At 64.3% G+C, this 55,491-nt stretch carries 60 protein-coding genes and 1 pseudogene (2 of these 61 running past the window's edge); 39 read left to right on the top strand and 22 right to left on the bottom strand.

The genetic code is table 11. The annotated features are described in order from the left end of the window. From D3876_RS04565 to thrS, 5 genes are all read right to left on the bottom strand, one after another. Nucleotides 1–239: the beginning of a TonB-dependent receptor gene (locus tag D3876_RS04565; RefSeq protein WP_119759917.1), read on the bottom strand. It extends 2,617 nt beyond the left edge of the window; the window shows 239 of its 2,856 coding nt (coding positions 1–239); its start codon is at nt 237–239; the stop codon falls past the left edge of the window. A 331-nt stretch (nt 240–570) separates the two neighbouring features. Next, nucleotides 571–1,107: a translation initiation factor IF-3 gene (infC, locus tag D3876_RS04560; protein WP_119761035.1), complete on the bottom strand. Its 537-nt coding sequence runs from the start codon at nt 1,105–1,107 to the stop codon at nt 571–573. A gap of 132 nt (nt 1,108–1,239) precedes the next feature. Further along, nucleotides 1,240–2,469: a hypothetical protein gene (locus D3876_RS04555; protein ID WP_147417584.1), complete on the bottom strand. Its 1,230-nt coding sequence runs from the start codon at nt 2,467–2,469 to the stop codon at nt 1,240–1,242. Then, nucleotides 2,429–3,151: a helix-turn-helix domain-containing protein gene (locus tag D3876_RS04550; protein WP_119759914.1), complete on the bottom strand. Its 723-nt coding sequence runs from the start codon at nt 3,149–3,151 to the stop codon at nt 2,429–2,431. The genes D3876_RS04555 and D3876_RS04550 overlap by 41 nt, the downstream gene beginning before the upstream one ends. Further along, nucleotides 3,148–5,148 carry a threonine--tRNA ligase gene (thrS, locus tag D3876_RS04545; protein WP_119761033.1) on the bottom strand — a complete coding sequence of 667 codons (2,001 nt, stop codon included), beginning with the start codon at nt 5,146–5,148 and terminating at the stop codon, nt 3,148–3,150. Before thrS ends, D3876_RS04550 begins: the two co-directional genes overlap by 4 nt. Nucleotides 5,149–5,294: 146 nt before the next feature. On the opposite strand from thrS, the gene D3876_RS04540 reads away from it, so the two are divergent. From D3876_RS04540 to D3876_RS04495, 10 genes are all read left to right on the top strand, one after another. After that, nucleotides 5,295–5,549, top strand: a complete 255-nt coding sequence (locus D3876_RS04540; protein WP_182911873.1) for a DUF6356 family protein — start codon at nt 5,295–5,297, stop codon at nt 5,547–5,549. A gap of 80 nt (nt 5,550–5,629) precedes the next feature. Then, a complete protein-coding gene (locus tag D3876_RS04535; protein ID WP_119761032.1) occupies nt 5,630–6,697 on the top strand; it encodes a YjgN family protein in 1,068 nt (355 codons plus the stop codon). 3 nt (nt 6,698–6,700) lie between these two features. Further along, on the top strand, nt 6,701–7,783 hold the full coding sequence (locus tag D3876_RS04530; RefSeq protein ID WP_238475237.1) for a M48 family metallopeptidase: 1,083 nt from the start codon (nt 6,701–6,703) through the stop codon (nt 7,781–7,783). Nucleotides 7,784–7,918: 135 nt separating this feature from the next. Next, nucleotides 7,919–8,659: an alpha/beta fold hydrolase gene (locus tag D3876_RS04525; RefSeq protein ID WP_119759909.1), complete on the top strand. Its 741-nt coding sequence runs from the start codon at nt 7,919–7,921 to the stop codon at nt 8,657–8,659. Further along, a complete protein-coding gene (locus D3876_RS04520; protein ID WP_119759908.1) occupies nt 8,656–9,438 on the top strand; it encodes a tetratricopeptide repeat protein in 783 nt (260 codons plus the stop codon). The genes D3876_RS04525 and D3876_RS04520 overlap by 4 nt, the downstream gene beginning before the upstream one ends. 69 nt (nt 9,439–9,507) lie before the next feature. Beyond that, on the top strand, nt 9,508–9,918 hold the full coding sequence (locus tag D3876_RS04515) for a VOC family protein (protein WP_119759906.1): 411 nt from the start codon (nt 9,508–9,510) through the stop codon (nt 9,916–9,918). Beyond that, nucleotides 9,912–10,967: an NAD(P)H-dependent flavin oxidoreductase gene (locus tag D3876_RS04510; RefSeq protein ID WP_119759905.1), complete on the top strand. Its 1,056-nt coding sequence runs from the start codon at nt 9,912–9,914 to the stop codon at nt 10,965–10,967. Before D3876_RS04515 ends, D3876_RS04510 begins: the two co-directional genes overlap by 7 nt. Nucleotides 10,968–10,969: 2 nt before the next feature. Beyond that, the gene (gloB, locus tag D3876_RS04505; protein ID WP_119759903.1) at nt 10,970–11,698 is read left to right on the top strand and encodes a hydroxyacylglutathione hydrolase; all 729 of its coding nucleotides are present in this window, start codon (nt 10,970–10,972) and stop codon (nt 11,696–11,698) included. Nucleotides 11,699–11,752: 54 nt separating this feature from the next. Beyond that, nucleotides 11,753–12,175 carry a DUF6491 family protein gene (locus tag D3876_RS04500; RefSeq protein ID WP_119759901.1) on the top strand — a complete coding sequence of 141 codons (423 nt, stop codon included), beginning with the start codon at nt 11,753–11,755 and terminating at the stop codon, nt 12,173–12,175. A gap of 2 nt (nt 12,176–12,177) precedes the next feature. Next, complete coding sequence (locus D3876_RS04495) at nt 12,178–12,570, top strand: DUF6491 family protein (protein ID WP_220475414.1); 393 nt, start codon at nt 12,178–12,180, stop codon at nt 12,568–12,570. A 50-nt stretch (nt 12,571–12,620) separates the two neighbouring features. Here the strand turns inward: D3876_RS04495 and D3876_RS04490 are convergent, their stop codons facing one another. The 3 genes from D3876_RS04490 to D3876_RS04480 form a co-directional block, all read right to left on the bottom strand. After that, nucleotides 12,621–14,435 (bottom strand): AMP-dependent synthetase/ligase, encoded by a 1,815-nt coding sequence (locus D3876_RS04490; RefSeq protein WP_119759900.1) that lies wholly within the window; start codon nt 14,433–14,435, stop codon nt 12,621–12,623. Nucleotides 14,436–14,639: 204 nt separating this feature from the next. Then, nucleotides 14,640–16,310 (bottom strand): gamma-glutamyltransferase, encoded by a 1,671-nt coding sequence (gene ggt, locus D3876_RS04485; RefSeq protein WP_119759898.1) that lies wholly within the window; start codon nt 16,308–16,310, stop codon nt 14,640–14,642. 39 nt (nt 16,311–16,349) lie between these two features. Beyond that, nucleotides 16,350–16,562 carry a DUF2061 domain-containing protein gene (locus D3876_RS04480; RefSeq protein ID WP_119759897.1) on the bottom strand — a complete coding sequence of 71 codons (213 nt, stop codon included), beginning with the start codon at nt 16,560–16,562 and terminating at the stop codon, nt 16,350–16,352. A gap of 358 nt (nt 16,563–16,920) precedes the next feature. Between D3876_RS04480 and D3876_RS04475 the strand changes: the two genes are divergently transcribed. Continuing rightward, on the top strand, nt 16,921–17,499 hold the full coding sequence (locus D3876_RS04475; protein WP_119759895.1) for a DUF1877 family protein: 579 nt from the start codon (nt 16,921–16,923) through the stop codon (nt 17,497–17,499). A 154-nt stretch (nt 17,500–17,653) separates the two neighbouring features. On the opposite strand, the gene D3876_RS04470 is transcribed toward D3876_RS04475, so the two are convergent. From D3876_RS04470 to D3876_RS04465, 3 genes and pseudogenes are all read right to left on the bottom strand, one after another. Continuing rightward, nucleotides 17,654–18,226 (bottom strand): IS5 family transposase, encoded by a 573-nt coding sequence (locus D3876_RS04470; protein ID WP_238475177.1) that lies wholly within the window; start codon nt 18,224–18,226, stop codon nt 17,654–17,656. 29 nt (nt 18,227–18,255) lie between these two features. Then, nucleotides 18,256–18,435: pseudogene (locus D3876_RS20720) on the bottom strand (transposase); the annotation flags it as partial. Between the two features lie 170 nt (nt 18,436–18,605). Next, nucleotides 18,606–19,640 carry a quinone-dependent dihydroorotate dehydrogenase gene (locus tag D3876_RS04465; RefSeq protein WP_119759894.1) on the bottom strand — a complete coding sequence of 345 codons (1,035 nt, stop codon included), beginning with the start codon at nt 19,638–19,640 and terminating at the stop codon, nt 18,606–18,608. 350 nt (nt 19,641–19,990) lie between these two features. Here D3876_RS04465 and D3876_RS04460 point away from each other — a divergent pair, with 350 nt between their 5' ends. The 10 genes from D3876_RS04460 to D3876_RS04415 all read left to right on the top strand — a co-directional run bounded on the left by D3876_RS04460 (nt 19,991) and on the right by D3876_RS04415 (nt 30,014). Next, entirely contained in the window at nt 19,991–21,823 is a 1,833-nt protein-coding gene (locus tag D3876_RS04460) for a DUF885 domain-containing protein (RefSeq protein WP_119759892.1), read from the top strand. A 225-nt stretch (nt 21,824–22,048) separates the two neighbouring features. Beyond that, the gene (locus tag D3876_RS04455; protein ID WP_119759891.1) at nt 22,049–22,894 is read left to right on the top strand and encodes a helix-turn-helix transcriptional regulator; all 846 of its coding nucleotides are present in this window, start codon (nt 22,049–22,051) and stop codon (nt 22,892–22,894) included. 80 nt (nt 22,895–22,974) lie between these two features. After that, nucleotides 22,975–23,820: a helix-turn-helix domain-containing protein gene (locus D3876_RS04450; RefSeq protein ID WP_182911872.1), complete on the top strand. Its 846-nt coding sequence runs from the start codon at nt 22,975–22,977 to the stop codon at nt 23,818–23,820. An 84-nt stretch (nt 23,821–23,904) separates the two neighbouring features. Next, nucleotides 23,905–24,348 carry an RrF2 family transcriptional regulator gene (locus tag D3876_RS04445; RefSeq protein ID WP_119759888.1) on the top strand — a complete coding sequence of 148 codons (444 nt, stop codon included), beginning with the start codon at nt 23,905–23,907 and terminating at the stop codon, nt 24,346–24,348. Between the two features lie 121 nt (nt 24,349–24,469). Beyond that, nucleotides 24,470–25,939, top strand: coding sequence for a Fe-S cluster assembly protein SufB (gene sufB / locus D3876_RS04440; protein WP_119759886.1), 1,470 nt, complete (start codon nt 24,470–24,472; stop codon nt 25,937–25,939). Between the two features lie 121 nt (nt 25,940–26,060). Then, nucleotides 26,061–26,900 (top strand): Fe-S cluster assembly ATPase SufC, encoded by an 840-nt coding sequence (sufC, locus tag D3876_RS04435; protein ID WP_119761028.1) that lies wholly within the window; start codon nt 26,061–26,063, stop codon nt 26,898–26,900. 211 nt (nt 26,901–27,111) lie between these two features. Beyond that, the gene (locus D3876_RS04430) at nt 27,112–27,873 is read left to right on the top strand and encodes a SufD family Fe-S cluster assembly protein (RefSeq protein WP_119759885.1); all 762 of its coding nucleotides are present in this window, start codon (nt 27,112–27,114) and stop codon (nt 27,871–27,873) included. Between the two features lie 100 nt (nt 27,874–27,973). Further along, a complete protein-coding gene (locus D3876_RS04425; RefSeq protein WP_119759883.1) occupies nt 27,974–29,188 on the top strand; it encodes a cysteine desulfurase in 1,215 nt (404 codons plus the stop codon). Then, nucleotides 29,185–29,652: an SUF system Fe-S cluster assembly protein gene (locus D3876_RS04420; RefSeq protein WP_119759882.1), complete on the top strand. Its 468-nt coding sequence runs from the start codon at nt 29,185–29,187 to the stop codon at nt 29,650–29,652. The genes D3876_RS04425 and D3876_RS04420 overlap by 4 nt, the downstream gene beginning before the upstream one ends. Further along, complete coding sequence (locus tag D3876_RS04415) at nt 29,652–30,014, top strand: HesB/IscA family protein (RefSeq protein ID WP_119759880.1); 363 nt, start codon at nt 29,652–29,654, stop codon at nt 30,012–30,014. The genes D3876_RS04420 and D3876_RS04415 overlap by 1 nt, the downstream gene beginning before the upstream one ends. A gap of 102 nt (nt 30,015–30,116) precedes the next feature. On the opposite strand, the gene D3876_RS04410 is transcribed toward D3876_RS04415, so the two are convergent. Further along, nucleotides 30,117–32,396 (bottom strand): S8 family peptidase, encoded by a 2,280-nt coding sequence (locus D3876_RS04410; protein WP_238475236.1) that lies wholly within the window; start codon nt 32,394–32,396, stop codon nt 30,117–30,119. Nucleotides 32,397–32,486: 90 nt separating this feature from the next. On the opposite strand from D3876_RS04410, the gene D3876_RS04405 reads away from it, so the two are divergent. Together D3876_RS04405 and dapD are read left to right on the top strand one after the other, a co-directional pair. Next, entirely contained in the window at nt 32,487–33,155 is a 669-nt protein-coding gene (locus tag D3876_RS04405; RefSeq protein ID WP_119759877.1) for a pyrimidine 5'-nucleotidase, read from the top strand. Between the two features lie 2 nt (nt 33,156–33,157). After that, nucleotides 33,158–34,000 (top strand): 2,3,4,5-tetrahydropyridine-2,6-dicarboxylate N-succinyltransferase, encoded by an 843-nt coding sequence (dapD, locus tag D3876_RS04400; protein WP_119759876.1) that lies wholly within the window; start codon nt 33,158–33,160, stop codon nt 33,998–34,000. Here the strand turns inward: dapD and D3876_RS04395 are convergent, their stop codons facing one another. Both D3876_RS04395 and D3876_RS04390 read right to left on the bottom strand, forming a co-directional pair. Then, nucleotides 34,001–34,546, bottom strand: coding sequence for an NADPH-dependent FMN reductase (locus D3876_RS04395; RefSeq protein WP_119759874.1), 546 nt, complete (start codon nt 34,544–34,546; stop codon nt 34,001–34,003). 231 nt (nt 34,547–34,777) lie between these two features. Next, on the bottom strand, nt 34,778–35,143 hold the full coding sequence (locus D3876_RS04390; protein WP_119761026.1) for a PRC-barrel domain-containing protein: 366 nt from the start codon (nt 35,141–35,143) through the stop codon (nt 34,778–34,780). A gap of 220 nt (nt 35,144–35,363) precedes the next feature. Between D3876_RS04390 and D3876_RS20180 the strand changes: the two genes are divergently transcribed. Then, on the top strand, nt 35,364–35,567 hold the full coding sequence (locus D3876_RS20180; RefSeq protein WP_147417583.1) for a hypothetical protein: 204 nt from the start codon (nt 35,364–35,366) through the stop codon (nt 35,565–35,567). 286 nt (nt 35,568–35,853) lie between these two features. Further along, complete coding sequence (gene rnk / locus D3876_RS04380; RefSeq protein ID WP_119759871.1) at nt 35,854–36,261, top strand: nucleoside diphosphate kinase regulator; 408 nt, start codon at nt 35,854–35,856, stop codon at nt 36,259–36,261. A gap of 43 nt (nt 36,262–36,304) precedes the next feature. On the opposite strand, the gene D3876_RS04375 is transcribed toward rnk, so the two are convergent. Beyond that, on the bottom strand, nt 36,305–37,255 hold the full coding sequence (locus tag D3876_RS04375) for an RcnB family protein (protein ID WP_238475235.1): 951 nt from the start codon (nt 37,253–37,255) through the stop codon (nt 36,305–36,307). Between the two features lie 120 nt (nt 37,256–37,375). After that, on the bottom strand, nt 37,376–37,930 hold the full coding sequence (locus tag D3876_RS04370) for a (2Fe-2S)-binding protein (protein WP_119759869.1): 555 nt from the start codon (nt 37,928–37,930) through the stop codon (nt 37,376–37,378). A 509-nt stretch (nt 37,931–38,439) separates the two neighbouring features. Here D3876_RS04370 and D3876_RS04365 point away from each other — a divergent pair. The 4 genes from D3876_RS04365 to D3876_RS04350 all read left to right on the top strand — a co-directional run bounded on the left by D3876_RS04365 (nt 38,440) and on the right by D3876_RS04350 (nt 42,502). After that, a complete protein-coding gene (locus tag D3876_RS04365; protein ID WP_119759868.1) occupies nt 38,440–40,575 on the top strand; it encodes a hypothetical protein in 2,136 nt (711 codons plus the stop codon). Between the two features lie 110 nt (nt 40,576–40,685). Further along, on the top strand, nt 40,686–41,483 hold the full coding sequence (locus D3876_RS04360; RefSeq protein WP_119761023.1) for a DODA-type extradiol aromatic ring-opening family dioxygenase: 798 nt from the start codon (nt 40,686–40,688) through the stop codon (nt 41,481–41,483). Nucleotides 41,484–41,654: 171 nt separating this feature from the next. Beyond that, the gene (gene rpsU / locus D3876_RS04355; protein ID WP_119759866.1) at nt 41,655–41,861 is read left to right on the top strand and encodes a 30S ribosomal protein S21; all 207 of its coding nucleotides are present in this window, start codon (nt 41,655–41,657) and stop codon (nt 41,859–41,861) included. 56 nt (nt 41,862–41,917) lie between these two features. Then, complete coding sequence (locus D3876_RS04350; RefSeq protein ID WP_119759864.1) at nt 41,918–42,502, top strand: FKBP-type peptidyl-prolyl cis-trans isomerase; 585 nt, start codon at nt 41,918–41,920, stop codon at nt 42,500–42,502. Between the two features lie 57 nt (nt 42,503–42,559). Here the strand turns inward: D3876_RS04350 and D3876_RS04345 are convergent, their stop codons facing one another. From D3876_RS04345 to pyrE, 5 genes are read right to left on the bottom strand one after another with little or no spacing between them, the layout of a single operon-like run. Further along, the gene (locus D3876_RS04345) at nt 42,560–43,624 is read right to left on the bottom strand and encodes an AI-2E family transporter (protein WP_119759863.1); all 1,065 of its coding nucleotides are present in this window, start codon (nt 43,622–43,624) and stop codon (nt 42,560–42,562) included. 2 nt (nt 43,625–43,626) lie between these two features. Continuing rightward, nucleotides 43,627–44,484 carry a signal peptidase I gene (gene lepB, locus D3876_RS04340; protein ID WP_119759861.1) on the bottom strand — a complete coding sequence of 286 codons (858 nt, stop codon included), beginning with the start codon at nt 44,482–44,484 and terminating at the stop codon, nt 43,627–43,629. Next, nucleotides 44,481–44,897, bottom strand: a complete 417-nt coding sequence (gene acpS / locus D3876_RS04335; RefSeq protein ID WP_119759860.1) for a holo-ACP synthase — start codon at nt 44,895–44,897, stop codon at nt 44,481–44,483. Before acpS ends, lepB begins: the two co-directional genes overlap by 4 nt. Next, nucleotides 44,894–45,640: a pyridoxine 5'-phosphate synthase gene (locus D3876_RS04330; RefSeq protein WP_119759858.1), complete on the bottom strand. Its 747-nt coding sequence runs from the start codon at nt 45,638–45,640 to the stop codon at nt 44,894–44,896. The genes acpS and D3876_RS04330 overlap by 4 nt, the downstream gene beginning before the upstream one ends. Further along, a complete protein-coding gene (gene pyrE / locus D3876_RS04325) occupies nt 45,637–46,224 on the bottom strand; it encodes an orotate phosphoribosyltransferase (RefSeq protein ID WP_119759856.1) in 588 nt (195 codons plus the stop codon). Before pyrE ends, D3876_RS04330 begins: the two co-directional genes overlap by 4 nt. A gap of 189 nt (nt 46,225–46,413) precedes the next feature. Here pyrE and coxB point away from each other — a divergent pair, with 189 nt between their 5' ends. From coxB to D3876_RS04280, 10 genes are all read left to right on the top strand, one after another. Next, nucleotides 46,414–47,490 (top strand): cytochrome c oxidase subunit II, encoded by a 1,077-nt coding sequence (coxB, locus tag D3876_RS04320; RefSeq protein ID WP_119761021.1) that lies wholly within the window; start codon nt 46,414–46,416, stop codon nt 47,488–47,490. A gap of 4 nt (nt 47,491–47,494) precedes the next feature. Beyond that, complete coding sequence (ctaD, locus tag D3876_RS04315; RefSeq protein ID WP_119759854.1) at nt 47,495–49,153, top strand: cytochrome c oxidase subunit I; 1,659 nt, start codon at nt 47,495–47,497, stop codon at nt 49,151–49,153. Between the two features lie 52 nt (nt 49,154–49,205). After that, nucleotides 49,206–50,120, top strand: a complete 915-nt coding sequence (locus tag D3876_RS04310; protein ID WP_119759852.1) for a heme o synthase — start codon at nt 49,206–49,208, stop codon at nt 50,118–50,120. Then, the gene (locus D3876_RS21005) at nt 50,117–50,248 is read left to right on the top strand and encodes a hypothetical protein (protein WP_274378939.1); all 132 of its coding nucleotides are present in this window, start codon (nt 50,117–50,119) and stop codon (nt 50,246–50,248) included. The genes D3876_RS04310 and D3876_RS21005 overlap by 4 nt, the downstream gene beginning before the upstream one ends. Next, nucleotides 50,245–50,808 carry a cytochrome c oxidase assembly protein gene (locus tag D3876_RS04305; RefSeq protein ID WP_420801935.1) on the top strand — a complete coding sequence of 188 codons (564 nt, stop codon included), beginning with the start codon at nt 50,245–50,247 and terminating at the stop codon, nt 50,806–50,808. Before D3876_RS21005 ends, D3876_RS04305 begins: the two co-directional genes overlap by 4 nt. Nucleotides 50,809–50,860: 52 nt before the next feature. Continuing rightward, nucleotides 50,861–51,724: a cytochrome c oxidase subunit 3 gene (locus D3876_RS04300; RefSeq protein WP_119759849.1), complete on the top strand. Its 864-nt coding sequence runs from the start codon at nt 50,861–50,863 to the stop codon at nt 51,722–51,724. Nucleotides 51,725–51,728: 4 nt separating this feature from the next. After that, nucleotides 51,729–52,094: a DUF983 domain-containing protein gene (locus D3876_RS04295; protein WP_238475234.1), complete on the top strand. Its 366-nt coding sequence runs from the start codon at nt 51,729–51,731 to the stop codon at nt 52,092–52,094. Continuing rightward, nucleotides 52,091–52,690, top strand: coding sequence for an SURF1 family protein (locus tag D3876_RS04290; protein WP_119759845.1), 600 nt, complete (start codon nt 52,091–52,093; stop codon nt 52,688–52,690). Before D3876_RS04295 ends, D3876_RS04290 begins: the two co-directional genes overlap by 4 nt. Nucleotides 52,691–52,734: 44 nt before the next feature. Beyond that, complete coding sequence (gene thrC / locus D3876_RS04285; protein WP_119759843.1) at nt 52,735–54,132, top strand: threonine synthase; 1,398 nt, start codon at nt 52,735–52,737, stop codon at nt 54,130–54,132. A 183-nt stretch (nt 54,133–54,315) separates the two neighbouring features. Next, nucleotides 54,316–55,179 carry a class I SAM-dependent methyltransferase gene (locus D3876_RS04280; RefSeq protein WP_238475233.1) on the top strand — a complete coding sequence of 288 codons (864 nt, stop codon included), beginning with the start codon at nt 54,316–54,318 and terminating at the stop codon, nt 55,177–55,179. Nucleotides 55,180–55,447: 268 nt separating this feature from the next. Here the strand turns inward: D3876_RS04280 and ccmB are convergent, their stop codons facing one another. Beyond that, a protein-coding gene (gene ccmB / locus D3876_RS04270; RefSeq protein WP_119759838.1) for a heme exporter protein CcmB crosses the window boundary here: on the bottom strand, nt 55,448–55,491 show its final stretch. It continues 604 nt past the right edge of the window; the window shows 44 of its 648 coding nt (coding positions 605–648); its start codon lies off the right edge, out of view; it ends in the stop codon at nt 55,448–55,450.

The raw sequence follows: 55,491 nt of genomic DNA, 5'->3' as shown, positions 1-55,491 counted from the left end.
TTGAGCTGACGGATGTCGTTGGCGCCCGTATTGGCGAGCGATTCGGCGGTGACTGCGGAGACCGCCAGCGGAACGTCGGAAAGCGCCTGCGCACGTCCCTGCGCCGTCACGATGATCTCACCGGTATCGACGGAGGTGGGTGCTGGCTGGTCGGCTGTTTGCTGCGTCGTGTCCTGGGCAAAAACGGGTGTTGCGATCGCAAGACATGCAACCGACAGCAGCCAAGGGGTCTTGGGCATTAGGCTCTCCTCTCTGATCCGACGAATTTTTCCGTCTTGATATTTTTTTGCGTTTGTAACGGTTGCCGCGCCATCTCGCTATATCGCGTCGGCGATGAGCCGCAGTTTTCTGCGCCTTTGCGGCCTTTTTGTCACAGTGTTGCGTGGCTAAGTGCAACTGACGCTACGGAATGCAAAGGCTTCGAAACGTCCGAAGCTACCAGTGCGGCGCCGCGAAGGGCCAATTTGGCTTTTTGAAGATCGGGTATTGTCCCAAAACGACAACGCGCCCGCAGCATAGAGCGGCGGGCGCGTTCGATTCGGGTTGCTGGTATTGTTGAGTCGCGCGCGCTTATTTGGGCGACAACACCATCAGCATCTGACGGCCTTCCATGCGCGGATAGGCCTCCACTTTTGCGTCCTCGGCGGTGTCATTCTGGACGCGCTGGAGCAGCGCCATGCCAAGCTGGCCGTGCGAAAGTTCGCGGCCGCGAAAACGCAACGTGACTTTCACCTTGTCGCCCTCGCCGATGAATTTGTGGATCGCCTTCATCTTCGTATCATAGTCATGATCGTCGATGTTCGGACGCATCTTGATCTCCTTGATCTCCTGCGTCTTCTGCGTCTTGCGCGCGGCGTTCGCCTTTTTCTGGGCCTCGTACTTGTACTTGCCCACATCGAGGAACTTGGCGACCGGCGGATCGGCGTTGGGGGACACTTCGACCAGATCGAGGCCGATTTCCTGCGCCTGCTCCATCGCTTCCCGCGTATACATCACGCCCAGATTCTCACCGTTCTCGTCGATCACGCGAACTTTGGGCGAGTTGATGAATTCGTTATAGCGTGGGCCGTTATTTGGCATCTGGGGCGCAAGCGGGCGCCTGGTCATGGGCGGACGTATAGCAGTGTCTCCTGTCGTGGCTTCGCGCGCCATTTAGCGATTCCGCAGCCCCAAGAAAAGGGGCGTGCGGCAATCGCTGTCCGATTTCCGCCACAGCGTGGCGGATTGGCTGCACCCCGTTCACGCGATCATGGACCCCGGCGGTACCGGCCACAGCCTGTCGGCCGGGCGTCCCATCACCGTTGCCGCCGATGCGTGGAGCGACGCGGGGGCAAGCCAGCCCCTGTCGATCGCCGTGTCGAGCCACTGCTCGATATTGCCGCCGCGGGCGGGATAACCGTCGCGCATCAGCAGGCCGTATAGGCCCGCGGCCATGATGTGCATGCCGTCATCGGCGCGCGTCCAGCGCCGTGCCGCCGAGCGCGCGACACCGAGCCGCTCGCAGATGATCTGGTCGAGCGCCTGCACCAGATCCTCGTTGAACATGCCCTCAGGCGTTGTGTAGCCGAAGCTCGGATTATGCTCCCTGATTGCGCGCATCAGCAGCGGATCGGCCTCGATCAGCGCGATTGCCTTCTTCGCCACGTGCCCGTCCATCGGGATCGGGGGGTGCATCATCTCGTGCGCGGCCATGAAGACGAGCGTGTTGTCGTCGTAATCGGCCGCGGCGAGGAATTGCTGCCCCAGCACCTTGATTCCGTGCGGCTTGCAGAAATGCAGCACGACGACGTCGATTTGCGATTCGAAGGCGCGGCCGGTGATCCGTTCCTGCTCGGTGATGACATCATATCTGCCGAGAAAGCTGCGCAAATGCGCAAGCCGCCTTTCTTCGGTCGCGGCAAAGACGTCGCGGCGAAAATCCGTAAACTTCGCGGTGTCGAGCGCGACGAGCGACGCACGCAGCCGTGCGCGCGCCCCCATGAACCACGCCCACTCTTTCTGATCCCAATAGGGGCTGGCCTCAAAAGGCTTTCTGAGCAGCATTTCGCCACCGTCGATCGCACGGATGAGCGTGGGGATGTCGGCGTCCTGCCCGCTTGAAAAGATCACGTCGAGAAACGGCGTCAACATGATGTCGCTGGCCTTTGCCTCGTCCTTTAGCGCCTTGATCTGTTCCGTTGTGCCCTTGGACAGACGCGGCGAGAAGCCAGCGATCTCGGCGGCATAATGCTTGGCATAAAATTCGTCGCCTGAAAGCGGCCCCAGAAAGCTGATCGCGTCGAAGCCCGCCGAGCCGCGCACGTTCCAGCGTGTCCGCACGGGCTTGGCGGGCGCGTCCGCGGCAAGCGCGATATTGGGGTTGATCGTAGCAGCCGCCAGCGAGGCAGCGGCGGTGGACAGAAAATGGCGTCGATTCATGCCTGCCAGATTAGTCGGCAGCGTCGCACCCGTCTTGAACGGATGTGACATGACCCGCCCTTCCCCTGCGTCTGAGGGTAGCGGGAGGAAGCCCGGTGAGCTGGGCCACGGCTCGCGTCATGTGCGCCTGGTCGGAAAAGCCGAAATCAATCGCGATCGCCGCCAGCGGTTGTGCAGAATCGATGACGGCTTCAGCCGCCCGCCGCGCGCGCACTTCGGCACGGTAACGTTGCGGGGATACGCCATAGGCGAGCGCGAAACCACGGCTGAGCGAGGTGCGCGCGATACCCGTTTGCTCCGCCCATTCCGCAAGATTGGTAACGCGATCTTCGCGCAATGCACCGGCGAGCAGGTCGGGCCAGTCGAACAAGGCATTGTCGGCCGGCTGAAAGCTGTCGAGTGCCAGCGCCGTCGCTGCGCCCACATCGCGTTCGGCCAGCACCACGATCGCGTCCGCGTCGGCGACACGACCGACGCGTGACCCGATCGCGCCCGTCATCGGTAAATTGAGCACGTGCGTGTTGCCGGGCGCAAAATGGTCCTGATGCGCCTCGAAGCGGCCGTGGATCAGCATGTCGCCGGGGTGCACGCGGACCCGGCCGATGTCGCCGGCTTCTACATAGCCGCCTTGCAAGACCAGCGCGACATAGGGCGCTGCGTGCTGGTGCCGCGCCATGTTGTTAGCAGCGCCGTATCGGGCAACGCCGACATATCCGGCGCTACCCGTGCTCATGCGTTGCGCAGATCCGGGGGTGTCGCCTCGGCGGTCAGCATCGCGATTGCTTCGTCCAGCGGCATCATCCGTTGTCCCTCGGCGCCGAGCGTGCGGATCGCGACGGTGCCCTCCTCGGCTTCGCGCTTACCGACCACGAGCAGGTGCGGAACCTTCGCCAGCGAATGCTCGCGCACCTTGTAGTTGATCTTCTCGTTGCGAAGGTCGCTCTCGACGCGGATGCCCGCTGCCTTGAGCTTCGCCACCGCTTCGTGCGCATAATCGTCGGCGTCGGAGACGATGGTTGCCACCACCGCCTGCACGGGCGCGAGCCAAACGGGCAGCTTGCCCGCGAAATGCTCGATCAGGATGCCGATGAAGCGTTCATAGGAACCGAAGATCGCACGGTGGAGCATCACCGGGCGGTGGCGCTCGCCATCCTCGGCGACATAGCTCGCGTCAAGCCGCTCGGGCAGCACGCGATCGGACTGAATTGTCCCGACCTGCCAAGTCCGCCCGATCGCGTCGGTCAGGTGCCATTCGAGCTTGGGCGCATAGAAGGCGCCCTCACCCGGCAGCTCTTCCCAGCCATATTCGGGCGTGTTCAGGCCAGCGGCGGCGACGGCGTTGCGCAGTTCCTCCTCGGCCTTGTCCCACATCTCCTCGGTGCCGAAGCGCTTGTCGGGGCGCAGCGCGAGCTTGATCGAATAGCCTTCGAAGCCCAGGTCGCGATAGATCCGGTCGGCGAGCTCGCAAAAGGCGCGCACCTCGGCGACGATCTGGTCCTCGCGGCAGAAGATATGCGCGTCGTCCTGCGTGAACTGACGCACGCGCATCAGCCCGTGGAGCGCGCCATGCGGCTCGTTCCTGTGGCAGCAGCCATTCTCGTATAGCCGCAAGGGGAGATCGCGATAGGATTTGATGCCCTGGCGGAAGATCAACACATGCGCCGGGCAGTTCATCGGCTTCAGCGCCATCCAGTCGGCATCGTTCGAGATGATCGGGCCGTCATCCTCGGTGTTCGGCACCTCGTCGGGGATGACGAACATGTTTTCGCGATACTTGCCCCAATGGCCCGACTGTTCCCATTGGCGCGCGTCCATCACCTGCGGCGTCTTGACTTCGCGATAGCCCGCGCCGTCGATCGCGCGGCGCATATAGGCCTCCAGCTCGCGCCAGATCATATAGCCCTTGGGGTGCCAGAAGACGCTGCCATGCGCTTCCTGCTGGAGGTGGAACAGGTCCATCTCCTGCCCCAGCTTGCGGTGGTCGCGCTTGCCGGCTTCCTCCAGCCGATGCAGATGCGCGTCGAGCTGCTTCTTGTTGAGCCAACCGGTTCCGTAGATGCGCGAAAGCATCGCGTTCTTCTGGTCGCCGCGCCAATAGGCGCCAGAGACGCGCGTCAGCTTGAACGCCTGCGGGTCGAGCTTGCCCGTCGAGGGCAGATGCGGGCCACGGCACATGTCGAGCCAGTCCTTACCCGACCAGTAGACCGACAATTCCTCACCCTCGGGCAGCTCGGCCGCCCATTCGGCTTTGAAACTCTCACCCTCGGCCTGCCAGCGCGCGATCAGGTCGTTGCGCGACCAGACCTCGCGGACGAGCGGCTTGTCGGCGGCGATGATCTTGCGCATCGCCTCCTCGATCGCGGGCAGATCCTCTTCGGTGAAGGGCCAGTCCTTGGGCGCGAAATCGTAATAAAAGCCATCCTCGGTTGCCGGACCGAAGGTAATCTGCGTGCCGGGGAACAGCGCTTGCACCGCCTCGGCGAGCACATGCGCAAAGTCGTGCCGCGCAAGCTCGAGCGCGTCCGCCTCGTCCCTGGCGGTAATAAGCGCGAGCTTGGTATCGCCCTCGAGCGGACGATTAAGATCGCGCACCTCGCCATCGACCCTGGCGGCGAGCGCGGCCTTGGCGAGCCCGGGGCCGATTGCGGCCGCGATGTCCGCCGGGGTAGTCCCGGGCGCAACCTCTCGGACGGATCCGTCGGGCAGCGTGATCTTGAACATCTCGGACATGGCTTTGGCGTTCTCTTCGTCAGACAAGCGGGCAGGATTGCGCGCGGCTTATGCCCGCAAGGCCCGTTCAAGGGCAAGCGGTGGATGCAATGCCGCGCAATTGATGATATTCGCTGCGCCAACCCACAAGACAAGGACTGACAGGCGTGCTGCGTAAACTCTTTCTCGAACATCCCGAAGAAGTCGGCGAAAGCTATGGCGAGCATTTCCGCGCGGCCGGCGGCTTTGGCGTTGCGATGATCGTGGGCGGAGTGGCCTGCGTCCTCCATGCCATTGTGCCGCGGATGTTCGTCACCACAGGCAGCGGCACGGTCAAGCGGCTTTACGACCTCATGGTCGCCAAGCGCGCCGCGAAGCGCGAGGCCAATATCGAGATGCGGTCGATCGAATGGGTGATCTGAGCGCTTCGCCCCAAAGACATTGACCCGCTCCCCCCAACAATGCCAACCCTGTGAATGACAAGGCAAAGCTGGGGGGCTTGATGCACGAACAGGACAGCGCATTCGCGTTCGAGGGCAATTGGCGCGAATTCGCGCCGATTGCGCTCACCAATCTGCTGCTGACGATTGTCACGCTCGGATTCTATCGTTTCTGGGCGACGACGCGCGAGCGCCGGTACCTCTGGAGCCAGACGCGATTCATCGACGACCGGCTCGAATGGACAGGCACGGGCAAGGAGCTGTTCGTCGGTTTCGTACTCGTCGTCGGCCTGTTGCTGGCGCCGCTGCTGTTCATCCAGTTCGGGCTGCAGGCAATGATCCTGCGCGGCTATGCAGCGGCCGCGATCATCATCACGCTCGGCATCTATGTCTTTTTTCTCTATCTCTATGGTCTCGCGCGCTTCCGGGCATTGCGATACCGCCTCAGCCGAAGCTGGTGGCGCGGTATTCGTGGCGGCAGCGACGATCAGGGCTTCGGCTATGGCTGGTCGAGCGTGTGGAAGCAGGCGGTCGGCTTTCTCGCCGCGGGGCTGATGATTCCCTGGGCGATGTGCAGCCTGTGGAACGAGCGTTGGGGCAAGATGAGCTTTGGCGGCTATGAATTTTCGGCCGATGCCGATTTCGGCAAGATCATGTGGCGTTACATCCTGTGCTATGCCGCGCCCTTCATTGTGCTGTTTGGCGGCCTGATCGCGATGATCCCCGTGATGATGACGATGGGGACGGGCGATGGCGACCCTGGTGCCGGCGCGATGGTGACGGTATTCGCCTTCATCGCGGCAATCTATCTGATCTTTCCGCTCATCATCCTTGCCTATTACGCCGCCTTCATGCGCGAGGCTGTGGGGTCGCTGCGCCTCACCACGCTCGACTTCGAGTTCACCGCGCGGACCAAGGACTGGATCAAGCTCTTCCTCGGCAATATCGGGCTCGTCGTCGTGACGCTCGGGATCGGCATCGCCTTTCTGGGTTACCGCAACTGGAGCTTCTTCGTCCGTCATATGGAGGCGGGCGGCGAGATTGACGTCGCGGCGCTGACCCAGTCGATCACGCGCACGCCGGGGCAGGGTGAAGGGCTGCTGGATGCGTTCGATGTCGGGGCGATCTGACGCGTGGTGGAGCAGCCGTTCACGCTCTGGCACTATGATGGTGAATCCGGGCTCAGGCGCACGCCCCGGCTGATTGCCGACGATGCGGGCTTCACCTTGGTCGACGAGCGGGGCAGTGACGGCCCGATCGGCTGGGACGCACTTGTCGCGCGCGGCACGTCGGGCGGCGAGGCAGTCTATGGCCTGAAGGAGCGGCCGGGCTGGCGGCTCGGTCTTGGTGGCGCAATCCCCGAGGAAATCGCCCGGCGTCTGCCACAGCCGGAACGCTATGGCGGCTTCATCGACCGGATAGGGCTGGTCCGTGCCTCGGCGATCTTCCTCGCCATCGCCGCAACGGTGGTGTTTGCAGTGATGAGCGCGCCGCGCTGGATCGCGCCACACGTGCCGCCGAGCTTCGAGAAAAAGCTGGGCGATGCCATTGTCGGCGATTTCGGGGGGCGTTTCTGCAACGGTCCGGGTGGGCAGGCCGCGCTCGACGCGCTGACGCGCCAGCTCAATCCGAAGCGGCTGCCGCTCGAGGTCCGTGTCGCCAAGGTGCCGATGGTCAACGCGGTCGCGCTGCCCGGCGGCAAGATCGTGATCTTCGACCAGTTGCTCAAGGAGGCCAATTCGGCCGACGAGGTCGCCGGCGTGCTTGGCCATGAGATCGGCCATGTCCAGAACCGCGACGTGATGCAGGCGTTGCTCCGCCAGGCGGGGCTGAGCGTGATCCTTGGCGGCATGAGCGGCGATGCGGGCGGCTATTTCAACGCGCTTCTCTCCGCCACCTATTCGCGCGAGGCCGAGCGAGCGGCGGACGATGCCTCGATCGCCGCGATGAAGCGCGCGCAGATCTCGCCTGCCGCGACCGCGGGCTTCTTTGCGCGGCTGGGCGTGATGGAAAAGAAGCTCGGACAGGCGAGCGTCGCGCTCAATTATCTGTCGAGCCACCCGCTTTCCGGCGACCGCGAGCGGCTGTTTGCGGACAGCGCAGCCAGGAACGCGCAATATCGCCCGGCGCTCACGCGCGACCAGTGGGAGGCGCTTGTCGACATCTGCAGCAACGATCCCGATGTGAAAGACGACATGGGCTGGTTGGGGCGCTAGACCTTGATCGTTTCAGGCTGAATCGGCTTGAAACGTGAATCAAGGTCTCAACCATTTGAATAGAGCCTGATTCGCGCTTTCGGCGGAAGCGCGCAGCGCTTCCACCTCAAACGATCAGGCTCTAAGAAGCGCGCAATGACCGAAATCGCTTTTTCGTCACGCCCCGACGGGTGCCGTCTCGCCTACGCAAGTCGTGCGGGTGCAGGGCCCACGATCGTCTTCCTGCCCGGCTATATGTCCGACATGGAAGGATCCAAGGCACTCGCGCTCGACACCTGGGCCGAACGCACGGGTCGCGCGATGCTCAGGCTCGACTATTCGGGCTGCGGCATGAGCGACGGCGCGTTCACTGAGGGTACGCTGAACATCTGGCGCGACGACGTGCTCCATCTGATCGACACGCTGACCGAAGGGCCGCTCGTGCTTGTCGGTTCCTCAATGGGTGGCTGGCTGATGCTGCTCGTGGCGCTTGCGCGTCGCGAGCGCGTGCGGGCGCTGATCGGCATTGCCGCCGCGCCCGACTTTACCGCCTGGGGCTTCGGTGACGCGCAAAAAATCGAGCTTCGCGCGCACGGCAAGCTCGAGGAAGCGTCGGAGTATAGCGAAGACCCTTACGTCACTACGCTTGCCTTCTGGGAATCGGGTGAGGCGAACCGGCTGCTCGAGCGCGAGGTGGCGCTGGATTGTCCGGTGCGATTGCTGCACGGCCAGAATGATGCGGACGTGCCATGGAGCATCTCGCTTCGACTTGCCGAACGGCTACGTTCAGCCGATGTGCAGGTGACGCTGGTCAAGGATGGCGATCACCGTCTGTCGCGCGACGCCGATATCGCGCTCCTGATCGCGACGGCGGAGCGTCTGCTGGAGACCCGATGAGCCTTTCTCTCGCCCTGTTGCTGCAAACCGTCGCGGTAGATCCATCGGTCGCGGACACGCCTGTGCCCAGCGCCGACGCGCGCTTCGAGGCGTGCGCGCTGCTCGCGTCGCAGGATCCCGAAAAGGCCATCGATCAGGCCAACCAGTGGCGAATCGCTGGCGGCGGCGTGTCGGCGCGTCATTGTCTGGCGCTCGCCTATGCGCGGCAGGAGCGCTGGGCTCCGGCGGCCGTCGCCTTCGAGCAGGCCGCGCGCGATTCGGAAATGGCAAAGGATGGCCGCGCCGCCAATCTCTGGGTGCAGTCGGGCAATGCGCGGCTCGCTGCAGGGGAATATCAGCCCGCGCGCGCTGCGTTCGATACCGCCTTGGCTTCGGGCGCGCTCAAGGGCGAGATGGCGGGTGAAGCGCATCTCGATCGCGCGCGCGCCGCCGTGGGCATGGGTGACCTTGCCGCCGCGCGCGCCGATCTCGATCAGGCGCTCAAGCTCGTCCCCGCCGATCCGCTCGCCTGGCTGCTTTCGGCCACGCTCGCGCGGCGGATGAGCGATGTCGAGCGCGCCCAGGCCGATATCGCGGAGGCAGCGAAACGCTCGCCCGACGATGCGTCGGTCGCGCTCGAGGCAGGCAATATCGCGATTCTTGCGGGTTCGCCCGAGGCTGCGCGCATTGCCTGGCAGGCCGCGGTCGCAAACCAGCCCGAAAGCGCAGCCGGCAAAGCTGCCGCCGCGGCGCTCAAGGCGCTCGACGCGCCCGAAGCCAAACCGCAGCCAAGGCCGTAAGGGGCTGCAAAAGCGGCGCGTTGTTGCCTATATCGTGGACATTCCCTCCCGCTCTCACAGGATGCGTCGATGAAGTATCTCCACACCATGATCCGCGTCACGGATCCCGACGCGACACTTCGCTTCTTCGAGCTTCTGGGGCTGAAGGAAACGCGCCGGATGGAAAGCGAGCAGGGGCGTTTCACGCTCATTTATCTCGCTGCGCCCGGCGATGACCCCGAGGTCGAACTCACGCACAATTGGGATCCCGAGGACTATGCGGGCGGGCGCAATTTTGGGCACCTCGCCTATCGCGTAGATGACATCTACGAAACCTGCCAGCGACTGATGGACAATGGCGTGACGATCAACCGCCCGCCGCGCGACGGCCATATGGCGTTCGTCCGCACCCCCGACGGCATCTCGATCGAACTGCTTCAGGACGGCCGTCTCGAGCCTGCCGAACCCTGGGCCTCGATGCCCAATACGGGCGCGTGGTAAGCATTCACGATCTGCTCGCCTCGCGCCCGGTGATCCAGGCGCCGATGGCGGGTGCATGCGGGGTGGACCTCGCCATCGCCGCTATTGCCGGCGGAGGCATAGGGTCGCTGCCCTGCGCACTGCCGAGTCCGGCGCAAGTGATCGATCAGGTTGCGGCGGTGCGCGCGGCCTCGGGCGGGCCGATCAACCTCAACTTCTTCTGCCACCGGCTCGTCGAAAATGTCGACGAGACTGCGTGGCACGCGCTGCTTGCGCCCTATTATGCCGAATATGGCGTGGGGCCTCCTGCTTCGCCGCCGCCGCTGCGCCGGCCCTTCGATAGTGAAATGGCCGCCGTGATCGAACAGGTCGCGCCGGAGATCGTCAGCTTTCATTTCGGCCTGCCGGACAATGACCTGCTGGCGCGGGTGCGCGCGAGCGGTGCCCTGATCCTGTCTTCGGCGACAAACGTCGGAGAAGCGGCGTGGCTCGCGACGGCGGGGGTCGATGCGGTGATCGCACAGAGCTTTGAAGCCGGCGGGCATATCGGCCGCTTCCTGCCCGCGCCGGTGGGCACCGAAATGGGGCTGTTCGCTCTTCTCCCATTGGTGCAGCAGGCGGTTGCGGTTCCGGTGATAGCCGCAGGAGGGATTGCCAACGAGCAAGGTGTCGCCGCCGCCCTTGCGCTTGGTGCGGACGCGGTACAGGTGGGCACGGCCTATCTTTTCTGTCCCGAGAGCCTGGCCACACCGCTTCATCGCGCGCTGCTTGAAGGGAAAGGCGAGGGCGGGATCGGCGGCACGCGCTTCACCAATCTGATCAGCGGCGGACTTGCGCGCGGGCTGCCCAACCGGCTGATCGAGGAACTGGGGCCAGTCAATGATGTCGCACCACCCTTCCCCTACGCGGCGGCCGCGCTTGCCGAGTTGCGCGCGGCCGCCGAAGCAATGGGACGAACGGATTTTTCGACGCTCTGGGCAGGTCAGTCGGCGCCGCTCGGGCGCGTCGAGCCTGCCGAAGCACTGACCCGGCGTCTGGTCGCCGCCGCGCGCGCGGTACGAGGAGGATGACCATGATCGAGATCGTTCGCATTCCCGTGCTCAGCGACAATTATGTGTGGCTGGTACACGAACCTGCCTCCGGCGAGACGATGGCGGTCGATCCCGCTGTCGCTGCGCCCGTGCTCGATGAGGCGGCTGCGCGCGGCTGGACGATCACGCAGATCTGGAACACGCACTGGCATCCCGATCACACGGGCGGCAATTCAGAGATCAAGGCTGCGACCGGATGCATGATTACCGGGCCCGCGGCCGAAGCGGCGCGGATCCCGACGCTCGATCGGTTGGTCGGTGAAGGCGATCGCGTGACGCTGGGCGACGTCGTCGCGCAGGTGATCGAGGTTCCGGCGCACACCGCTGGCCACATCGCCTATCACATCGCCGGGGAAGGCGTTGCTTTCGTCGGTGATACGCTCTTTGCGATGGGTTGCGGGCGCCTGTTCGAAGGGACGGCCGAGCAGATGTTCGTCAACATGCAGCGACTGAAGGCATTGCCCGGCGAGACACGCGTCTATTGTGCGCATGAATATACCCAGTCCAACGGCCGTTATGCACGTGTCGCAGAGCCCGAAAATGCGGCCATCGCCGCGCGGATGAAGGCGGTTGATGCCGCGCGCGCGGCAGGTGAGGCGACGGTGCCGACGACGATTGCGCTCGAGCGCGAGACCAATCCGTTCATGCGCGCGGCAACCGTCGAGGAACTCGCCCGGCGGCGTGCCGAAAAGGATGCATTTGCGGGATAAAGGGTGTAGTATCAGCGGCATCAGGGGAAAATCGCACACACGAAAGGCCCCCCCATGCGTTTCCTCATCCCGCTGATCGCTGTCGCCGCACTCAGCGGCTGCATGTCCGCCAACTCGCCCGAAGTTCAGGCCGCGCGCGCCGAGGCTGATGCACGCGCCGACGCGGCACTCACCAAGGCGTTGAAAGGCAAGGTGCAGTCGGGCGCGCCGACGAGCTGCATCACGCTCAGCCAGGCGCGTTCGAGCACCACGATCCGCGACCGCGCGGTGGTCTATGAGATGAACGCTGGCCTCGCCTATGTGAACGAGTTTCAGAACGGTTGCACCGGGCTCAACGATACCAATGCGATTATCACACGCACGACGACCAGCCAGCTCTGCCGCGGCGATATTGCGACCGTTCGTGATCTGGTTGCCGGTTTCGATATGGGATCGTGTATTTTCGGCGATTTCATCCCCTATCGAAAGGCTCGCTGAGCATGCGCGCATTGGCGATTCTTTCCATGCTGGCGCTCGCTGCCGGCGCGACTGTTTCGCAGGCGTCATCGGACAAGGGAGAGCAGCGGCTCGCCAAGGCGCTCAAGGGACGCGTGGCCGGTGAACCCGTGAATTGTGTCTCGGCAAGCACGATTGGCGGCCCGCAGATCATTGATAGCCGCACGATCTTGTACCGCCAGGGCGCCAGAGTCTGGCGCAACGACCTCGCGGACAATTGCCCGTTCCTGCGTCAGGATCGGATTTTGGTGGTTGAGCTATATGGCAGCAATCTGTGCCGGAACGATATGTTCTCGGTCATTGATCGCGGCGGACTTTCCATACCGATCGGCAAATGCCGTTTCGGGCAGTTCACGCCCTACACAAAGGCCAAATAGCAACGCGGAGCCCGCGTCATTCCCGCGAACGCCGGAATGACGCGCCCCGATCAGCTCCGGTAAAGGGAATCCAGCCGCGCGCCATAGACTTCACGCAGCACATGGCGGCGGATCTTGAGCGAGGGCGTCATCTGCTTGTTGTCGATCGTGAAGGGTTCGTCGGCGAATGTCCATTGGCGCACCCTTTCGGTTACCGACAGGTCGCGGTTGACGCGGTCCACCGCGGCGGAGATCGCGGCGCGGAAGGGTTCGTGTTCGCGGAGCAGTCTGAGGTCCGCGGGAAGCCCCTTGGACTCGGCAAATTCCTTGGCCCATTCCGCATCAGGGACGATCAGTCCAACCAGCCAAGGGCGCCGGTCGCCTGTGACCATGGCCTGCGCGATCTCTACCTGAAGCGTGAGCATCCCCTCGACCTTCTGCGGCGAGACATTGTCGCCCTTGTCGAGGACGATGAGATCCTTCTTGCGATCGGTGATGACGATGCGGCCCTTGTCGTCGATATGCCCGATATCGCCGGTGTGCAGCCATCCATCGATCAGCACGCGCTCGGTCTCGGCCTCGTTGCGCCAATAACCCTTCATCACGAGCTCGCCCTGGACAAGGATCTCGCCGTCTTCGGCGATCCTGACCTCGGTGCGCGGCATCGGCGGTCCCACGGTGTCCATCTTGATCCCCGCCTTGGGGCGGTTGCACGAGATGACCGGCGCGGCCTCGGTCTGGCCATAGCCCTGTAGCAGCGTCAGTCCCAGCGAATGGAAGAACACGCCGATATCGGGGTTGAGCGGCGCGCCGCCCGAGACGAGCGCCTTCATGCGGCCGCCGAAGCGCGCCTGGATCTTGGGACGGAAGAGCTTGTCGAGCAGCACGTCCATCGGCTTGTCCCAGAAGCGCAGCTCGCCGCTCAACTCCTTGGCGCCGAGCCCCAATGCGCGCTTGAGCATCGCCTGCGGCACCTTGCCTTGCTTCTCGACCGCCTTCACCATGCGTTGGCGAAGCACCTCGAACAGTCGCGGCACCACGACCATGATCGTCGGGCGCACCTCCTCGATATTGCTCGCCAGCTTGTCGAGCCCTTCGGAGTAGTAAATCTCACCACCCAGCGCGATGGGCAGGAACTGGCCGCCGGTATGCTCATAGGCGTGGCTGAGCGGCAGGAAGGAGAGGAAAACCTCCTCGTCCCAGCCGAAATCCTCGGTGATGATGATGCAGCAGCCCTCGACATTGTGGAGGATCGCGCCGTGATGCTGCATCACGCCGCGCGGCGCACCTCCGGTGCCGCTGGTGTAGATGATGCACGCGAGGTCGTCGCGGCTGAAAGCTGCGCCTGCGGCGACCCCCGCGACGTCGGGCATCTCGCCTTCGATCAGCGCGTTCCAGTCGTGATAGTCGACATGTCCCGTCTGCGCGACGCGAAGCGGCTCGATTCCGATCACTGCGCGCACCTGCGACGATCGCACCACGCCGGGCATCACACCGCGCGCCAGCTTGTCGGTGGAGACGATGACCGCGGCCGCGCCGCTGTTCTCGAGGATATGCTGGTGATCGCGTTCGGTATTGGTCGTGTAGGTCGGCACCGTCACGCAACCCGCCGCCATGATCGCAAGGTCCGACAGGCACCATTCGGGCCGGTTTTCGCTGACCAGCATCACGCGGTCGCCGGGTCTTAGCCCTATGCGCTTGAGCGCCGCGGCGAGCCGCGCGACCTTTTCGGCGGCTTCGCGCCAGCTCAGACTCTGCCAGCTCCCCCCCGCCCTCTCGGCTCCGCTCGAGACAGGCTTGTGCCAGAGGAAGGGTTTGTCGCCCTGCTCGCCGGCCCGCGTGAAGAACATGGTGACCAGATTCGGAAAATGTTCGAGTTCGCGCATGACCCCTCCATTAGACGCACGGCTTTGCCGCATCGCCAATCCCTATAAACCCCTACCGCCCCGGTGGGCGGCCCCCTAGACCTTGATCGTTTCAGGCTGGATCAGCCTGAAACGTGAATCAAGGTCTCAACTATTTGAAGAGAGCCTGATTCACGCTTTCGGCGGAAGCGCTTGGCGCTTCCACCTCAAACGATCAGGCTCTCGTCACTCCGCGAGCACGGTTCCCTCGCTGCGCGGATCAGCGGCGCCGCGCCACCCCTGCGGCGTCCACTCGATCGCATTGACCTTCGACCCCAGATCGGACGCGACCGCCGTACGCCCGAGCTTCGACAGTTCGGGCAATTTTGCGGCGAGCGGCGTGTCTTTTTCGACCATCACCGCATCGCCGCCGAAATAGATGTTGGGCAGCGCGATCGCGTCGGCCGCCGAAAGCCCGAAATCCATATAGCCGATCAGCGTCTTGGTGATGTGCATGATGATCCGCTTGCCACCCGCGGAACCGAGCGCCAGCACGACCTTGCCGTTCTCGTCATAGACGATCGTCGGCGACATCGAGGACAGCGGCCTTTTGCCGGGCTCGACGCGGTTGGCGACGGGGGCGCCGTTCAGCATCGGCGCAAAGGTGAAGTCGGTGAGCTCGTTGTTGAGGAACATGCCGCTGGCGACGAGCTGGCTCCCGAACGGTCCCTCGATCGTCGAGGTCATGTTCGCGACATTCCCCTGTCCGTCGACCGCGACGAAATGCGTCGTCCCCGCGACTTCCTTCGACACCGCATAGGTGCGTGGCTCGGCGCCGGGCGGCACGCCGGGTTCATAGGCGGCGAGCGAGGTTTCGGGCGCGATCAGCTTCGAACGCTCCGCCAGATAGGCGCGGTCGATCAGGCCCGCGACGGGCACCTTCACGAAATCGGGATCGCCCAGATACATTTCGCGGTCGGCATAGGCGAGCATCATAGCCTCGGCGATGAGGTGCCACGCCTTGGGATCGTCCTTGCCCATCGCCTTGATGTCGAAACGCTCGATCATGCCGAGAATCTGGAGCACCGTCGTCGCGCCCGAGGAGGGCGGGCCCATCCCGCACACCTTGAAGCGGCGATAGGGCGCGCAGACCGCGTCGCGGTCCTTCGCCTTGTACGCGGCGAGATCGGAGAGCGTCATCGACACCGCATTGACGGGCGCCTTGCTGACCGCGTCGACGAGCGCTTTGCCCGCCGGGCCGGTGTAGAAGGCGTCGGGCCCTTCGGCGGCGATGCGGCGGAGCAGGCTTGCGAGCGCGGGATTCTTCACCGTCGCGCCTTGCACCTTTGGCTTGCCATTTTCCCAATAGAGCGCCTGCGCGTCGGGAAAGCGCGCCCAGAGCGGCGCGATCATCGCGAGCCGGCCGGCGAGCGTCGCGTTGACCGTATAGCCCTTGTCGGCAAGGCGGATCGCGGGTTCGAACAGCCGCGGCCAGGCAAGCTTGCCCCAGCGCTTGTGCGCATCGGCCATCAGCCGGATATTGCCGGGCACGCCCACCGAATGTCCGCCCTGAAAGGCGTCGCGATAGCCGATCGGCTTGCCCGAATCGTCGAGGAACAGGTCGGGCGAGGCCGATCTGGGCGCGGTCTCTCGCCCGTCGATCGTCTCGATCTTCTGCGCCTTGCCGTCATGATGGACGAGGAAACCGCCGCCGCCGATCCCCGAGCTTTGCGGTTCGACCACGGTGAGCGCGAGCATCATCGCCATCGCCGCATCGGTGGCGCTGCCGCCCGCGCGAAGGATCTCGCGCCCCGCCTCGGTGGCGCGCGGATCAGCCGATGACACGACCCCGCCCTGGGCGATGGCGGTGCTGGGGATGGCGAAAAGGGCGAAGATGAGGAGGACGCGTTTCAACATGCGCGCGATACTAGCCGCCTTTCCCTTAGCGGCAAGCGCTTAAGCCGAAATCGCGCGCCGTAGCTCGCCGAGGCGGAACTCGCCGCGCCACGCCTTTTCATGGAAGAAGAAGGCGACCGCGTTGATGCACGGTTCGATCAGCGCGATCCCGCCCGCGACCGATGCCGATCCGGTCAGCGCATAGGCCACGCTGAACCCGATGGTCAGGTGGATCGAGAGATAGCTGAGCGTCTTCAGATAGTCGGTGGACATGGCGTGTTCCTTCCACGCACAATATGCGAATCGTTCGCAATAATATCCAGTCGATTATCTGGTTGGCTGTGATCGATCGGGGCGATCAATCTCTTCGCGATTTTCACAAAGCTTACGCATGTGAAGAACGCATTTTATAGCGCGCACGCGGGGTGTGATCGAACGTGTCGATCAGGCATTTCACGGTTCAAGGAGCCGGTTCGATGCTGGCAGGGTTCAGCGATGTAGGACAGCGGAATCGGCGCCCCAGGGCAATTTGATCCGCTCCGGACGCAATAGGACGGCGCGCTCTTGCGGTCGGCTCTGAGAGGCTCGAAGCATGGCCACCCAATAACGGCGGTCATCGGGGAGGGGCGCGATGAGCCTGATCTGTTACTATGTTCGACTGCAACCCGAGTTCGTTCCGGCGCTATGCCCCAATCCGGACGCGATTTTCGAGGAGCCGCCTCCCGACCATCTGGAAGTGATGGATGTCGATCGCGCCTATGAAGCGCTGGCATGGCTGGCGTCGCCGCTCAAACGCGCCGAAGCCGCTCATATGGCCCGGCTGATTCGGGAACCCGACTGGCCCGATGAGGATGCGGACGAAAGTGTGGCGCAGCTCGATGCGATGGCGTTGGGCGAAGCGGTGGCGGCGATCGAAGGGCGCGCCACTGAAAGGATCGAGGCGATCAATTTCGGACCTGGCGCTGCGGGTTTCTTTCCGCCCCAGCGCGTGCGGGCGCTTTCAGCCACGATGAATAAGCTTTCCGAAGCAGAGTTGCGGGCGCGCCTCGATTTCAAGGTCATGGACGAGAATGATGTCGTGCCAGGCTATTGGCAGGAGGAAGGCGAGGATATTTTCCTTTCCTATGTGATGCCTGCATTCGGGCGGTTGCGGCGCTTTTATGCGTCCGCTGCCGCAAATGGCGATGCCGTTATCGTGGCATGGACTTAATGGCTGCTAGCGACCCGAAGGAGACCTTCTCCCTCAAGGGAGAAGGATACGGAGCCTTGCTGCGCGTGGGCGCAACTAGTCGGAGTTGGATGAGGGGGTGAAATCTCGGGAGTCGTGCGCTGCCGCTGACTTACGCCCCCTCACCCAACTCCGACTAGGCGGCGTGGACGAATTTGATCCAAAGCCGGATGGCAGCGAGATGGACCATGCCGAGGAAACTTGAGGGCGTTTGATCGTAGCGGGTGGCGACGGCACGATTGATTTTCAGCTTGCCGAACATTCGCTCAATGCCGTTTCGCTGCCTGTAGAGCTGCCGATCGTGCTCGATCCTTTCTCGGCGATTGGAGCGCGCCGGGATGACAGCCTGTATGCTGCGGCTCGCGAGATCGGCGCGAATGGCGTTGGTGTCGTAGCCTTTGTCGGCCAGCAGAGCCGCCGGAGCGCGGTCCGGCAGGCGGATCAGCGTGTCATAGGCCGTGCAGTCGGCGGCTTCACCACCAGTCAGGTGGAAGGCGACGGGGCGTCCTCGGGCATCAGCCAGACAGTGAAGCTTACTGGTGAACCCGCCCCGCGAGCGGCCAAGAGCGCGTCGACAAGTCCCCCTTTTCCGCCCGCTGCCGAGACATGGGCGCGAAGGGTGGTGCTGTCGATGCTGTAGTGTCCGGTGTCGGCCATGATCTCGGCAAGCGTCACCGACACGGCCTCCCAGACCCCGGCCTCGCTCCAACGACGGAACCGCCGGTAGATCGTGTTCCAATTGCCGTATTTTGGCGGGACATCGCGCCAAGCAGTCCCACAGCGCAGCCGCCAGAGTATGCCGTTGACTATCGAGAGATTCTGCTCAGGCCTGCGGCCGCGCCCTCGGTTCTCTGGCTCGATCGGCAGCAGACCCTTCAGAACGCGCCATTCTGCTTCGCTCAGATCGCCCCGGCTCAAACCTGCCTCCAAAAGGCAGCCTTGAATCAACCCACACCGTCCACGTCAACCAATTCGTCCACGCCGCCTAGGCGGCACAGCCGCCAAGTCTGCGCAACCCTCTCCCTTAAGGGAGAGGGAGTTCGAGACGTCCGCTAACCACGACATAACGGACGCCTGAGCGTCGAGCTTCAACTGCTGGTTCCCACCGCGTCCGCGACATTGGCGAAGCCGCCGCGCCTGAGCAGCGTCTTCAGCCCCGTGCTGATCCTCCGCGCGAGGCCTGGCCCCTCATAGACCATCGCCGAATAGATCTGGATCAGGCTCGCACCGGCGCGGATGCGGGCATAGGCGTCTTCGGCCGTCGCGATGCCGCCCGCGCCGATCAGCGGGATCGTGCCGCCCGTTGCCTTGCGGAAATCGGCGACGCGTTTCTGGGCGATGTCGCGCAGGGGGGCGCCTGAGAGGCCGCCGGTTTCCGCGGCGTGGGAGCTCCTGAGCGCGGGGCGGGTGATCGTGGTGTTGGAGACGATCAGCGCGTCGAGCGCCTTGTCGGCGGCGATGCGCGCGATGTCGTCGATATCGGCGGGTTCGAGATCGGGGGCGACTTTCAGGAAAATTGGTGGCCCGTCATTCCCCCGCGCCGCCATCACTGCGTCGAGCAGCGCCTCGAGCGCGCCCGCATCCTGCAGCGCGCGCAGGCCCGGGGTGTTGGGTGAGGAGATGTTGACGGTGAGGTAGGTCGCGACCTGCTTCATCGCCGCGACGCCCTTCGCATAATCGGCGATCCGGTCCTCGCTGTCCTTGTTCGCACCGATATTGACGCCGACCACGCCGGGGCGGTGTGCCACGCGCCTGAGCCGTTCGAGCGCGGCGGCCTGTCCGCCATTATTGAAGCCCATGCGGTTGATGACCGCCTCATCCTCGGCAAGGCGGAAGAGGCGGGGCCTGGGATTGCCCGCCTGTGGCAGCGGGGTGAGCGTGCCGAGTTCGGCAAAGCCGAAGCCGAGGCCGAGCATCGCGTGCGGCACCTCGCCATCCTTGTCATAGCCCGCGGCGAGCCCCACCGGATTGGGAAAGTCGATCCCCGCGACACGCGTCGACAGCACCGGATCGGGCGCGGGCGGCGGCGCGGGCGGCAGCAGCTTCAGCGCGGCGATGCTGAGGCGATGCGCGCGCTCGGCATCAGCCAGGAAAATGAGCGGGCGGAGCAGCGAATAGAGCATGGGCCGCCTATGGCAGCGCACCGTGAGGTGGTCAAAAAATCTCGTGGTGGGGGCCCCAAATGCGTGGGCCTCGGAGAGCGCGTTCGAGCTCAACCCTTCCCCTGCATACTCTTCCTCCGCGCCTCCGCGTCTCCGCGCGAGAAAGGGCGATGCGCGCGGAGACGCGGAGGCGCGGAGAAGAAACGGAAAACTAGGGGCTTCGACAGGCTCAGCCTGAGCGGGAGGGGGAGGGGTTCGGGGGTTTTCGACGAATGGCATAGCGGTTTCGACCGGCATCGCAGGACGCTTCCCAATGCCGTGCAGTTTCCTTTAGGGTCGCGCGCAGAACATTGTCTGGGAGATTCCACAAGATGCGCGTTATCCGCCCCGCCCTTTCGGCGATTGCCCTTGCTGCCGCCGCCCCGCTGATGGGGCTTGCCGTCGCCACCCCGGCGCAGGCGCAGGCCGACCAGAATGCCGCGATCCTCAAATTCTTCGCCGATTACGACGCGGCGCAGCTCGCGCGCTCGCCGCTGTCCAAGTCCTTCCGCGGGATCAAGGATGCCGACTACGGCAAATGGGACGAGTTCACCGACGCCGCCGACCAGCGCGAATTTGACGCCGACCAGGCGGCACTCAAGGCGATGCGCGCGAAGTTCGACCCCGCGAAGCTCAATGCCGAGAACGCGCTGTCCTTCCGCCTGTTCGAGAAGATGATCGAACGCAACGCGCGCGCCTGGCAGTATCGCGACTATGGCTATGTGTTCGACCAGATGAACGGGCCGCAGTCGCAGCTTCCCGCCTTCCTCATCAACATCCATCGCATCGACACCAAACAGGATGCGGAAGCCTATGTCAGCCGCCTGAACGGCCTCGGCCCCGCGATCGACCAGTTCATCGCGGAGTCGAAGGCACGCGCCGATGCAGGCGTGATGCCGCCGAAATGGGTGTACCCGTACGTGATCTCGGACTCGAAGAACGTGATCTCGGGCTTCCCCTTCACGCGCATCGCGACCGAGGCGCCGCTCTATGCCGATCTGAAAGCCAAGGTTTCCAAGCTCGACATCCCGCAGGGCGAGAAGGACGCGCTGCTCGCCGCGGGCGCCGACGCGCTCGTGAAGGCGGTCAAGCCCGCCTTTGGCCGGCTGGTCGCCGAGATGGAGCGCCAGCAGGCGATCGCGGGCACTGACGACGGCGTGTGGCGGTTCAAGGAGGGCGCGGGCTATTATGCCGAGCGGCTGGCCAACTACACCACCACCGCGATGACCCCCGACCAGATCCATCAGGTCGGGCTCGACAATGTCGCGCGCATTCATGGCGAGATGCGCGAGATCATGAAGAAGACGGGCTTCAAGGGCGATCTGCCGGCGTTCTTCAAGTTCATGCGCGAGGACAAGCGCTTCTACGCGCCCAATACCGATGAGGGCCGCGCGCTCTACCTCAAGGACACCGAGCAGGCGAAGCAATGGGTGACCGCCAAGCTGCCCGAATGGTTCGCGACGCTGCCGCAGGCGCCGCTGGAGGTGAAGCGCGTCGAGGCATTTCGCGAGAAATCGGCGGGCAAGGCGTTCTATCAGCGCCCCTCGCCCGACGGGACGCGTCCGGGCACCTATTACGCCAATCTCTACAACATGGCGGACATGCCACTGACCGAGGTCGAGGCGCTGTTCTATCATGAGGGGTTGCCGGGGCATCACCTCCAGCTCGCGATCCAGACCGAATTGAAGGACGTGCCCGCCTTCCGCCAGTTCGGCGGGGTGACCGCCTATTCGGAAGGCTGGGGGCTCTATTCGGAGAAGCTCGCCAAGGACATGGGGCTCTACACCGATCCCTATCGCGACTTCGGCCGGCTCCAGCTCGAACTCCACCGCGCGATCCGGCTGGTCGTCGATTCGGGGCTCCACCACAAGAAATGGACGCGCGAGCAGGCGATCAAATATGTCGAGGACAATTCGGCCGACGCGCCGGGCGGGATCGTCAAGGCGATCGAGCGCTATATCGTCTATCCGGGGCAGGCGACCGCCTATCTGGTTGGCCGACTCAAGATCAGCGAGCTGCGCGACAGGGCGCAGAAAAAGCTGGGCGACCGGTTCGACGTGCGGGCCTTCCACGATGTCATTCTCAAGAGCGGCCCGGTGCCGCTGGACGTGATGGAAGAGCGCGTCGACGCGTGGATCGCGGGGGCAGGCGGCAGGGCCTCGTGACGGTTTTGTGAATTCGCCAAGGAATTCCGCAGCATGTCGATTCTATACAATACGAATCGGCGGGCACGGTCCTAAAGGGACATGCGACCCGAAGGGCCCTTGAAATTCTTTAGGGGTTCTTGAACTTACGGCCTGGCCGGCATTCTTGCCGGCCGGGTCGCTTTTCATGCCTTCGCGATTGCGGTATGTTGCGGCCCCAACAATAAAAACCGGGTCGAACAGGGCATGGACATCACGCTCGACTACGCGGCGCCAGAGGGCGATCTGCGTGAGTTTCTTTCGGTCTTCTACGAATTCCACGCGCCCATTCCGGTGTTCGAGGATGTCGAGCGCGCCGATTTCGCGCAAATCCGCTTCATGCTGTCGGGTCAGGGCACCTATCATTTCGCGGACGGGCACGAGCAGGCCTCGTCGCCCGTCCACATCGTCGGCCCTACCACCGGCAACACCAAGGTGCATGTCAAGGGCCCCGTCCACATCTTCGGCGCGGGGTTGCTGCCCGCGGGCTGGGGCGCACTGATGGGTTTCGAGGCGTCGACGCTGGTCAACCGCGCGATCGACGCGACGCATCTCTTCGGCCCGGGGCTGCTGGCGGTGCTCGACGAACTGCGCGCCGCCGAGAGCCTTGAAGCCAAGGTTGCGATTGGCAGTCGCGTGACGCGCGAGCTCGCCAAGCGGATCGAGGAAACCCCGGTCTGGTTCACACGCGTCGTCGACGAATGGCTGGAAAGCGCGCTTTCTCCGGATGTGCAGGATCTGGTCGACCGGATCGGGCTTTCGCGCCGGCAGGTCGAGCGCCAGTGCAAGCGGCTCTATGGTGTGCCGCCCAAGCTGCTTTCGCGCAAATATCGCGCGATCCGCGCCGCAACCACGCTCGCGCGCGGCGAAGCGGAGGTCGGTGAGCTGATCGGCGAAAATTTCTACGATCAGTCGCATTTTATCCGCGAGATCAAGCAGTTCACCGGCCTGACGCCCAAGCGTTTCAGCGAGGAACTGCCCGTGCTCGCCAAGTTGACACTGAAGCCTGCTTCGCTCGCGGGCAAGGTCGACCCCATCGTCTTCCAGACCTGAGCGCACGGAGATCGGCGGGAGATTTGATGCCCGCCGCCACCTGGGCTAGTCATGCAGGTTCGATGCGAGGGGGATATCCAATGGATATGTCGCTGACCTATGCCGCGCCCGATGCGGACCTGAGCGCCTATATCACCGCCTTTTACGAGTTTCGCGCCGATGTGCCACGCTTCGAGGCGGGTGAATGCGCCGATTATGCGCAGATCCGCTTCGGCTTTTCGGGCAGCGGCACCTGCCGCTTCGCCGACGGTCATATCCAGCAGCTTCCCGTCATCAGCATTATCGGGCCGACCACGGGCAACACCAATATCCGTGCCGAGGGGCCTATCCATCTGTTCGGCGCGGGGCTGTTGCCCGCGGGCTGGGGCGCGCTGATGGGGTTCGAGGCGTCGATGCTCGTCAACCGCGCGGTCGATGCCACGGGATTTTTCGGCAAAACGCTGGACGGGATCATGGAAAGACTGCTCGCCGCGCCGACGGTCGAGGACAAGGCGGTGATCGCGAGCGCGCTGTTTCGCGAGCTCATCCAGCGCGACCGGCAGGCGGCGCTCGCCTTCACGCGCAGCGTCGATGCGTGGCTCGCGGCCTCGCCTTCGCCAAGGGTCGACGATCTTGTGGCTGTGCTCGGGCTTTCGCGCCGTCAGGTCGAGAGGCTGTGCAAGCGCTATTACGGCGCGCCGCCCAAGATGCTCGCGCGCAAATATCGCGCGCTACGCGCCGCAGCATCGCTCGCGCTGGGGGAGGGCATCGCGGGCGATATCATGGCCGAGAATTTCTACGACCAGTCGCACTTCATCAAGGAAATCAAGCAATTTACGGGAATCACCCCGACGCGCTTCGGGGAAGCGCTGCCCGTGCTCGCACAATTGAAGCGCGGCCGTGTAGATATCGCGGGGCCGACCGATCCACTCTTTCAGGGGAGTTGAGCCCCCGCGGGGTTGATCCCGCGCCGGACCCTCGCCATATGGCAATCGGAACGAATCAGTCCGATTTGAGAGTCATTCGCAAAGATGCGTCTTTCGAGCCTTGCCGATTATGCCGTCGTGATGATGGCGGCCGCGGCGCGTCATTGCGGCGCCGGAGCGGGGCTTGACCCTGCGACCCGCAAGCACGTCAAGATGAACGCGACGACGCTTTCGGCCGAAACGGGCATTCCTCTCCCCACCGCGCAGAAGCTGGTGAGCCGGTTGTCGGCGGCCGGCCTGATCGAATCCAGCCGGGGAACGGGGGGCGGGATCCGCCTCGCGCGTCCGCCGGCCGCCATCAGCCTCGCCGATGTTATCGAGGCCGTCGAAGGACCCATTGCAATGACCCCATGTGCCGAGCACGGCGCCCATGATTGCGGCCTCGAAGACGAGTGCCGCGTGCGGCCGCATATGAACGCAGTGACTGGCGCGGTGCGCGGCGCGCTTGCGGGCGTGACTCTCGCCAGCCTGTCGGGGAGGGCGCACTGATGCGCGCAGCGCAATCTCTCTTCCTCCGCGCCTCCGCGCCTCCGCGCGCACAAACTTTTCTCGCACGGAGACGCGGAGACGCGGAGGTTGATTTTGGCCGCTTCGCGGCGGGAGCATATTGATGGCCACGAAGAATCATGAAGCGCTCGCCGCCGCCGAAAAGCTGGCGACCTATGAATGGGGCTTCACCAGCGACGTCGAACAGGATTTCGCGCCCAAGGGGCTCAACGAGGACACCGTCCGCTTCATTTCCGCCAAGAAGCGCGAGCCCGAATGGATGCTCGAATGGCGACTGAAGGCGTTCCGCATATGGCTGGATATGGTTGCGCCCGACTGGGCGATGCTCCAGATCCCGCCGATCGATTATCAGGACGCCTATTATTATGCGGAACCGAAAAAAAAGGCCGAGCTGAATTCGCTCGACGAGCTCGATCCCGAGATTCTCGAGACCTATCGCAAGCTGGGCATCCCGATCGCCGAGCAGGAAGTGCTCGCGGGCGTCAAAGGCGCGCGCAAGGTCGCGGTCGACGCGGTGTTCGACTCGGTTTCGGTCGCCACCACCTTCCGCAAGGAGCTTGAGGAAGCGGGCGTCATCTTCCGCTCGATCTCTGAGGCGATCCGCGAATATCCCGAGCTGGTGAAGAAGTGGCTCGGCAAGGTCGTGCCGCAGCACGACAATTATTTCGCGACCTTGAACAGCGCGGTCTTCTCCGACGGCACCTTCGTCTACATTCCCGAAGGCGTGCGCTGCCCGATGGAGCTGTCGACCTATTTCCGGATCAATGCCGAGAATACGGGGCAGTTCGAGCGCACGCTGATCGTCGCGGACAAGGGCTCTTACGTCTCGTACCTCGAAGGCTGCACCGCGCCGATGCGCGACGAGAACCAGCTCCACGCCGCAGTGGTCGAACTGGTCGCACTGGACGACGCCGAAATTAAATACTCGACGGTACAGAATTGGTATCCGGGCGACGCCGACGGCAAGGGCGGCATATACAATTTCGTTACCAAGCGCGCGCTCTGCCAGGGCAAGAACTCCAAGGTGAGCTGGACGCAGGTCGAAACGGGTTCGGCGATCACCTGGAAGTATCCGAGCTGCGTGCTGAGCGGAGAGAACAGCGTCGGCGAATTCTATTCGGTGGCAGTGACCAACAACCACCAGCAGGCCGATACCGGCACCAAGATGATCCACCTCGGCAAGAACAGCCGTTCGACGATCATCTCCAAGGGCATTTCGGCGGGCTTCGCGAACAACACCTATCGCGGCCTCGTCCGCGTCGGCCCGACCGCGGAGAATGTCCGCAACTTCACCCAGTGCGACAGCCTGTTGCTCGGCGACAAATGCGGTGCGCACACCGTGCCCTATATCGAGGTGAGAAACCCCTCGGCGCAGATCGAGCATGAGGCGACGACGAGCAAGATCAGCGACGACCAGCTCTTCTACGCGATGCAGCGCGGGCTCGATCAGGAAAGCGCGGTGGCGCTGATTGTGAATGGCTTTGCCAAGGAAGTGCTCCAGCAGCTCCCGATGGAGTTCGCGGTCGAGGCGCAGAAGCTGCTCGGGATCAGCCTTGAGGGATCGGTCGGATGATCGACGCCTTTTCCATCCGCGTCATCCCAGCGAAGGCTGGGATCCAGACGATCCTCCAACCCACATTGCAGTTTGCGGCATCGCTTGGATGCCAGCCTGCGCTGGCATGACGGATAAGTTTATGTTGAAGATTGAAAACCTCCACGCCGAAGTTGACGGCAAGCCGATCCTCAAGGGGCTGACGCTCAGCCTGAATGCGGGCGAGATCCATGCGATCATGGGGCCCAATGGCGCGGGCAAGTCGACGCTTGCCTATGTGCTTGGCGGTCGTCCCGGCTATGAGGTGACTGAGGGATCGGTGACGTTTACACCTTCCCGTCCCCCCGGCCTTGAGCCGGGGTCCCGCTTTTCAGTGGCGGAAGAAGGAAGCGGGACCCCGGATCAGGTCCGGGGTGACGAGGGAGAGGCGTTGGACCTCCTTGCTCTCGAACCGCACGAGCGCGCGGCGCTCGGGCTCTTCCTCGGCTTCCAGTATCCCGTCGAGATCCCCGGCATCTCCAACGTTCAGTTCCTGCGCGAGGCATTGAACAGCCAGCGCAAGGCGCGGGGCGAGGGGCCGCTTTCGGGGGGCGAGTTCCTCAAGGTCGCGCGCCTGCAGGCCGACCGGCTCGGCTTCGACATGGAAATGCTCAAGCGCCCCGTGAATGTCGGCTTTTCGGGCGGCGAGAAGAAGCGCAACGAGATGGTGCAGATGGGGATCATCGGCCCCAGGCTCGCGGTGCTCGACGAGACCGACAGCGGCCTCGACATCGATGCGCTCCGCGTCGTCGGCGACGGCATCAACCGCATCATGCGCGCGCCCGACAAGGCGGTGCTGCTGATCACGCACTATCAGCGGCTGCTCGACTATGTGCAGCCCGATTTCGTTCATGTGCTGAGCGCGGGCAGGATCGTGCGTTCGGGCGGGCCGGAGTTGGCGCTCGAGCTCGAGCGCGAAGGCTACGCGCAGGTGGCGGCGTGAATAGGGGTGGCGCCTTCTCCCCTTCTCCCTTGATGGGAGAAGGATACGCAGCCTTGGCGCCGCAGGCGTCTAGGCGGAGTTGGATGAGGGTGATGTCCGACATTGCGCTTGGCACCGAACTGCACCCTCACCCAGCTCCGACTAGGCAGCAAGCCGCCAAGTCTGCGCAACCCTCTCCCATCAAGGGAGAGGGAATGAAGGCGCTTGCCCTATGACCACGCAGCTTCCTCTTCCCACGCGCAAGCTCGAAGCCTGGCGCTATAGCGATCTCGATGCGCTCGCGAAGGTCTGGCCCGAGGTGCCGGGCAAGCGCGAGACGATTGCGGTGCCGGCGGGCGAGAGCATCACGCGGATCATCGCGCAGCAGGCGCGCGAGGGCGCGGTGATCGTCGAGGATTACACCGTCACGCTGGGCCGCGATGCGCGCGCCGAATTCTATGTCCTCAACACCGGCGGGCAGTTCGGGCGGATTACGCTTGACGTCACGCTCGCCGAGGGCGCGCATTTCGAGATGGGCGGCGCGATCCTCGGTTCGGGGACGCAGACGCTCGAGATCGTGACGCAGGTGACGCATGCCGAGCCGGGGGCGACGAGCCACCAGACCGTGCGCTCGGTGCTCGCGGGCAAGGCGACGGGCAGCTATCTCGGCAAGATCCTCGTCGCGCGCGACGCGCAGAAGACCGACGCCGAACAATCGGTAAAGGCGATGCTGCTCGATCGCACCGCGACCGCTAACGCCAAGCCCGAGCTCGAAATCTACGCCGATGACGTCAAATGCGCGCACGGCGCGACCGTCGGCGAGCTCGACCGGCAAGCGCTCTTCTACCTCGCCAGCCGCGGGCTGCCGCCCGCCGAGGCCAAGAAGCTGATGCTGCAGGGCTTCATCGCGGGCGTGTTTGACGGAATCGAGGACGCGGCCGAGCGTGAGGCGATCGAGGCCGCGGCGATCGCTGCGCTGGAGAATTTGCTGTGAACCGGCCACCCCAGTTTCCGTTCGTCCCGAGCGTAGTCGAGGGACGTTGGGTATCGCGCGGGCGTCCCTCGACTTCGCTCGGGACAAACGGGGGGTGGAGATGACGACGCTCGCCGATACGCGCCCTCTGGACCATCTCGCCGACTTTCCGGCGATCCCCGACGGTTGGCGTTATCTCGACAGCGCCGCGACCGCGCAGAAGCCGCGCGCCGTGATCGATGCGATCGCGCGCGGCTATGGCGAGACCTATGCCACCGTCCACCGCGGCGTCTATCAGCGCTCGGCCGAGATGACGGTGGCGTTCGAGGCGGCGCGGCAGCGGATCGCGCGCTTCATCGGCGCCGGCGATCCGCAAGAGATCGTCTTCACGCGCGGTGCGACCGAGAGCATCAACCTCGTCGCGCATAGCTGGGGCAATACGCATCTGAAGGCGGGCGACCGCGTGCTGCTGTCGATGCTCGAGCATCATTCGAACATCGTGCCCTGGCAGTTGCTGCGCGACCGGACGGGCATCGAGATCGATGTCGCGCCGCTGACCGAAGATGGAAAGATCGACCTCGACGCGGTCGCGGCGATGTTGACGCCTGCGCACAAGCTCGTTGCGCTGGCGCATGTCTCCAACGTCCTCGGCTCGGTGCTCGACGCGAAGCGTGCGGCGGAGCTGGCGCACGGCGTCGGAGCGAAGCTGCTGCTCGACGGCTGCCAGGCGGTGCCGCGAATTCCCGTGAACGTCGCCGAGATCGGCGCCGATTTCTACGCCTTTTCGGGGCACAAGCTCTACGGCCCGACGGGGATCGGCGTGCTCTGGGCGCGGCCCGAGATCCTCGAATCGATGCCGCCCTGGCATGGCGGCGGCGCGATGATCGACAAGGTCACCTTCGCGAAGACGACCTATGCGCCCCCACCCGCGCGCTTCGAGGCGGGGACGCCGCATGTGGTGGGCGTGATCGGGCTTCACGCCGCGATCGACTATGTCGACGCGATCGGGCTCAATGCGATCCATGCGCATGAAACCGCGCTGGTGAAGGCCGCGCGCGAGGCGCTGTCGGCGATCAACAGCGTGCGGCTGTTCGGGCCCGACGATTCGGCGGGAATCGTCAGCTTCGGGATCGAGGGGGTTCATCCCCACGACATCGGCACCATATTGGACGAAAGCCATGTCGCGATCCGCGCGGGGCATCACTGCGCGCAGCCGCTGATGGCGCATCTGGGGGTCGACGCCACCGCGCGCGCGAGCTTCGGCGTCTATTCGAGCGAGGTCGATGTCGAAGCGCTGGCGAAGGGCATACAACGAGTCACGAGGATTTTCGGGTGAACGAGGAACGCAAGATCGTGGTCGAAGAGGTCGAGGAGGCTGTGAAGCCGCCCAAGGTGCGCGTCGAGGAGACGCCGCGCGACACGATGGAGCGCAAGCGCGACTATCTCGAGGGTTTCCTCTCGCAGAAGCCGGCGGCTGAACCCGTGGGCGAGCCCGGCGGCGATCTCTACGAGGCGGTAATCGGCTCGCTGAAAGAGATTTACGATCCCGAGATTCCCGTGAACATCTACGATCTCGGGCTGATCTACGGCGTCGACATCACCGAGGACGGCCATGCTGTCGTCACGATGACGCTGACCACACCGCATTGTCCCGTCGCCGAATCGATGCCCGGTGAGGTCGAGCTTCGCGTCGGCAGCGTGCCCGGGATCGGATCGGCCGAAGTCAATCTCATCTGGGATCCGCCCTGGGATCCGCAGAAGATGTCGGACGAGGCCAAGCTCGAATTGGGGATGCTGTGATGACCGAGACGACGACCAAAGTCCGCGCACGCCCCGCCGCGGTCATGCTCACACCCTCGGCCGAGGCGCGGATCGCGACGCTGATGAAGGACGCGCCCGAGGGCACGATCGGCGTCAAGCTGTCGACACCGCGGCGCGGTTGTTCGGGGCTCGCCTATTCGGTCGACTATGTGAGCGAAGCCGCGAGCTTCGACGAGCGCATCGACACGCCCGCCGGCCCCTTCTTCATCGACGCCGCCTCGGTACTCTACCTGATCGGATCGACGATGGACTGGGTGGAGGATGATTTCACCGCGGGTTTCGTCTTCAACAACCCCAACGCCAAGGGCGCGTGCGGCTGCGGCGAGAGTTTTACGGTTTAAGCACGGGGTGCTCCGGGCTTGACCCGGAGCCCATGGTTCCAGCGCTCATACGCCGCTCGCCATGGGCTCCTGCTTCCGCAGGAGCACTGAATGTGCGGGGCGTTAAAAATCCATCCCGAAGCGCAGTGCCATCCCGATGTCGTCGGGTGCGTACCAGAGATTTCCCGGGTCCTGTCGGTAGAACAGATTGGTGGTCAGCCAGCCCGGCCCGAGCGGACGCGCATATACGGCCTCGAGGTCGATTTGCTGTCCCTTGGGGGCCAATCCGAGATAGCGGATCGCATAGCTCGTTTCGCCCGTCTGATAATCGTAGCTGTCGGGAAGGGTGAGGCGAAAGCCGCCGCTGACGATCCGAAGCGGTTGCGCCACGCGCAGCGTCAGGCGGTCGTTCGCGCCAAATACGCCGGACTTGCCGACATCGAAGGCGAAGGCATTGCTCTTGAGCGTTCCGAGCGGCGCCCGCGTGATACCCTGCCGCAGCGTGCCGCCGATCCGCCAGCCGCTGCCGAGCGCGAGCGCCGCGTCGACATCGAGGAACCAGCTCGTCGCGCCATTGCCGCCCAGCGCGGGGCCGAAGCGCGCGCCAAGCACGGTTTCCTTCTCGACCAGCCGGCTCGCCTCGACGCCGAGTGCGATCTTGCCCAGTTGCCCGTCCAGTCCCAGCGAAATCCGGTCATAGCCATGGCGGCTATAATCACCCCGCAATCGCGCGGCTTCGGCGGGATCGTAGAGCAGCGCCGATCCGGTTTCGGCAGTGATCATGATGCCGAGATCGGAAAGCTGGTGCCGAACCGCGACCGACGATTTCGCCCGACGCTCGAACCCGAGACCGTGCGCCGGGTCTTCGGCGACAAGGAAGGCGGCTTCGCGCCTTCCCTTGAGCGACGCGGCGATCGTTCCCGCGCTCGTGTGGTAGCCCAGCGCCATCTCGGTGCGCCTGTCGATCCGGCTCGCGACAAAGCCCGCGGTAGCGCGCGCCAGCTCGGCCTGGTCGCGCGTCAGCAGCAATTGCGTGCCGCGCGTGCCCTCCGCGACGGACACTGAAAAGGCGAGCGCGCGTCCGGCGGCGGCAAGCTGGCGTCCGCCTTGCGCAAGCGCGGGGGTCAGCGTCCGTCGCGGCGCGCCGGGGCTGAGCGTCCGCGCGAGGTCGAGCACATAGGCGCGGCCATAGCCGTCGAGCATGACGGATTGCGCGGTCCCCGCCTTGGCGGCGTCGCCCATTGCGGGCGACATCGTCGCATTGCTGGCGGTCGAGACCGGCGTCATCGAGCCCGCGAGCGACGTTTGCCCCTGCGGCTGGAAGGCGCGCGCGAGGTCGAGCGCGCCTTGCCCGAAGGTCGCGTCGTCGCCCGCTGCACCCAGATCGCGCGCCGAATTGAACAGCAGCTCGACGATCTGGCGGCCGGTGAGAGTGGGGAATGCCTGCGCAAGCAGCGCGACCGCGCCCGAAATGACCGGCGCCGAGGCCGACGTGCCACTAAAAAAGATAGACGCACCATTCTCATTGACGGTGACCACCCGGCTGCCGAGCGCGGACAGATACTGGGCCTGCCCGCTGCCCGCCTGATTGCTGAAGCTGGCGAGCCCATCGCTGGCATCGAGCGCGCCCGCGATGATGACGAGCCCGCGCGCGACGGGGTCGAGCGCGACCTGCGCCATCGGATCGGGATTGGCGGCGCTGTCATTGCCCGCCGAGATCACGATGACGATCCCTGCGGCCGTGGCGCGGTCGATCGCGGCGCGCAGCACGCTGGCTGCGGGCGAGCCGCCGAGCGAGATGTTGATCACGCGCGCCTGGTTGGTGCGCGCCAGATCGACGCCGCGCGCGATCGCACTGTCGGGATGCTGGCAACCCTGCTGGTCGACCGGGCCGCTGGTATTGGTGCAGCTTCCGGGCTGATCGGTTTTTGCGATGAGCAGCGTCGAATTGAACGCGACGCCGTGCATGCCGCTGTCGTTCTTCGCCGCGCCGATGATCCCCGCGACCGCGGTGCCATGACCGTCCTCGTCGGCCATCGGCCGGGTGCCCGCAAGATCGGCGGAGGCGCTGCTGATCTTGCCCGCGAATTCGGACAGGGCGGGATTGATGCCGCTATCGACCACCGCCGCGGTGATACCCGCGCCGGTCGCGCCGGCCTGATAGGCGCTGATCGCCCTGGTGCTGACGGCGGCGTTTGACTGGCGATATTCGGGGGTATCGAAATTTGTGCTCGGCGGCGGTGGCGGAGGAGGTGGCGGCGGCGGAGGAGGGGGCGGCGCAGCGGGTACTGGCGCGGGCGTCGAGTTTACACCGCCGCCACCGCCGCCGCACGCCGCCAGCGAGACCGCGAGCGGAATCGCAGTGCCCAGCATCAGAATCCGTCTTACGCCCTGCAAACGCATTTTATTGCCCCAGCCCCGAATCGCTGACAGCCTAGCGCACGCGGCTTGCCTTGAACTTAATATAGAGGCTCGGCTAAACGCCTGTCCCGCATGATCGGCGCGCTCTCCCATATCCGCAACTGGATTTTCGACCTCGACAACACGCTCTATCCCCCCGGGGCCGAGCTGTTCGCGCTGATCGACGGACGCATGGGCGCCTATATCGCAGAGCTGCTCTCGGTCGATCTCGTCGAGGCCCGGCGCGTTCAGAAGGGCTATTTCCGCGCGCATGGCACGACGCTCGCCGGGCTCATGGCCGATCACGGCGTCGATCCGCACCATTTCCTCGACTTCGTCCACGATATCCCGCTCGATCGGCTGTCGCATGACCCGCATGTCGTCGACACGATCGCCGCGCTGCCCGGGCGCCGGATCGTGTTCACCAACGGCGATGCGCCCTATGCGCTGCGCGTGCTCGACCGGCTGGGCCTGGGCGGCGTCTTCGAAACGGTCTACGACATCCACCAGCTTGACTACCGCCCCAAGCCGCAGGCCAAGGGCTATGCGCGGATGTGCGCGGCGCTCGCGATCGATCCCGCCGAGTCGGTGTTCGTTGAGGACATGGCGCGCAACCTGGTGCCGGCCAAGGCGCTCGGCATGACGACCGTCTGGATCAACAACGGATCCGAACTCGGCAATGAGGGTGTTCAGGCCGGGATGATCGACTATGAGGTCGCCGATCTTGGCGAATGGCTGAAACACATAACCGAAAGCGAGTGACGATGAGCGACAATCTGCAGGCGGTGATCGAACAGGCGTGGGACGCGCGCGACGGACTAGGCCTCGATACGAAGGGCGAAGTCCGCGATGCCGTTGGCCATGCGCTTGCAGCGCTCGACTCGGGCAAGGCGCGCGTCGCCGAGAAGACCGGCAACGGCGAATGGGTCGTCAATCAGTGGCTCAAGAAAGCGGTGCTGCTGTCGTTCCGTCTCAACGACAATGCGCTGATCTCGCACGGCCCGGGCGCCGCGCACTGGTGGGACAAGGTTCCGTCGAAATTCTCGGGCTGGGACGAGGCGCGCTTCCGCGCCGCAGGCTTCCGTGCGGTGCCGGGCTCGATCGTGCGCGCGGGCGCGCATGTCGCCAGGGGCGCGGTGCTGATGCCGAGCTTCGTCAATATCGGCGCGTTCGTCGATGAAGGCACGATGGTCGACACCTGGACCACGGTCGGCAGTTGCGCGCAGATCGGCAAGAATGTGCACCTGTCGGGCGGCGTCGGCATCGGCGGCGTGCTTGAACCGCTCCAGGCCAACCCCGTGATCATCGAGGACAATTGCTTCATTGGTGCGCGCTCCGAAGTCGCCGAGGGTGTGATCGTCGAGGAAGGCGCGGTGCTCTCGATGGGGGTCTATCTGGGCGCTTCGACCAAGATCGTCGACCGCGCGACCGGAGAGGTGTTCGTCGGCCGCGTGCCGTCCTATGCCGTTGTCGTCCCCGGCTCGCTGCCCGGCAAGCCGCTCGCCGATGGCACCCCGGGGCCGGGACTCTATTGCGCGGTGATCGTGAAGCGCGTCGACGCGCAGACGCGCGCCAAGACCGGTATCAACGAACTGCTGCGGGACTGATCACGCGGCCCGGGCACGGGGGAGCGTCGCACGCGCGTCACGCAGCACGCTTCCCCACCAGCCCAGTGCATCCAGCATGGCGGCCAGCGCGCGCCGGGCTCGATCGGGCTCGTACAGCGCACCATTTGCTCCGAACTGCTCCCAGACATTCGCAAAGCTGAGCTGTTCGCGCACCGTCACCATGTTGAGCTCCGCGCAGACGAGCCTGAGCTGCTCGACGGCGCGTAGCCCGCCGGACACGCCGCCATAAGAGATGAAGGCGACGGGCTTGGCGCTCCATTGCTCATCCGCCGAATCGAGCAACGCCTTCAGCGCGGCGGGATAGCCATGATTATATTCCGGGGTCACCACGATATAGCCGTCGGCCGCTTCGATCCGGGCGCCGAGCGTATCGCTGCCCGCGACGTCCTCGCGCGGGTCGATGATTTCGAGCGCGATGTCGCGCCGCGCAGCAATCTCGCCGGCGGCCCAGCGCACCACGGTGTCGCACAACCTCGCCTCGCGCGTGCTGCCGTAGATAAGCGCGATATCGAGCGTGGAATGCATATGGCGGGCTCCTTTTGTGAATCGGAGCCGCTGGCATAAAGGTTCGAGTGGAGTTTAGATCAAGCGCCTTTTCTGCGGGATCGCAAAACAAGATGGCCTGGCAGGAAATCCTGCCAGGCCATCAAGGCGGGCCCCCGCTCCAAGAGAAGTGGCCCTTGGGTCGCGGGGTCGTTTAATCACGATTAACCATTACAAGCTGTGCGCTGGCGCACAGTTTGAAAAAATCGGCGATCAATAGGGATAGTTGACGCCGTAATAGTCATAGACCCGCTTGCCGTAATCGCGATCGTAGGCGGGCTCGTCATCGGCGCCATAACGCGGCGCATTGTCGAGCAGCGACTTGTCGAGATCAACGACATAGCCGCCCTGTCCGGTGTCATAGCTGAGCATGCTCCACGGTAGCGGGTAATGGTCCTGGCCCATGCCGAGGAAGCCGCCGAACGACAGTACGGCGTACTCGACATTCCCGGATACCTTGTCGACCATGAAGTTGGACACCGAGCCGAGACGATCGCCCGCGCGGTTGTAGACGGCGGTCCCTTCCACCTTGTTCGAAGCGATCAGTCTGGCTGTTTCGTCGGTTGCAATGTCGGTCATCATGCCTCTCCTCTTTGTCAGGATTAAAAGGGAACGGGTCGCGATTGGCATGGGTCCCTTCATTTCGCTTGCGGCCAAACGGCTCGTCCGAAACCCGGCTCCCACGATCCCATGGTGCGACTCACTCGCTTTTGATCTATGCTCGCGCTTCGCATCATCCGGCGTGAAATCTGGACCCTCGCGCGTCCGTCCGGATGCTGCGCGCAAACCGGGAGTGATCATGACTGAGCAGGACGATCTATCCTATTACACCCGGCGTGAACGCGACGAACGTACGCTCGCCGACAAGGCTGCCGAAAACTGCGTGCGCAAGCTCCACACGCGGCTGGCCGACGAATATGCCCGGCGCGCCAGAAGCGCCTTCATTCTCGCACGTGCCAAGGGCGCGTCGAGGTCTGATGAGTCGGAGTTGAAGGAAGGCTGACGCGCGTCGCACGCGCAGTTCAGGCCACACGCATGGTTGACGATCGCGGCGTGCACCCAGATTTGCGCTTGAACCGCGCGGTGTCAGCCACGATGTTGGGACCATGGCCTGTTTTCCTGCCCATTACTGCGTGCTTTCGCGTCGGGAGAATCCGCTCGCACTCGGTGTGCCCCAAGTCTGAGGGCGCTTTTGCGCCCCGGCTTGGGGTGTCGATTTCCATCACCAGTTCAGCTCGTGGCGCTGCGACCATGTTTTCGCGCGCCACCAATACACAGGACCCGCCATCATGCGTCACATTGCCAGCAACGATTCGGCGCTGCCCGCCATCATCATTACCGAGGCCGATCAGGATCGGCTGTACGATCTCGCATATGCCATCCGCCGGAGCGCCCCTGAGGTCGCCGAGGTTCTTCTTCAGGAAATGGGGCGCGCCGAAATTCGCGCGGTCGAAGAGATATCGGGCTCGGTCATCGCGATGGGGTCGATTGTCCGCTTCCGCGATGAGGATGGGCAGGAGCGGACCGTCACGCTCGTCTATCCCGGCGAGGCTGATATCGCGGCGGGCCGGATTTCGGTCGCGACGCCGGTGGGCGCGGCGCTGATCGGGCTGACCGTGGGCCAGTCATTCCGCTGGGCGGGCCGCGACGGCCATGACCATATGCTGACGGTGCTCGGCGTCGCGGCGGGCGCATGAAAACAAGGCGCCCGGCGGATGGGCCGGGCGCCCCTTTTTGTGGTTACCAGAAGAAATCGTGGATGATGTCGACGACATAGCCCGTGCGGACATCAACGAGCAGGACATCGTCATAATAGCGCACCCAGCGATATGGGCCATAGGCCGGCGGCAGGCGGTAATACCAAGGATCGTTGATCCAGTAGCGCGAGCCCCAGAGCAGCGAATTCAGCGTGATGCCGATCGAATAACGCCGATAGCCGTAGTTCCAGCCATAGGGCACGTAATAGCGGCCCGGCCGGTAGATCTGCCGGTTATACTCGCGGTAGCGACGCCAGTCGTAGCGCCGGTCGTTGCGCCATTTGCGTTGATCCCATCGCTGCCCGTCGCGGTCACGGTCGTTCCAGCGATTTCCGTCGCGGTCCCAGCGGCGGTCGCCATCGCGATCCCATCGGCGGTCGTTGTCGTCGTTCCAGCGCCGATCGCCGTTGCCGTCCCAACGACGGTCGCGGTTCTGATCCCATCGGCGATTCTCGTCGCGATCCGCGCGGCGATCATTGTCGTTCCAGCGGCGATCGCTATCGGAATTGCGATCACGATTGCCGTTATTCCAGCGCCCGTCGTTGCGATTGGTCCGGTCGCGCTGCTGCGGCGTGGCCTGGACGGGGACCGGCCGGGCGACCGGTGCGCGGCCCTGCCAGCCCCTGCCATTCTCGCCGCGCTGCGCGCGTGCATCGCGCGGGGCCTCTTGATCCTGCGCGCTGCCCTGTGGAGCATTGCGCCAGCCCTGACGGTTCTGCGCGCGATCCTGCGGAGCGATCTGGCGGCTCTCGCGCATCTCGCGGCGGACCTCCTGCCGTTGTTCGCGTGTCTGCGGCCGGTCTCGAGGTGTGGACGACGATGATGGCGCGTCTGCCACCGGCCGTCGCTCGCGGATGTCCCCATCACCGCGCTGCGCAAGCGCGGGCGTCGCCGCGGTGGCCGCGAGCAGCGCAAGGATCAGATACTTCTTCATCTGCAAATCACTCCAGGAACGGCGCACTGGCCGCATTGCCTGAAAATGCGACGAATGCCCTGAGCCGTTGCTGAACCGGGTTGAAAGCCCGTTGACAGATTCGTCCGCGCCAGCGCGACCTCAACGCGGGTCCTTGGGTACGGCGGGACTGAGCGCCGGCACCGTGCGCGCGGCGTCGGCTGGCGTGATGCCGGGTGGCGGCGCCGCCGCAATATTTTCGCCACCTGCCGCAATGCGCGCGGCGTGACGAATTGCGCGACGGATGCGCGGATAGGTGCCGCAGCGACAGATATTGGTCATCGCCGTGTCGATATCGGCATCGGTGGGGTTCGGATTCTTTTCGAGCAGCACCGCCGCCGCCATGATCATCCCCGACTGGCAGAAGCCGCATTGCGGAACATTCTCGGCGGCCCAGGCCTGTTGCACTGCATGGCTGCGGTCGCGCGACAGGCCCTCGATCGTGGTCACGAAGCTTCCCTCGATCTCGGCGATGGTCACACGGCAGCTCCGCCGCGCCTCGCCATCGATGTCGACGGTGCAGGCGCCGCAATCCCCGCGGCCGCAACCATATTTGGCGCCCGTCAGGTTGGATGCGTCACGCAACGCCCAGAGCAGCGGAGTTTCAGGGTCCATTCGGTAATGAACGGGCTGATTGTTGACGGTGAACCGGGTCATCGCCGTCACAGATAAATCAAATATTGCGGGTAGGGGAGCGGAGATTGCGCTTCGGCAAACGCCTGCGCTCCGCCGCGTAGCCCCACACGCGATGTTATAAAACAGATAGTTGTCACAGAACTCATAGAATAAATCATCGTCTGATTAGATATCTCCGTCGATCATCAGCAATACGCGACGTATTCATATTATTAACGTAATATTTATGCCGTTGACGTTGGCGTAATCCAACAATAGGGAACTTGTCCGTACAAACATAATAGTAATTCCTTCGCAGGATATCGTCCTGCAATCAAACAGAAAACAAGTGCGGTGATCTGATTCGTTGATAGGCCGAATCCTCGGTCTTTGAGCAAGTCACTGTAAAAAGTTGTGTTGTTGTAAGTGGCGCAAGCCGCGAGTAGGTCTAGGGGTCGCAAGTGAGTGTCGGGTCGCATTTAAGGTCTGCCAAGGGCATGGCCATCGTAGCACTGTGTGCTGTCGTATTAATCTTTCTGGGATTCCGGGCGGTGAATGCCCAATCGATCGCGATTGGGCAGGGCGTCACGCTGAATACCAAGTTCCGCGTGATGCAAAGTGATCTGGTAACCGGTGTCGGGCTGCAAAATGCCGGCACGTCCGGCACTGTTGTCGGCGGCCCGGTCAAGAAGGGCACGCAGATCTGGTGGCAGATCAATTTCGGCTCGGGGGCTGACGGATGGGTGCCCGAAACGCAGCTCAAGCTTGTGAGCGGGGGCACGACACCTCCTCCCCCGACCAGCACGGTGAGCCTGAGTGCCTCTCCCGCGACAGTCTCTGCAGGCGGATCGAGCACATTGAGCTGGAGCGCATCTTCGGGCGCGAGCAATTGCGTGGCCAGTGGCGACGGGCAGTTCTCGGGCCGCAAGGCGACCAACGGCTCTGTCGCGGTAAAGCCCTCGGCCTCCACGACATACAGGGTGGAGTGCAGTTTCTCTGGAACCGCGCGAGCGGCAACCGCGACGATCACGGTCGGCTCGAGCTCGGGCGGCGGTGGTGCGTCGGGTGCGTTCGGCAATCCCGATAACGGCGCGATCCCCGATCGCGCGCAGCATCCCATCGCCTTTCCCACCGCGATCGGCTTCGGCAAGAACACGAGCGTGCGTGGCCCCAATGCGGTCGTCTACAAGATCAACTCGCTCGAGGACACAGCCGTCCCCGGCGACGGCAAGATCACCTACCGCGAATGCGCGCTCGCGCTGCAGGTGACCAGCCCGTACAGCATCCCCGCGGGGCGTCCGCGCTACTGCGTGTTCGATGTCTCGGGCGCGATCGAGATCCAGTCGGCCGCCTATATCAGGACGCCCAAAATCTATATCGCGGGCCAGACCTCGCCGGGGGGTATCGAGTTCCGCCTCGGCGCCAACTACAACCCCGTCGATTCGCTGATCGACACGCGCTCGGGCGGCAACGACATGATCCTGCGCCATGTCCGCACGCGCACCGGCCCGCATCCCGGACGCAGCTCGCTGAACGGCGATCCCATTCGCATGTCGGGGACCAACAACCAGATCCTCGACCATGTCTCGACGATGTTCGGCACCGACGAGAGCCTCGACATGGGCTGCACCAACTGTACGCTGCAATGGTCGATCGTCGGGCCCAATCTGTGCCGCAATGGCGGCCACACCTCGTCGCTCCACTGCAAGAGCTTCTTCCTCAAGCCCGCCTCCAACATCACCATCGCGCACAACCTCTCGCAGCATGGCGAGCAGCGCGGCATCAACATCGCGGTGGGCACCGCACCCGCGGCCGCGGGCACCGTCGGCCAGGCCGACATCATCAGCAACGTCTTCTACAATTTCGTCTCCGAGACGGGGCTGGTCTCCAACCAGTTCGGCAGCGTCTATGCCAATTATGTCGGCAATGTCGCGCTGAGGGGCCCGCGCTACAATGCCAGCGACGGCAACTACCTGATCGGGCTCTACACCCCGGGCGGCGCGCTCAACTATGGCTTCAACATCTATGCCAAGGACAATGTGACGCCGCGCACGCGCGTCGCGGGGCAGTTCGGGCAGAGCGTCTCCGATCCCTTCGTCCAGGCCGCGGGCTTCATGGCGCATGTCGTGGCCTCGACGATCTGCGGCGTCACCCCTGTCGGCGCCAAGGACTGCGCGCGCGCGGGGCTCGGCGTCGTGCAGAATCTCGGTTACGCGATCGCCCCGGGCAAGGCGCTCAGCTTCGACCCCGCGCGCCTCGTCGCACCCGAACAGGCGCTGCGCGCGGTGCTCGCCTATGCCGGCGCCGATCGCTGCCGCGACGGCACCTGCCGCGACAATGTCGATGCGCGCTATATCGACGATGTCCGCACCTGCGACAAATCGCCTTATCTGTTCGAGGCCGACTGGCCGGGCTCGATCGCCGATCTCGGCGGCTGGGCGCAGCTCTCCCCGGGTGCGTCCAAGGCCGACACCGACAATGACGGCATGCCCGACGACTGGGAGAAGCGCTTCACCAACACCAATCCCAATGTCTGGGACGCCAATGACGACAAGGACGGCGACGGCTATCCCAATATCGAGGAATATCTCAACGCCCTCGCCCAGGACGACGCCCGCTATTCAGGCTTCGCCGCCAACGCCACCGGCTCCATCCCCGCCTATAACTGCGGACGCGCCATGTACTGACATGGACCGGCCCCAAGCGGGGTGGGCAAAAACGAAACTGAGCGGGGGCGTGCATTTGCTGCACGCCCCCGCGCTTGTTTCGGGTGCAGGGCGTGCCGATATGCGATCGCATGACCCAGCCAACCCTGTTCATCCCGCATGGCGGCGGGCCGTGCTTCTTCCTCAACGAAAATGGTCCGACCGATCCGATGTGGCAGCCCATGGAAAGCTACCTCGCCGGGTTGATCGCAAGCCTGCCCGAACGTCCGCGCGCGATCCTGCTAATCTCGGGCCATTGGGAAGAGCGCGGCTTCACGGTCCACACCGGCGCGCGGCCCGATCTCCTCTTTGACTATCACGGCTTTCCCGAGCATACCTATCGGCTGCGGTGGGACGCGCCGGGTGCGCCCGATGTGGCGCGCCGTGCGGCGGACTTGCTCGAGGCTGCCGGCTTCGCGACTGCCGAGGAACAGGCGCGCGGCTGGGATCACGGCGTGTTCATTCCGCTGAAGGTCGCGCTGCCCGGTGCCGATATTCCACTGGCGCAGCTTTCGCTGCGTGGCGATCTGGATCCGGCCGCGCATATCGCTGCGGGCAGGGCGCTGGCGCCTTTGCGTGACGAGGGTGTCCTTATCGTCGGTTCGGGGATGAGCTTCCACAATATGCGCGTCCGCGGCTCCGCCGCGACCGGGGGCGCCGATATCTTCGACGACGCGCTCACCGCAGCGGTGACCGACCCCGATCCCGTCATGCGCTCGGCGCGCGTCGTGAACTGGGAGGCGTTGCCGCAAGCGCGCTTCGCGCATCCGCGCGAGGAGCATCTGCTGCCGCTGATGGTTGCGCTCGGTGCGGGGGCCGATGATCCCGCGATTCGCGATTTCACCGATCACGTGCTCGGCTGGAAGGTCTCGGCCTATCGCTTCGGCTGAGGCGAAACCGCGCAAAAGCCGCTTTATCGCTTGAAAATCCGCGGCTCCGCTGTTACTGGCCGCCCCACACGGCGCAGGAATCGTCCTGCGACGACCCGTTTTTATTGGCTTTCGTGCCGCGGCCAGCGAGTCGCTGTGGTGCGGGATCGAAGATTGGAGACTGACGGCTTTATGCAAATCCTCGTTCGCGACAACAACGTCGACCAGGCGCTGCGGGCGCTCAAGAAGAAGCTGCAGCGCGAAGGCGTTTACCGCGAAATGAAGCTGCGCCGTCACTATGAGAAGCCGTCGGAAAAGCGTGCGCGCGAGCGTGCCGCTGCGATCCGTCGCGCGCGCAAGCTCGAGCGCAAGCGTATGGAGCGTGACGGCGCCCGGTAAATCCGGCGCTTTCCCTCAACGTTTTCCCTTCTTCAAATGACCGAGGCTGCCTGTCCATGTCGGTGACCGCCGTTCCGCTTCGCCCGATCGCCAAGGGCTCGATCGCGAAACTCTGGATCGGCGTGGCGCTTGCCGTCGCCGTCGCCGGCGGCGGCGCCTATCTCGGCACCTCGGGTGCCGCGGTGGCCAATGCGGGCACGCCCGAGCAGTTCCTCGCCTGGAATGCGAAGCAGAAGGGCGTGGTCACCACCGCGTCGGGGCTGCAGTATCAGGTGGTCGAGGAGGGCAAGGGCCCCAAGCCCACCGATGAGGACGTCGTTCTCGTCGGCTACAAGGGCACGCTGCGCGACGGCAAGGTCTTCGACGAGAATCCGCAGGCGAGCTTCCCCGTAGCGGGCGTAGTTCCCGGCTTCTCCGAAGGCCTGAAGCAGATGTCGCGTGGCGGCAAGTACAAGCTCTGGATCCCGCCGCAGCTCGGCTATGGCGAACAGTCGCCGGCCGAGGTGATCCCGGCCAACTCGCTGCTGATCTTCGAGGTCGACCTGCTCGACTTCAAGTCGATGGCCGAGATCCAGTCGGAAATGCAGCGGCTCCAGGCCGAGGGCGCCATCCCGCCGCAGGGGATGCCGGGCGGGCGTTGAGCTTCAGCAAAAATGCGAAATCAGGACAGGCCGGCGTCGATGCGCCGGCCTTTTCATTTATGCGGCTGTCGCTTCATCCGCCCCACGCTCCGAACGACGTTCGAGCGCAACCTTGATCATTGCAACGATCGGATCGGCCAGCGCGAGGCCAAAGATACCGAACAGCGTGCCGAAGAGGATTTGCGTACCGAGCGTCAGCGCGGGGGGCATGTCGACGGTTTTCCTGGCGACGAGCGGGATCAGCACATAGCCGTCGAAGGTCTGGACGACGAAATAGACGATGATCGCGGCAAGCCCGGTCTCGATTCCCGCGCTAAAGCCCACTGCGACCATCAGCAGGCCGCTTATGAACGCGCCGATATTGGGAATGAAGGCTAGCACACCCGTCAGGATGCCGAGGATCAGCGCCATCGGCACGCCCGCGATGCTGAGCGCGATCCAGGTCAGCACGCCTTCGAAGAACATGCCGAACAGCCGGCCCGCCATCAGCCGCCGCATGGTGAAGCCCATCCGGTCGAGCGTGATCTTGGCCTCTCTGCGCTTGTCAGCGGGGAGCAGCCACTGGAAGCCGCGTTCGTAAATACGCGGCTCCATCGCGAGGAACAGGCCGATCACCGCGATCATGAACAGGCTGGTGAGGGCGCCGAAGGCCGAGCCGAGAACACTCGTCAGTCGACCGATCGAACCGAATAGCTCGCGCGCGAGGGTCTTGACGTCCTCGGTGCCGGGCATCAGGCCCGTCGTCGTCAGCCAGGCGAGAAAGCGGTCCCCCTGAACCTCGATCGTCGCACGAAGCTGGCCGGCCTGTTGCGCGATCTCGACCCCGGTCATGTAGAGCGTGCCGAACAGAAAGGCGACCGCCGCGACCACGACGATCAGCAGGCGCCAGCCACGTCCGATCGGAAGCGAACGCCCGAGCAGGCGCGTACCGCCGTCGAGTATCACGGCAAAAATCACGCCGCCCAGGATCAGCAGCAGTGGCTGGATCAGCAATATGACGAGCGCGAACGCGCCAGCCATCGAGAACCAGATGAACGCGCGCTTGATCTCGGCGCGTGCCGCGGGGTCCTGGACCTCGCTCGGCCCCGGTGTGGTGACGGTGCGGTTTTCCTCGCGCGCCATCTTTATTCGGCGTTCTGCGGATGCAGGCTGGTAAAGGCGCGTCCGCCGCGCATCGCGGTGAACCAGCTTATCGGGTTCCACCATTTCGATGACCCGTCGAGCGAGAAGGTGATGAACTCGGCGCGCCCGCCGATATTCTCCCACGGCACCGGCCCGCCCAGCCCGAGCCCCGCAACGGGGAAACGGCTGTCGGCGGAATGGTCGCGATTATCGCCCATCACGAAGACATGGTCCTCGGGGATCGTCGTTGCGGGAAAGTCGTCGCCGTTCGAATAGCCCGTGTCGAGTACGGTGTAGCTGCGGCCACCGGGCAGCGTCTCGCGGAACGCGGGCAGCTCGCAATAGGCGCTGCCATCCGCGCTGCTCCTGAGCGCGCCGGGATATTCATCGCCCTTGCACTGCATGTTGGCGTCGACGGGGATGCGCGCATTGCCTGCGGGCGTGCGCTTCACGGGCACACCGTTCAGGATGACGATGCCGCTCCTGACCTCCAGACGGTCGCCGGGCAGGCCGATGACGCGCTTGATATAGTCGGTGCGCACACCCGGAGGGCTCACGATGACCACGTCGCCCCGTTCGGGAAGTCTGCCGAACAAGCGCCCCGGGAACTGTGGCAATATATGAAAGCTCGCGGAGACGAACGACCAGCCATAGGGGTATTTGGAAACGACCAGCCGGTCACCTGTCAGAAGCGCGGGCACCATCGATTCGGAAGGGATGTAAAACGGCTTGGCGATGAGGCTGTGAAAGCCCAGCACCGCGAGCACCAGCCAGAGGATCGCGCGCAACTCGGCCCACCAGTCGGTGCCCTTCTTTGCTTCGTCCTCGGCAGTTCCGGTGGTCTGTGCCGGCTCGTTCACGCGCTTTCCTCCCCGATCGGCAGCGCCTCGAGAATCACGAAGGCCTGCGCCCAGGGATGATCGTCGGTCAGCGTCAGATGCACTTTCACTGCGTGGCCGCTCGGCGTCAGCGCGTCAAGCCGCGCTTTTGCACCGCCCGTAAGCGCCAGTGTGGGTGCGCCGCTGGAGGCGTTGACCACGCCGATATCCTTCATGAACACGCCCCTCTTGAAGCCCGTGCCCACCGCCTTGGAGAAAGCCTCCTTGGCGGCGAAGCGCTTGGCATAGGTGCCCGCGCGCGTGAAAGGACGCCGTTCGGCCTTGGCGTGCTCGATATCGGTGAAGACGCGGCGGATAAAGCGCTCGCCGAAACGGTCGAGCGAATTCTGGATGCGCTGGATGTTGCACAGATCCGAGCCCATGCCGATGATCATCGCGCCAGATCCATCAGTTCGCGCATCTTCGCGACGCTCTTGTCGAGCCCTGTGAAGATCGCCTCGCCGATCAGGAAATGGCCGATGTTGAGCTCGGCGACCTGTGGGATCGCCGCTACGGCCGAGACATTGTCGAAGGTGAGGCCGTGGCCGGCATGTGGTTCGATGCCGTTCTTGGCGGCGAGCGCGGCCGCATCGACGATGCGGCGCAGCTCTTCGGTCTGCTCTACGCCTTCGAGGTGCGCATAGCGTCCTGTGTGGAATTCGACGACGGGCGCGCCCAGCCGAATCGCCGCCTCGATCTGGCGTGGATCGGGTTCGATGAACAGGCTGACGCGGATCCCCGCATCCAGCAGCCGTGCGACAAAGGGCGTAAGATGATTGTGCTGGCCAGCCGCGTCGAGCCCGCCCTCGGTGGTGCGCTCCTCGCGCTTCTCGGGGACGATGCACGCGGCATGTGGCTTGTGGCGCAATGCGATCGTGAGCATCTCCTCGGTCGCAGCCATCTCCAGATTGAGCGGCAATTCGAGCGCATCTATCAGCGAGGCGATATCGTCGTCGGTGATGTGTCGCCGATCTTCGCGCAGATGCGCGGTAATGCCGTCGGCACCCGATCGCGCCGCGATCAGCGCGGCCTTGACCGGGTCAGGGTGCGATCCGCCGCGCGCATTCCGGATGGTCGCGACGTGATCGATATTGACCCCCAGGCGGAGCCGGCCATTGTCAGCGCTTCGCAGCGTCATGCGGCTTCCTTGCGGCTTCCCGGCTTGATCGCCGGGATCGCCGCGAGTTCGGGCGGCAGCGCGTCGGGGGCATAGCTCGGCACATCGAGCGTGATCAGCGGGAAGAAGGGGACGTCGAACTGCGCCTGACCGTTGGAACGATCAACCAAAGCCGCTGCGGCGATCACTTCGCCTCCGGCCGCCGCGATCGCCTTCATTGCTTCGCGCGAGGATAGCCCGGTGGTGACGACATCTTCCATCATCAGCACCTTCTGGCCGGCCTTGAGCCGGAAGCCGCGCCGGAGCTCGAAAACACCCTCGGGGCGTTCGAGGAAAATCGCCTCGACTCCGAGCGCGCGGCCCATCTCATGCCCGGCGATGACGCCGCCCATGGCAGGCGAAACCACGATCTCGATGCTCGACCGGATGTCGCGCGGCATGCGCGAAACGAGTGAAGACGCAAGTCTGGCGCCCCGCATCGGATCCATCAACACGCGTGCGCACTGGAGATAACGCGGGCTCCTCAATCCCGAAGAGAGGATGAAATGGCCTTCGAGCAGCGCGTCTGCCGCCCGGAATTCCGCCAAAATTTCATCATCCGTCATTGCAGTGGCTCCAGCATTCCATGTCGTCGCGCCTTATAGCTTTTCATATGTGGCGGACAACTGCTTCAAATTATCGTCACAGATGCTTGAGGCATCCGATATCCGTGCCTATAAGCCGCCCCAAATTGACCGGGCGCGAGGGGAATCATCGTGTCCGGTCATTTCCAAGAGGGTGAGATCGAGACGCTTATGAATATGTTCAAGACCGCGTTTCTTGCGCTGAGCCTCGTCGCGGCCCCTGCCGCGGCGCTGGCGCAGGAAACGGCCCCGGCGGCGCCCGCCGAGGCGGCCGCAGCGCCTGCCGTTTTAGAGGCCGCGACCAATGCGGCAGAGGCAGCGCCGGCGTTCCCCGCGGCCAAGCCGGTTCCGGGAATCGGTCAGCCCGTCGACGGCGCGCTCGGCATCCAGCCCCAGGTCACCAAGATCGGTGAAGAAGCGCTGTGGATGCACGACTGGCTGCTGATGCCCATCATGGTCGCCATGTCGGTCCTCGTCCTGTTCCTGCTGTTCTGGGTCGCCGCGCGCTACCGTGCGAAGGCGAACCCGGTTGCGTCGAAGACCTCGCACCACACGCTGATCGAAGTGATCTGGACGCTGGTTCCCGTCCTCATCCTCGTCGGCATCGCGATTCCCTCGATCAGCCTGCTCGCCAAGCAGTTCAAGCCCGCCCCAGAAGGCGCGATCACGCTGAAGGCGATCGGCAACCAGTGGAACTGGTCTTACGAATATCCCGATCATGGCATCGAATTCACCGCCAACATGCTGACCGACGAGCAGGCCAAGGCCGCGGGCGAGCCGCGGCTGCTCGGCGTCGACAACCGCATCGTCCTTCCAGTCGGCGTTCCCGTCAAGCTGCTCACCACGGCTTCGGACGTGATCCATAGCTGGGCAGTTCCCGCTTTCTGGATCAAGCTCGACGCGGTCCCCGGCCGCACCAACGAGACCAGCTTCACGATCGAGAAGCCCGGTGTCTATTACGGCCAGTGCTCCGAACTTTGCGGCGATCGTCACGCCTTCATGCCGATCGCGGTCGAGGCGGTCAGCCCCGAGCAGTTCCAGGCATGGGTGAAATCGAAGGGCGGCAAGATGCCTGCCGAAAAGGCGGCCGAGGAAGCCGCTGCGAAGGCCGCGGCTGACGCCGCCAACGCCGCGAACGCTGCCGCCGCTGCGAATGCGGCGAACGCCGCGGCGCCCGCCAACGCCACCGAAGCGGCGCCTGCCGCAGCCAATGCCACCAACGCGGCCGCTGCCGCCACCGGAAACTGAGATCATGACCGATATCGCAGCAACTCCGTCCGAATTTCAGGCCGCGCACGCGCACGACCATCATGATGCGGACCACAAGCCGGCGTTCTTCGCGCGCTGGTTCATGTCGACCAACCACAAGGACATCGGCACGCTCTACCTGATCTTCGCGATTCTCGCGGGGATCATCGGTGGTGCGATTTCGGGCCTGATGCGCCTCGAGCTCGCCGAGCCCGGCATCCAGTATCTCGAGCACTGGGCCGCGATGCAGGGCGGCGACGGCCTCCATCTGTGGAACGCGCTGATCACTGCGCACGGCCTCATCATGGTCTTCTTCCTCGTGATGCCCGCGATGATCGGCGGCTTCGGCAACTGGTTCGTCCCCATCATGATCGGCGCGCCCGACATGGCGTTTCCGCGGATGAACAACATCTCGTTCTGGCTGCTGATCCCCGCCTTCACGCTGCTGCTCGGTTCGGCCTTCGTGTCGGGCGGCACCGGCCCCGGTTCGGGTACGGGCTGGACGGTCTATGCACCGCTCTCGACCTCGGGCAGCCCGGGCGCCGCAACCGACATGGCGATCCTCGCGCTCCACCTTGCGGGCGCCTCGTCGATCCTTGGTGCGATCAACTTCATCACCACCATCTTCAACATGCGCGCTCCGGGCATGACGCTCCACAAGATGCCGCTCTTCGCGTGGTCGGTGCTGATCACCGCCTTCCTGCTGCTGCTTGCGCTTCCCGTGCTTGCCGCTGCAATCACGATGCTGCTGACCGACCGTAACTTCGGCACCGCGTTCTTCGACGCTGCCGGCGGGGGTGACCCAATCCTCTATCAGCACCTGTTCTGGTTCTTCGGCCACCCCGAAGTGTACATCATGATCCTGCCGGGCTTCGGCATCGTCAGTCACATCATCTCGACCTTCTCGAAAAAGCCCATTTTCGGCTATCTCGGCATGGCCTACGCCATGGTCGCGATCGGCGTGGTCGGCTTCGTCGTGTGGGCGCACCACATGTTCACGATCGGCATGGACGTGAACACCAAGATGTACTTCACCGCTGCGACGATGGTGATCGCGGTCCCCACCGGCATCAAAATCTTCTCGTGGATCGCGACGATGTGGGGCGGTTCGCTCAGCTTCAAGACCCCGATGATGTGGGCGCTGGGCTTCATCTTCATGTTCACCGTCGGCGGCGTCACGGGCGTGCTGCTCGCCAATGGCGGCATCGACAACTACATGCACGATACCTACTACGTCGTGGCGCACTTCCATTACGTGCTGTCGCTGGGTGCGGTGTTCGCGCTGTTCGCGGGCTTCTACTACTGGTTCGCCAAGATGTGGGGCAAGAACTACAACGAGTTCCTCGGCCAGGTTCACTTCTGGGTATTCTTCATCGGCGTGAACGTGCTGTTCTTCCCGATGCACTTCCTCGGCCTGCAGGGCATGCCGCGTCGCTATCCCGATTATCCGGACGGCTTCGCATACTGGAACGAAGTGGCCTCGATCGGCTACGCGATCATGGCGGGTTCCATGGTGATCTTCTTCGTGAACGTCATCTGGTCGCTGATCGCCGGCTCGAAGGCGCAGGACAATCCGTGGGGTGAAGGCGCGACCACGCTCGAGTGGACGCTGTCGAGCCCGCCGCCCTACCACCAGTTCGAGACGCTTCCCCGCGTCGACTGAACGACTTCGCGCCGGGGCTTAGCCGCCCCGGCGCAAATGGTTTTGAAACGTGATGGCTAGCAAGGCCCTGGATACGCACGCGACCCCCATGCCCGCCGACTGGCGGGATTTCCTCGCGCTCACCAAACCGCGCGTGATGTCGCTCGTGGTTTTTACCGGACTGTGCGGGTTGCTCGTCGCCCCCCAGCACATCCACCCCGTGCTCGGTTTCACGGCGATCCTGTGCATCGCGCTCGGCGCGGGCGCAGCGGGGGCGCTCAACCAGTGGTACGAGGCCGATATCGACGCCAAGATGAAGCGTACGGCGAACCGTCCGCTTCCTGCGGGCCGGATGGACCGCCAGTCGGCACTGCATTTCGGCGTCGGGCTATCCTTCTTCTCGGTGATCCTGATGGGGATGGCGACCAACTGGCTCGCAGCCGCGATCCTTGCGGCGTCGATCCTCTTCTATGTCCTCGTCTACACGATCTGGCTCAAACCCAGGACGCCGCAGAATATCGTTATCGGCGGCGCGGCGGGCGCCTTTCCGCCGGTGATCGGCTGGGCGGCAGTGACGGGCGATGTCGCCACACTGCCGCTGCTGCTCTTCGCGCTCGTCTTCTTGTGGACTCCGCCGCATTTCTGGGCGCTCGCGCTGTTCGTGAAGACCGATTATGCCGCGGCGGGCATCCCCATGCTTCCGGTGGTGGCGGGTGAGCGCACGACACGGCGTCAGATCCTGATCTACAGCCTGCCCATGGCGGCAGCCGCCGTCGCGCCATGGGCGCTCGGGTTGGCGGGGGCGCTCTATGGCGTCGCGGCAGTGCTGCTGACCGCAATCTTCCTGTTCATGGCCGCACAGATCGCGTTCCGTACATCAGGCGACGGCGACTTGATGCGCCCGGAAAAACGCCTTTTCGGCTTTTCGATCCTGTATCTCTTTCTCCTGTTCGGCGCGCTCGTCGCCGACAAGCTGGTGCTCGCATGACCCCCGAAGAACTCGAACAGATCCGCGCGCGGCAGCGCTCGCGCGCACTCGTCATGGCGCTGATCCTCGGCGGACTCGTCATCCTGTTCTATGCGATCTCGATCGCCAAGATGGCGATCGCGGGATGACCATGCCCGCGATCGAAAGTGCGGCTGCAGAGCGTGGCAAGCGCCGGACCGCGATCTCGATGGCGATGCTCGTGGTCGGCATGGTGTGCCTGGGTTATGCGGCGGTGCCGCTCTATGACATGTTCTGCCGCGTAACCGGCTTCGGGGGCACGACGATGCGCGCCGACGCCGCGCCCGGTGCGGTTGCGGGCAAGACGATGTCGGTCCGCTTCGACGCGAATCGCGATCCGGGCCTTCCCTGGGAGTTCAAGCCCGAGCGCCATACCGAGACCGTCACGCTGGGCGCGCAGGACATGGCATTCTATGTCGCGAAGAACCTGTCGGACAAACCGATCAAGGGTATTGCCAGCTACAATGTCAGCCCGATGCAGGCGGGTAAATATTTCAGCAAGATCGAATGCTTCTGCTTCACCGAGCAGACACTCGAGCCGGGACAGGAGGTCCGCATGCCCGTGATCTTCTTCGTCGATCCCAAGATTCTCGACGACCCCGATGCGAACGATATCAGGGAAATCACATTGTCCTACACCTTCCATCCCGTGAAGCCCGATAAGGGTTGAGATTCTCGGGATTGAAGCTAGGGACACGCTAACGACGTCAAGGGACAGGGAAATGGCCGGAGCCACGAATCACCAATATCATATCCTGCCGCCGAGCATCTGGCCGTTCATCGGCAGCATGTCGGCGCTTGCGATGGCCAGCGGCGGCATCATGTGGATGCATGAAGTAGCCGGCGGTGGCTGGGTCTTCCTGATGGGTCTCGCGGGTGTGCTCTTCACCATGTATTCGTGGTGGGCGGACGTCGTGAGCGAAGCGCATGCGGGTGATCACACCCCCGTGGTGCAGCTCCACCTGCGTTACGGCATGATCCTGTTCATCGCTTCCGAAGTGATGTTCTTCGTCGGCTGGTTCTGGGCCTGGTTCGATTTCTCGCTCTTCCCCGTGCCGCTTCAGGTCGTGGATGGCGCGGTCGAACGCGTGACCGATCCTGCGCTGATCGCAACCGTCGCGCAGTGGCCGCCCAAGGGCATGGAAGTGCTCAACGCCTTCGAACTGCCGCTGCTCAACACGCTGATCCTGCTCTGCTCGGGCACCACCTGCACCTGGGCGCACCACTCGCTGATCCACGGCAACCGTGAGGGGTTGAAGCTCGGCCTGTGGCTGACGATCGCACTCGGCGTGCTCTTCACGGGCGTGCAGGCCTATGAGTATATGCACGCGCCGTTCCCCTTCAAGGGCCTGAACTATGGCGCCGCGTTCTTCATGGCGACCGGCTTCCACGGCTTCCACGTCCTCATCGGCACGATCTTCCTGATCGTCTGCCTCGTGCGCGCGTACAAGGGCCACTTCACGCCCAAGCAGCATTTCGGCTTCGAGGCGGCAGTCTGGTACTGGCACTTCGTCGACATCGTCTGGCTGTTCCTCTTCGTCAGCATCTATGTCTGGGGCGGCTGGGGCGCGCCGGTCCACGGCTAACACGGTGACCGATACGGCCCCCGGGACCGCGCAAGTCGCGCTCGGGGGCCTGTGTCCGCGCTGCGGCGCGAAGACGCTCTTTTTCGGCATCGTCCGGTTCGCGCCTGAATGCGGCGCTTGCGGCCTCGACTATGACCAGTTCAATGTCGGTGACGGCCCCGCGGCCTTCCTCATCCTCATCGTTGGCGCGCTGATCACGATCGGCGCGGTCACCGTCCAGCTCGGCTTCGAGCCGCCGTTCTGGGTGCATATTCTGCTCTGGGTGCCGTTGACGCTGGCGCTTGTCGTCGGGCTGCTGCGCGTCGCCAAGGCGGCGCTGCTGCAGCTCGAATTCAGGAACCGCGCGCGCGAAGGACGGCTCGTCGAATGAAGCGCTGGCCGATCATATCGACCATAATCGTCGCCGGTGCTGTCCTCGTGATGATCTCGCTCGGCATGTGGCAGCTTCGGCGCATGCACGAGAAGAACATGTTGCTCGCCGAATATGCCGAAGCCGCGAATCAGCCCCCGATCGCCTGGCCGGCGGTGCCGAGCCGGAAGGACGCGCCGCTCTTCCGCCGCGCGACGGGATTTTGCACCGAGGTCACGGGCTGGAATGCGGTTGCGGGGCGCAACGCAAAGGGCGAGGCGGGCTGGGCTCATATCGCCGCGTGCAGGACCGGCGGGGCGGAGGGCCCCGGGATGCAGGTCGACATGGGCTGGTCGCGGGCGCCCGCTGATCCCGCATGGACAGGCGGCGAGGTCACAGGCATCGTCGCACCCGACACGAAACATATCATCCGGCTCGTCTCGCACATGCCCGCACCGGGGCTCGAGGCGAGCCAGCCACCGAAGATGGATGACATCCCCAACAACCACCTCGCCTATGCGGTCCAGTGGTTCTTCTTCGCCGCCGTCGCGGGGCTGATCTACGTGCTCGCGCTTCGCCGCCGCAAACAAGCGTCGTCAGACGACGCGCAAAGATAAGCTTGGTTGCGCCCCCGGCGGCGCACGGCTAATCCCCCGGCATTATGCGCTATATCAGCACCAGGGGGAGCGCGCCGGCGCTCGATTTCGAAAATGTCACGCTCACCGGGCTCGCGTCCGATGGCGGGCTCTATCTGCCCGAGGCGTGGCCGAGCTTCAGCCCGCAAGAGATCGCCGCGCTTGCGGGGCTGTCCTATGTCGAGACCGCGGTCCGCGTGATGATGCCCTTTGTCGGCGATGCGCTGGATGAGGACGCGCTGCGCGAACTGTGCACGCAAGCCTATGGCCGTTTCGATCATGACGCCGTGACGCCGCTGATCCAGCTCGATCACCAGCATTGGTTGCTCGAACTTTTCCACGGGCCCACGCTCGCCTTCAAGGATGTGGCGCTCCAGCTTCTCGGACTGCTGTTCGAACGTTTCCTGTCGAAGCGCGACACGCATATCACGATCGTCGGCGCGACCTCGGGCGATACCGGATCGGCGGCGATCGATGCAGTGGCAGGCCGCGCCAAGGTCGACATCTTCATGCTCCACCCTGAGGGCCGTGTGTCGGACGTCCAGCGCCGGCAGATGACGACGGTGCTTGCGCCCAACGTCCACAATATCGCGATCAAGGGCAGCTTCGATGATGCCCAGGCGATGGTGAAGGCGATGTTCGCCGATCCGGATTTCTCGGGTCGTTTCCAGCTCTCGGCGGTCAATTCGATCAACTGGGCGCGGCTGATGGCGCAGGTGGTCTATTATTTCTATGCCGCGGTTCGGCTTGGCGCGCCCGAGCGCAGGATCGCCTTCGCGGTGCCGACGGGCAATTTCGGCGACGTGTTCGCTGGCTATGTCGCAGAACGTATGGGCCTCCCCGTCGAGCGGCTGATCGTCGCGACCAATGTCAACGACATCCTTCACCGCGCGCTTTCCACCGGAGATTATTCGGCGGGGCAGGTAGTGCCGACCGCGACGCCCTCCATGGACATCCAGGTCAGCTCCAATTTCGAGCGGTTGCTGTTCGATCTCGGCGGTCGTGATGGCACGGCCTTGGCCGACGCGATGCGCGGCTTCGAAACGAAGCGTGCGCTCCAGCTCAGCAATGCGCAGCGCGAGGGCGCGGCGCGACTCTTTTCGAGCGCGCGTATCGATGCCGAGGCGATGGGCCACGCGATGCGCTGGGCGCATGATCGCGCAGGCCAGGTTATCGATCCGCACAGCGCGGTCGGTCTTGCCGCAGCGCGGGCGAGCGATGTCGTCGATGTGCCGGTGGTCACGCTGGCCACCGCGCACCCGGCGAAGTTCCGCGACGCGGTCGAGCGCGCGACGGGCGTGCGCCCGCCGTTGCCCTCGCGCATTGCAAATCTGTTCGAACGCGAGGAGCGCTACGACGTGCTCCCCGCAACGCTTGCCGACGTGACCGGCTATATCGCTGAGCGCGCCACGCCGCGCAGTTGATATTCCCTAACCCGCTCATCCTGAGTAGGGACTGAGCGAAGGCGAAGCATGTCCTGAGCGACGCCGAAGGCGGCATCGAAGGGGCCCGTATCGAAGGACGCACGGAGCCGATCCTTCGAGACGCCGTTTCGCCAAGCTCAACGGCTCCTCAGGACGAGCGGAAAGGTGATCTTGGAACAGAATTTGACCACGCTCATTGGCGAGCCCTGGCCCGACTACGGGCTCGTCGACTCGGGCCATGGCCGCAAGCTCGAGCGTTATGGCCGCTTCCGCTTCATCCGCCCCGAGCCGCAAGCGATGTGGGCGCCGGCGTCCGATGACTGGGATGCGGACGCCGAGTTCGTGCCGGGTTCGGACGAGGAGGGCGGCGGTCGCTGGGAATATCTGAAGCCCGTACCGCGCGAGGGCTGGCCGCTCATGTGGGACGATGTCCGCTTCACCGCCAATTGCACGCCTTTCCGTCATCTCGGCTTCTTTCCCGATATGGCGCCCGTCTGGGGCTGGATGCGCGAACGCGTTGACGGCATGACGTCGCCCTCGGTGATGAATCTGTTCGGCTATACGGGCGTGGGTACGCTCGCGATGGCGGCGAAGGGGACGTCGATGGTGCATGTCGACGCGTCGAAGAAGTCGGTTGAGGCAGCGCGGCAGAATGCAGTGCTGTCGGGGCTCGCCGAAAAGCCCGTGCGCTGGATCATCGACGACGCTGCCAAGTTCACCGCGCGCGAGGTGCGGCGCGGGCGGCGCTACGACGGCATCTTGCTCGACCCGCCCAAATATGGCCGCGGCCCTGAAGGCGAGGTCTGGAAGCTCGAAGAAGGTCTGCCAGGCCTCATCGCCGATTGCCGCCAGCTTCTCGACGAGAATAGCCGTTTCTGCTTCCTGACGGTCTATGCGGTCCGCATGTCCGCGCTCGCGATCGGCGAGCTTATGCGCCAGGCGATGGGCGATCTGCCGGGCACGGTCGAGGCCGGCGAACTCGCGGTGCGCGAAGAGGCGCGCGGCCTGTTGCTGCCTACCGCGATCTTTGCGCGCTGGAGCTGCTAGAGCGGAGCGCGCAATCCCGCTCGTGGCGGCGCTGGCGGGCGGCGCTATAGGCCACCCAGCAGCCCGAGGCGATGACAACGAACATCACGCCGAGTCCTTCGACGGCTTGCGCCAGCGAAAAGGCAATGAGCGCCATGGCGGCTGCGATCAGCAGCGCCGCGCCCGTGCATATCCAGTTCCCAGTCATTGCGGACCCCGTTCCGTTGTGATTTTCACGCAGCGTGCCCGAAGGCGCACCCCCGCGCAACGGGAACGGAAGGGGATTCTGCTACTCGCGCCCGGCCCTGATCGCGGCGGCTGCGGCGAACGGTG

Origin of the sequence: Sphingomonas cavernae (assembly GCF_003590775.1) — a bacterium.
Lineage (GTDB): Bacteria > Pseudomonadota > Alphaproteobacteria > Sphingomonadales > Sphingomonadaceae > Sphingobium_A > Sphingobium_A cavernae.
Note: the sequence above shows the minus strand (reverse complement) of the source record. Positions and strands in the feature narration are given on the sequence as shown.

Bases quoted from the DNA above. Each gene is read 5' to 3' on its own strand.
- D3876_RS04515 (WP_119759906.1), top strand. From the start codon at position 9,508: ATGAAGTATCTCCACACCATGATCCGCGTCACGGATCCCGACGCGACA.
- infC (WP_119761035.1), bottom strand. From the start codon at position 1,107: ATGACCAGGCGCCCGCTTGCGCCCCAGATGCCAAATAACGGCCCACGC.
- thrS (WP_119761033.1), bottom strand. From the start codon at position 5,148: ATGTCCGAGATGTTCAAGATCACGCTGCCCGACGGATCCGTCCGAGAG.
- D3876_RS04375 (WP_238475235.1), bottom strand. From the start codon at position 37,255: ATGAAGAAGTATCTGATCCTTGCGCTGCTCGCGGCCACCGCGGCGACG.
- D3876_RS04520 (WP_119759908.1), top strand. From the start codon at position 8,656: ATGAGCCTTTCTCTCGCCCTGTTGCTGCAAACCGTCGCGGTAGATCCA.
- D3876_RS04455 (WP_119759891.1), top strand. From the start codon at position 22,049: ATGGACATCACGCTCGACTACGCGGCGCCAGAGGGCGATCTGCGTGAG.
- D3876_RS04425 (WP_119759883.1), top strand. From the start codon at position 27,974: ATGACGACGCTCGCCGATACGCGCCCTCTGGACCATCTCGCCGACTTT.
- D3876_RS04475 (WP_119759895.1), top strand. From the start codon at position 16,921: ATGAGCCTGATCTGTTACTATGTTCGACTGCAACCCGAGTTCGTTCCG.
- coxB (WP_119761021.1), top strand. From the start codon at position 46,414: ATGAATATGTTCAAGACCGCGTTTCTTGCGCTGAGCCTCGTCGCGGCC.
- rpsU (WP_119759866.1), top strand. From the start codon at position 41,655: ATGCAAATCCTCGTTCGCGACAACAACGTCGACCAGGCGCTGCGGGCG.
- dapD (WP_119759876.1), top strand. From the start codon at position 33,158: ATGAGCGACAATCTGCAGGCGGTGATCGAACAGGCGTGGGACGCGCGC.
- D3876_RS04500 (WP_119759901.1), top strand. From the start codon at position 11,753: ATGCGTTTCCTCATCCCGCTGATCGCTGTCGCCGCACTCAGCGGCTGC.
- D3876_RS04310 (WP_119759852.1), top strand. From the start codon at position 49,206: ATGGCTAGCAAGGCCCTGGATACGCACGCGACCCCCATGCCCGCCGAC.
- D3876_RS04415 (WP_119759880.1), top strand. From the start codon at position 29,652: ATGACCGAGACGACGACCAAAGTCCGCGCACGCCCCGCCGCGGTCATG.
- ggt (WP_119759898.1), bottom strand. From the start codon at position 16,310: ATGTTGAAACGCGTCCTCCTCATCTTCGCCCTTTTCGCCATCCCCAGC.
- D3876_RS04370 (WP_119759869.1), bottom strand. From the start codon at position 37,930: ATGACCCGGTTCACCGTCAACAATCAGCCCGTTCATTACCGAATGGAC.
- D3876_RS04410 (WP_238475236.1), bottom strand. From the start codon at position 32,396: ATGCGTTTGCAGGGCGTAAGACGGATTCTGATGCTGGGCACTGCGATT.
- D3876_RS04390 (WP_119761026.1), bottom strand. From the start codon at position 35,143: ATGACCGACATTGCAACCGACGAAACAGCCAGACTGATCGCTTCGAAC.
- D3876_RS04330 (WP_119759858.1), bottom strand. From the start codon at position 45,640: ATGACGCTGCGAAGCGCTGACAATGGCCGGCTCCGCCTGGGGGTCAAT.
- D3876_RS04450 (WP_182911872.1), top strand. From the start codon at position 22,975: ATGGATATGTCGCTGACCTATGCCGCGCCCGATGCGGACCTGAGCGCC.
- D3876_RS04490 (WP_119759900.1), bottom strand. From the start codon at position 14,435: ATGCGCGAACTCGAACATTTTCCGAATCTGGTCACCATGTTCTTCACG.
- rnk (WP_119759871.1), top strand. From the start codon at position 35,854: ATGCGTCACATTGCCAGCAACGATTCGGCGCTGCCCGCCATCATCATT.
- D3876_RS04465 (WP_119759894.1), bottom strand. From the start codon at position 19,640: ATGCTCTATTCGCTGCTCCGCCCGCTCATTTTCCTGGCTGATGCCGAG.
- D3876_RS04395 (WP_119759874.1), bottom strand. From the start codon at position 34,546: ATGCATTCCACGCTCGATATCGCGCTTATCTACGGCAGCACGCGCGAG.
- D3876_RS04480 (WP_119759897.1), bottom strand. From the start codon at position 16,562: ATGTCCACCGACTATCTGAAGACGCTCAGCTATCTCTCGATCCACCTG.
- D3876_RS21005 (WP_274378939.1), top strand. From the start codon at position 50,117: ATGACCCCCGAAGAACTCGAACAGATCCGCGCGCGGCAGCGCTCGCGC.
- D3876_RS20180 (WP_147417583.1), top strand. From the start codon at position 35,364: ATGACTGAGCAGGACGATCTATCCTATTACACCCGGCGTGAACGCGAC.
- acpS (WP_119759860.1), bottom strand. From the start codon at position 44,897: ATGATCATCGGCATGGGCTCGGATCTGTGCAACATCCAGCGCATCCAG.
- sufC (WP_119761028.1), top strand. From the start codon at position 26,061: ATGTTGAAGATTGAAAACCTCCACGCCGAAGTTGACGGCAAGCCGATC.
- D3876_RS04305 (WP_420801935.1), top strand. From the start codon at position 50,245: ATGACCATGCCCGCGATCGAAAGTGCGGCTGCAGAGCGTGGCAAGCGC.
- D3876_RS04555 (WP_147417584.1), bottom strand. From the start codon at position 2,469: ATGTCACATCCGTTCAAGACGGGTGCGACGCTGCCGACTAATCTGGCA.
- D3876_RS04495 (WP_220475414.1), top strand. From the start codon at position 12,178: ATGCGCGCATTGGCGATTCTTTCCATGCTGGCGCTCGCTGCCGGCGCG.
- D3876_RS04405 (WP_119759877.1), top strand. From the start codon at position 32,487: ATGATCGGCGCGCTCTCCCATATCCGCAACTGGATTTTCGACCTCGAC.
- D3876_RS04290 (WP_119759845.1), top strand. From the start codon at position 52,091: ATGAAGCGCTGGCCGATCATATCGACCATAATCGTCGCCGGTGCTGTC.
- D3876_RS04460 (WP_119759892.1), top strand. From the start codon at position 19,991: ATGCGCGTTATCCGCCCCGCCCTTTCGGCGATTGCCCTTGCTGCCGCC.
- ctaD (WP_119759854.1), top strand. From the start codon at position 47,495: ATGACCGATATCGCAGCAACTCCGTCCGAATTTCAGGCCGCGCACGCG.
- gloB (WP_119759903.1), top strand. From the start codon at position 10,970: ATGATCGAGATCGTTCGCATTCCCGTGCTCAGCGACAATTATGTGTGG.
- D3876_RS04525 (WP_119759909.1), top strand. From the start codon at position 7,919: ATGACCGAAATCGCTTTTTCGTCACGCCCCGACGGGTGCCGTCTCGCC.
- D3876_RS04360 (WP_119761023.1), top strand. From the start codon at position 40,686: ATGACCCAGCCAACCCTGTTCATCCCGCATGGCGGCGGGCCGTGCTTC.
- D3876_RS04445 (WP_119759888.1), top strand. From the start codon at position 23,905: ATGCGTCTTTCGAGCCTTGCCGATTATGCCGTCGTGATGATGGCGGCC.
- D3876_RS04535 (WP_119761032.1), top strand. From the start codon at position 5,630: ATGCACGAACAGGACAGCGCATTCGCGTTCGAGGGCAATTGGCGCGAA.
- sufB (WP_119759886.1), top strand. From the start codon at position 24,470: ATGGCCACGAAGAATCATGAAGCGCTCGCCGCCGCCGAAAAGCTGGCG.
- pyrE (WP_119759856.1), bottom strand. From the start codon at position 46,224: ATGACGGATGATGAAATTTTGGCGGAATTCCGGGCGGCAGACGCGCTG.
- D3876_RS04430 (WP_119759885.1), top strand. From the start codon at position 27,112: ATGACCACGCAGCTTCCTCTTCCCACGCGCAAGCTCGAAGCCTGGCGC.
- D3876_RS04350 (WP_119759864.1), top strand. From the start codon at position 41,918: ATGTCGGTGACCGCCGTTCCGCTTCGCCCGATCGCCAAGGGCTCGATC.
- D3876_RS04345 (WP_119759863.1), bottom strand. From the start codon at position 43,624: ATGGCGCGCGAGGAAAACCGCACCGTCACCACACCGGGGCCGAGCGAG.
- D3876_RS04550 (WP_119759914.1), bottom strand. From the start codon at position 3,151: ATGAGCACGGGTAGCGCCGGATATGTCGGCGTTGCCCGATACGGCGCT.
- D3876_RS04300 (WP_119759849.1), top strand. From the start codon at position 50,861: ATGGCCGGAGCCACGAATCACCAATATCATATCCTGCCGCCGAGCATC.
- thrC (WP_119759843.1), top strand. From the start codon at position 52,735: ATGCGCTATATCAGCACCAGGGGGAGCGCGCCGGCGCTCGATTTCGAA.